Consider the following 57,671-nt stretch of genomic DNA (forward strand, 5'->3'; position numbering starts at 1 on the left):
TTCAAATGGCTTTGGAATAGGTCTTGCTATGGCGAAGACAATTGTCGAAAAAAACAAGGGAGAAATTTCTGTTTCAAATAATGGTGGTGGAGCAAGATTTGAAATTAAATTTTACAATGTCACCTAAAAATCACTTTACTTTTATATACTTACCTTAAATTAAGGAGGCAAGTATGGAAATATTAAAAGTAGAAAACCTAAGAAAAGAATATGGAGAGGGTAACTCCAAGGTAGTGGCCTTAGACGGTGTTAACCTTGAAATTGAAAGAGGCGAATTTGTCGCTATTGTAGGACCGAGTGGGTCTGGTAAATCAACCCTCCTACATATTATAGGAGGAGTAGATAGTCCAAATTCTGGAAAAGTTTACATAGATGGTAACGATATCTCAAAGTATTCCTCAAAGGAACTAGCCTATTTTAGAAGAAGAAAAGTCGGACTAATTTATCAATTTTATAATTTGATTCCCAACTTAACAGTTCGTCATAACATAGAACTTCCACTAAAACTAGATAAAAGAAAAATAAATCAAGATGAATTTTCAGATATAGTAAAAAAACTGGGTATAGAAAGTAAACTTGACTCTTTTCCAAGTGAACTATCAGGTGGTCAACAACAAAGGGTTGCCATAGCAAGGAGTCTTATCTATTCTCCGTCTCTTGTACTCGCTGATGAACCAACGGGAAACCTAGACAGGGAGAATTCAAGAGAAATAATTGAAATTTTAAAATATTTTAACAGGACTTTAAAACAGACAATTATAGTAATCACCCATGATGAGTCTATAGCCCTAGAAGCAGAAAGGGTAATAACAATTGTCGATGGGAAAATAGTGGGAGATGAGAATAATGAATAAGAAGAATCTCTCAATCTCACTTTCACTTTTTATAACTGCAATTTTCTTTACATTTTGTGTTTACTTTGGATATGTAAATAATAAGTTCGATTATGAACATTTTAGGAACAGATCAATTTATGATGCTAAAATTATGCATGATACAGTTTTTGGTGACTCAAGCAAATTAAAAGAAATAAAAAACATTAAAGAAGTGGGAGAAGTTGCAGTAGAAAATAATTCTGCTAAGCTATCTCAAAATGTCTTAGTGGTAAATTACATAGACCAGGGTTATAACAAGATGTTAGAAGATAATATGTTAAAAGAGGGAAGTTTTGCTGCAAAAGATAATGAAATTACCATACCAAAAAGTCTTGCAAAAAAAGAAAATTTAAAAATTGGCGATAAGATAAAAGTAGAATTTGGAAATAGATTGGTTGATGGAAAACAAATAAAAGCAGTTTCAAGTGTTACTAAGGATGAAGAATTTATAAGAAAAGATAGCAAAGAATATGTAATAAGTGGTCTCACAAGAAATCTTTACAATGAAAATATGAAGGTTTTTTATGCTTCTACTGTCATAGGAAAGGGTCAAAAAACCAATAGCTTTATAAGATTTGATAATTTTAGAAAAGCCTATAGTAATAAAGATAATTTAGAAAAAGAAATAGCATCTGCCTTGAATAAAGATAAAGTAGAACTTGCATTTAGCGAGATAATGAAAGATTACTATAATGTTGATGGAAGTCTTTTACAACAAAATAGGCAGGTGATTGTAGACTCTATTTTAATATTTGCTACAATCCTCATTTTTATATTTTTTGTAAAAAATATTTTTACAGTTTGGGGTCTAAGAAAGATAAGAGAAATTTCAATGTACAAATCAATTGGTTCAACAGATTATCAAATTTATAAATTGCTTTTAAAAGATGGATTAAAAATTTCATTTTTACCAATAGTTTTGGGACATATTTTCGGATATGGAGGAATCAACCTCCTCAATCTTGGAATTCAAAGGATTGTAGAGGTAGAGGAAAAGTACAAGTATATAGAATTTTCGCCAAGCCTTTCACTTGTAGTTCTATTAATTTGCTTTTTTATAATTTTCATATCAATATTTGCTCCAGCTAAAAAAATCGCAAAGATAAATATAATTGATGGTATAAAGGGCAACTTTAGTGACAAAAATATAAAACTAAAAAGGAATAAAGATATTTGGAAGGAATTAAAGATAAATAATTTAAAAACTATTTCTTCTCAGAGATATATTTCTGCAATTGGAATGATAATTGTATCAATTTTTTTGATAGTTTTCTCTATGGCAAAGTACAATAGGGTGAAGAATACTTACACTTACAATACGAATATTAATATACTAATTCATTCAAATGAAGCTGAAGTTCCAAATGTCTTAAAGGATATAATGAAGACTACAGAAAATCACAGAGCCTTCCTTTCAACTGAAAAATATATTTCCCTTAGTAAGGATCAAAATTATTCAGATGAGTTTAGGTCTCTTGATTTAGATGAAACAATCCGCAAATATTATGATAATGGCGAAGATTTTTATCTCGATGGAATTATTACGGCCTTAGATGATCAAACTTTTGAAAAAATAGGTGGCAAAAAGGGAGAGGTTTTGCTATTAAATAGGGTCCAAGTCAATCCAAATGCACCTATTGATGGATCAGAAACAACAAAATATTTTAAAAACATAAATAGTTTAAATTACTCTATAACAGAGAAAAAAGATTACAATTATTCAATCAAAGTAGATAAATTAATCGATAGCACAAAGGACTTTAGGCAAAGAAGACTACCTTTTTATGTGAATTTATATGTTGATTTTGAAACATATTTTAAATTATTAGATGAATGGAATAAATATTATTTAAAAAACAACAATGACTTGAGAAGAAACACCTATGAACTATCAATGCAAGTTGATGAAAATAAGTTAGACGATATAAAGAATGAAGTTAAAGAGAGATTAGATTCTTCCATTGCCTACAATGAAACTTATAATTTAACTACAAGCAAAGATGTAGAGGCAAATCGCATGAAAGATGTAAAAACTTTTGGCCTTATGATAATTTTTATTGCAAGCATAATTTTCATTTTAAATATAACTAATGGATATTCTTCCATTAATTTGAGTTTAATGGCAAGGAAAAAAGAAATTGGATCTTTAATTTCTTGTGGAATAGATGAGGAAGAACTAAAACATAAATATACAAGAGACTTTATATTAGAAGAAATTAAATCACTGGCAATAGTTTTAATAGTAAGTTTTGCTGCTTTATTTGTAATTGCAAAAATATCTCCAACATTGGATATGAAAATTTTGTTGTCTTATTTTGAATATAAATATTTCCTTGCTTTTGGAATTTTGATTTATGGTATAAATATTTTAATTTACAAGACAACTTTACAAAATATTTTAAAGATCGATCCCATTGATTTGATAATAGGATTTGACTAGGAGGGACTTATGAGTAAGAATATTAGTAAGATTTTACAAAAGTCCTGACTCTAAGGGCTTTGGCATAGGACTTGCCATGGCAAAATCAATTGTTGAGGCAAACAATGGAGATATATCTGTAAAAAATGGAAAAGATGGTGCGATTTTTAAAATTAAATTTTACAATGTCACTTAAAAGTCATTTTAACCCTTTATTATTGAGACAAAAAGAGGGAGGTACATATGGAAATTGTTAGAACTGAAAACTTATCAAAAACTTATGGAAGTGGAGAAAATGTTGTAAGGGCAATTGATGATGTTAATTTAAAAATAGAAAAAGGAGAATTTATTGCAATTGTTGGACCAAGTGGATCAGGCAAGTCAACTCTACTTCACTTGTTGGGTGGAGTTGACAATCCAAGTTCTGGAAAAATATTTATAGACGGCAATGACATTTCAAAATATACATCAAAAGAATTAGCACTTTTTAGGAGAAGGAAAGTCGGACTAATTTATCAATTTTATAATTTGATTCCCAACTTAACAGTTCGTCACAATATAGAACTTCCATTAAAACTTGATAAAAGGAAAATCAATCAAGATGAATTCTCGGATATAGTAAAAAAACTGGGTATAGAAAGTAAACTTGACTCTTTTCCAAGTGAACTTTCAGGAGGTCAGCAACAAAGAGTTGCCATAGCCAGAAGTCTTATCTACAATCCATCTATCATACTAGCAGATGAACCAACAGGTAATTTGGATAGGAAAAATTCTAAGGAAATTATAGAAATCTTTAAATACTTCAATAGAAGCTTAAAACAGACGATTATCTTAATTACCCATGACGAAGAAATAGCCTTACAAGCAAATCGAATTATTACAATAGTCGATGGAAAAATTGTAGGAGATGAAAAAAATGAATAAGAAGAATTTTCCTATTTTTATTTCCTTATTTATTGTAAGTCTATTTTTCACCATTATTTTTTATTTTGGATATAGAAGCTTGAGATCCAACTATGGTAATTATATGGCTTCAAGCTTTTATCATGGGGAGATTAAAGAAGAACTCTCAAATGAAGATGTTGAAAAGTTAAAATCCATTGAAGATATAGACTTGGTCGGAAAAATGTCTCTTAATCCTGATAATGGAAAACTTGCTGACGATTTAGTAGTTATCAACTACCAAGACGAAGCAATCAATAAGATGAGAGAGTATTCAAGACTTACCCGCGGCAGATTTGCTGAAAAGGAAGACGAAATTGTACTATCTGAAAGTCTAGTAAAGAAAAACAAACTTACAATAGGCGACAAGGTCAAACTTAATTTGGGCAAAAGGTTGTTAGACGGAGAAGAGATAGGACCCACAAGTGCAAATACTGACAGGGAAAAATTTGAGATTAAAGGTTCTAAAAGTTTTACTTTAGTCGGTGTTTACGGAGATGTCTACAACAGGTACAGTAAACTAAGTTTTGCTCTAGGTCTACAAGATAAAATGCCTACGTTCAGAACTTTTGTAAAATTTCATTCATTTGAAGAAGCTTACAAAAATAGAGATAAGATACAAAGTGAAATAAACAAAATACTAGGTAAAGATGTTCATTTAGAATTTTCTAAAGGTCTTATAAACTATTATGGAGTGGAAAACGAACCCTTACAAAATATAATGAGCCAGGCTGTTCTTGTTCTATCAGTTCTTGGATGTATAGTAATCTTTGTGTTTTTTATAAAAAACATATTTTGGGTTTGGGGGCTTAGGAAGATTAGAGAGCTTTCCATTTATAAGTCTATAGGATCTACCAATGGACAAATTTATCTCTTACTTCTAAAGGAAGGACTTATTATAACTGCAATTCCAATACTCTTAGGACACATTGCAGGATTTTTCTTTATGTATTGTTTGTATAAAAACATAACAAAAGGTGAAGGAGTTAGTGCCTTTGAAGTTATAAAATTTAATCCCTTACTAAGTTTAGCAATACTTTTTGTTTCCTTTGTGATTGTAGCACTAGCCATTAAATCCCCTGCGAAAAAGATTTCAAAAATAAACATTATAGACGGCATAAGAGGGAATATAGATTTTTCAAAATCAAAGAAGAAAAGAGCCAAAGATTTTTGGAAGGAATTAAAACTCAACAACTTAGCTTCAATAAAATCACAGAGATATATTTCCGCAATAGGGATAATTATTATTTCAGTATTTATAATCACTATAGGCATATCAACATACTACAGAGATTATTCTAGTTACGATAATGGATATAATTTTTCTGTTGATTATTTTAGTGAAAAGAATCAAGTCCCAAAAATATTAAATGAAATTGTAGATAAAATTCCTAACGAGAAGTCATATATTTCAAAAGATAAATATGTTCAAGTGGAAAACAATAACGAATTCTCAAAAGAAGCAAAAGCTGCTGGATTAGATGAGGAAGCTAGAAAGAATATAAAAAAATATAAGGCAAAGGGTATGGATGGATTTATCATCGCCTTGGAAGAAAAAGATTTAAAAAAACTTGGAGGAAAGAAGGGTGAATTTGTCCTCTACAATTCAATTCAAGAAGATTCTTCTATTCCAATAGCTCAGGCAAAGAGAATTCCATATTTTGAAAATCCACAGACTTTAGATATTAACTTTGAAAATGATTATAAGAAGACTATTAAAATTGCAAAGACGATAACAGATTTGGGAAAATATAAGTCGAAAACAAGACCATTCGATGTAAAAGTTTATACAGATTTTGAAACATTTTTTAAACTGATGGAAGACTCCGGCGATGAAAAAAATAAAAACTATGCCTATACATTAAATATGAAGATAAAAGATTCGGATACCAAAGATGTAAAAGAATATGTAGAGGCCATGATTAGAAGTAAAATCTCACCAGAAGATCGCTTTAATATCACAACAGGTGAGGAAACAGCAAAAAATGAATATAATGATTTGAAAAGTCTAATAAAAATTGTAATAGGAATTGCATCAATCATCTTTGTACTAAATATCACCAACGGCTACTCATCCATTAATTTAAGTCTTATGAGCAGAAAAAAAGAAATCGGGAGTCTTTACTCTTGTGGGATGGATGTAGATGAGTTAAAGAACATCTATCAAAAAGAATTTATTGGAGAACAGATAAAGTCCTTTACAATTTCTATTATTGTGAGCTTAGGTCTTATGTTTGTAATATCATTAATAGCTTCTGATTTAAGAATGAGTACTTTAATAAAATATTATGACTACAAAAGCTTCCTAGGATTTTCATTAGTCGTCTATGGTATTAATCTAATCATCTATCATTTTTCTTTAAAGAGAATATTAGACAGACCGACTATAGATTTAATTCGAACAATATAATTTCAAAAAAATAGAATAGTCTGAAGAAGAAATTGGTAAAAAAATATTTGTAATTGGAATCTCTATATTTATTATTTCTTTCCTACTTCCAGTCGATATATTTAAAAACTATACAAAGCTAAGACCAACTGGATTCTTGTCAGCCCCAATAGTTTAATAATCGGGATAAGGAAAAGGAAAGATTGTTTATAGTATTAATTCTACTTTTGATATTATTAATGCGTAAAGAAATATTTTAGGGATATCTAATAAATGAAAATAGGACAAGAAAATAATAATCAAAACAGCTCATACGGGCTGTTTTTTCTTTTCTCCAGAATGATATAATAAATTATAAAAACATTTACTGATTGACTTATTCTTACATATGTAGATTTTGCAAAGTTTTGCCTTTTATTCATATTTACTAATAAAACTATGATTAGATAGATTTGGAGGATAGTTTTAGTGGGATTTGAATATCAAATTTCTATGATTTATTTCCCCACAAACGGTGACACCATCTCACTTAAAAAAACGATTTCAATGAGGGTATTAAAGAATATCATTCGAAAAGAAAAATATTTATTCTAAGCTATTGACAATAAAACTTGGCATAATATAATATAAATACCAAGTGAACTTGGCAAAAGGATAAAGGAGAATGAATATGAAGAGAGATGAAGTTTTAGCAAGAAGTCGTGAGGAGTATAAATATCATGATGAGATGATGGTTGATATTTTTAAAAAAGCAGGTGAAATTTCCAGCCAAATCGAATTAGCTGTTGCTGCCATCCTATTTGGAATTGAAGCTTTTTTCTATAATTCCTTTAATTATGGAATACTAAGTATTTATTTTAGTATTGAAGCAACGAAAGAACTTGTAAAGTATGCAAAACTAAAAGAAAGAAAGCAATTGTTAATGGGGATACTTATGGCGATTATAGGTATTGCCTTATTTGTAATTAACCTTATAACATTGAAGTAGTGATGGATTATGGATGATAAACTAGTTCTCAAAAATCATTTAAAAGAAGTCAGAAAAGAAAAAGGCTATTCACAACAACAGTTAGCTGATGAGGTGGGTGTTTCAAGAAATACAATCAGCTCAATTGAAACTGGTCAATTTAACCCCACTGCTAAATTAGCATTGATACTTTGCATTGCTTTAGAAAAGAAATTTGAGGATCTTTTCTATTTTTAGACAAACATAGTTAAACTAAAATCTCCCTACAGTAAACAATATTGTTTATTGAAGGGAGATTTTATATTTAAGTATTATGAGGTGATACTATCGCTAAAGACGGAACATACAGAGGTGGAAGAAGAGTAAAAGCAGGAGGGAAAGGACAGCCTGCTGCTGAAAAAATAGAAATATGAAATTCATGTTATGCTTCTAGTTTTTTGGAATTTCTTCAAACCTTTAATTGTGATAAAGAAGATGCTTTTGCGGAATGCCTTGTATTTATGTCAAAAAAATAAAATTATACTATAAAAGTAAATAAATGAAATTATTTTTTTCAGCAACAAGATACTTTAAATATCTTACTATGAAATTAAAGAAAAATTTTGATTTTTATTTATACTAATATTTTAAATGTTTCGAGTTATAAATTTTCTTAAATTTAATTATGTTAAATATTAAGTAGGAAAAAATCTAGAAAATAAGAAACAAAGATTCTTTCTGAAAAAGTAAATATATGTTTTTAAGACAATAGTTAAAAAATGTAGAATTATTGATTATATAACTAAGATTACTCAACATAAAAATTATTGTATTCTAAGTCGGGATTTTTATTGTTGTTTATATAAAAATTCATATAATAATAGGGTAAGAAATAAACAAAATAAAAATTTATTGTATTAAAGTATAATAAAATAACAAATAAGATAAGGAGAAAAAATGTCTATAAGTAAAAAAGATATGAAAATTTTATTAAAATCTCAGCAAGGAGAACTAGATGTTGTGTTGATGTATAGGGCCCTTGCTGATGTAGTTAAGGATAAAAATGATGCAGAAACTTTTATAAAGCTTGCAGCTGAAGAAGGGCATCACGCAGCTGTTTTTCATGGACTTACACAAGAAAATTTAAAACCTAAGAAAACTTTGGCAGTTTTTATGCCTATCCTTTATAGACTTATTGGCAAAAAGCATCTATATCCGCTTATAATAAAAGGCGAGTATAAGGCAGCCGACAATTATGCACCTGTTGCTGAAAAATTTCCAGAAATTGAAAGCGTAAAAAAAGATGAAAAAAGACATGGAGATATAGTTGCAAACTTATTATAAGAAGCTGTATTGATTTTATATCTTTTTTTGATTTAAAATCCGAGCAATTATAAAAATATACACAATAGAAGAATCAAAATAGGTAGATCTTTAATAAATTTACATTAAAAGGATTATTATGAACAAAACATTACTTAGCACAACTATAAAAACAGCCATAGCAGCTACCCTTTCCTTGCTTGTAGCTAAAGCTTTTGGGCTTAAATTCTCATCTTCAGCAGCAATTATTACCATCCTTGATATATTTGAGACTAGAAAAGCTACTGTAAAAGGTGGAGTAAAAAGAGCGCTATCTGCTATCATAGCCCTTGTTTTAGGGATTTTGGTATTTGAAATTTTTGCCTACAGAACTTGGGCTTTTGGCATATATTTACTCTTGTTTGTGCCTATATCATTCTTATTAAAAATTGAACTAGGTCTTGGTCCATCAAGTGTGGCAGTTACACATTTACTAAGCTATGGACAAATTAATTCTTCAATAATAATTAATGAGATAGGTCTTGTCACCATAGGAACAGGATTTGCCATGTTAACCAACTTATACGCACCAGAAAGTCAGGATGAGTTGATAGATTGGATAGAAGATATTGATGACGATATAAAGGATATGTTAAAATTTTTTGGTCATACTCTTGTAAATGACCTAGATGTTAAAATTTATGAAAAAAAAATTAAAAAACTTGAAGATGATATAGATAAGGCCCTTGATCTTGCTATTATTGAAAATGATAACCGTATAGAAAATAGTAAGAATTTGCTCGTAGGGTTAAACCACAGGGAAAGAGAGCTGGATCTTTTAAAAGATATGTATTATGATTTAAAGGCGATTCCTGCAGAATATGCTGATGGAAAATTGATATCTGATATAATGATTGATACTGCAAATAACCTTTCAAAAGATGGAAACATGGTTAAGGTTAAAAAAAGAATTGAATTTTTAAAAGAACATTTTAAAATAATGGAACTACCTAAAACTCACGAAGATTTTGTTATACGTTCATCTATTTTTCAAGTTTTTAGAAGCTTGAATCAATTTATAGATATTAGAAATAGTATCAATAATAGGGCTTAAAATCGACTTAGTATGTTTCTATCCTATGTTATACAAATTTTCAATAAATATTTTTTTAGTGACTTAAATTTTCAAATATAAAATCTATGTGCTAAGTAAATTTTTAGGTAAGAAAATCTTAGAATCTATCTTGAATTATTTATAATATAATTTTTATTCACTTTTTTCAAAACATAAATCCTAGCTTGATATTTAAAGTGATTTTAGAAAATTTTAGCTTAGAAACAAATAAAGATACTTGATATGATTCTTATAGCCGTTTTTACAGTATTGCTATTATGTGAAATAATAAAATTATAAGGATTAAAATCTAATTTTTATAAATCAATAAAGTTATTTAATTAGATTTTGCAAGAGTTTTAATCATATAATGTGAAAATAAATTATTCAAAAGATGTATTTAATAAAGTTTCTTATTATTTGATTATTAACAATAAGTAAGTATAGAAAGGATAAAGTAAAATGAAAATTGTATCTAAAGATATTTTTAAAATAATTATGGTCATAGGATTTATAATTGTATTTTTAAATTTATTTTATTTCTTCGCTTTTAAGGATGATTTTTTAAATAAGAATACAATGTCAGGAATTTTAATTATAATTTTCAGCTTATATTCTAATAAAAAAGCTAATAAATTAAGTTATACTAATCACTGACTTTATTGACTATTCAATCTATGTGGAATTAATTAGTTTGTTGCTAAGAAGATAAGATTATAGCTTATATAAGTATTGAAAGTATTAGCTTTTAGGATCTTTAGGAGGATGTATGAATTTTGAGAAAATTGTAATTAATTTATTACCTATAACAGGGTTGTTTTTGTCTTTTTTTTATAAGTATAAAGCAAATGGAAATATCAGTAAGCATAGCGGATTTAGAACACAATTAAGTATGAAATCTAAAGAAAACTGGAATTATGCGCATAGGTATGCAGCTAAACTTTTGCGCATATATGCTATATTTTTTATATTACTAAACATTATTATAATATTTAGTAATAGTCTAACTAATACAACTATGACAATAATAGTTGTATTGCAAATGCTATTCTACTTCATAATTGGATATAAAGTTAATAAAGCTTTGTCGAAAAAAGAAAATGGTTAGTATCTATTAAAAATTCTTAATAGATCTGATAGATTTATTTAATAAAATTACCCGATAAGTACAAAATAAAGTACGAGTCGGGTATTTTTTATTAAATCATATTTTTAAATATGGAAAGTAAACTTGATATATAAGTGAAATATTCTTATAAAATATGTAAAGCTAGCTTAACATATAAAGAGGTGATTTAATGTGAAAAATAGACCTGAGCTGATTAGAAAAGAAAATAAGATTACGCAAGAAGAATTAGCTTCAATTCTTGAAGTTTCTAGGCAAACAATTGGCTATTTAGAAAATGGGAGATACAATCCATCAATTATCTTGGCTTTTAAAATTGCTAGGTATTTTGGTTTGACTATTGAAGATATTTTTATTTATGAAGGGGAAGATTATAAAAAATAATAAGATTTGGTATTTGGGATACTTTGTAGGTTTTTTTAGTTTAATTTTGTTGTTTACTATTAAAGGTAATGAAATAAGAAATATTTTATTGACTTTTATTTTTGCCATTAGCACATCTATTTCTAGCGTAAAAATAATGCATAATAAAATGATTGAAAAAGATGAATCTTATAGGATAAATGTAAATGATGAGAGAAATGTAAAAATTAAGGACAAGGTTAATGCCACAATGTCTTATATTTTAATAATCTTAATAGGCCTTGTTGCTGTAATTTGTCTTGCAGTAAAAGCATATTTACCAGGAGGTATTTTGGCAATTTTATTCTATTTTATCCAATGATTACATTTTTTATAAATGGATATTATGAGAAAAAATATTAAATTTAAAAAATTAATTTTAAAAAATATCTGATAGGGATGTTATTTTTCCTTAGGTCAGATATTTTTTTATAGAAAAATGTAAAGAACTCTTGATATATATATCTAAATTTCATATATTAATGTAAAGATAGTTTTACATTTTGAAATGTAATGGAGGTATTATTATGAAAAAAGTTTCAAAGATGGATGAAATGGATAGGAATATTTTATTAAGGTCAGAAAGTTTGGCTTACAAGGTAGCTGTTATTTCTTTGAGTTTATGGGTTATTTTTTCTTCTTATAAATCCTTATTTAGTGATTTTAAATATAATCCACTTCCTGTATTAATTTTGTGTCTAACCATAAGTGTACAAAATTTTTCAAGAATCTATATAAAAAATAAGATGGTTGAAGGTGATGAGGAATATGTTAGAGCAAATAAATTCATGGAAATAATAGCCTTAACTCTCTCAATTATTGCTCTTATTATTTTTATAGGAATGAAAGTGATTTAAAAAATTTTTATGAATAATATAATAAAAAAACTTCGAAAAGAAAATGGCTTAAGGCAGGAAGATTTGGCAAAAGAGCTTGGAGTTTCTCGTCAAACTATAATTGCAATTGAAAATAATAAGTATGATCCAAGTTTGGAATTGGCAATTAAAATATCAATATTTTTTGATAAAACAGTAAATGATATATTTTTATTTGAAAATAAGTAGTTATTTGTTTTTTATAGTAAATTAAAATTACTTTGATTCAATTGTAAACTCTCAAGAATAAAAATCTTGAGAGTTTTTGATTATAAATATTTAACGTTCAAAAATATTTGACTGTTAAGTAAATTTAAGTTACAATAAAGAAAACAAAGATATGGAGGTGTATTTTGAAAGAAGTTCACATTTTAAATTCGTTGGAAGAGATTAATATTGTAAGTGATCCTTTAAGACTTAAAATAATTATGACTTTGGGAACTAGTCCAAAAAATGCCCAAGATTTATCAGATGCCCTTGGTGTAAGTAGGTCAAAGATTCACTATCACCTAAAAATTTTAGAAAAAAATAATATTATAGAAGTTGTTGATACTGAACTTATTAATGGAATTACACAAAAATATTTTTTGCCAGTAGCCAAGGCCTTTATTCCTAATAGTGAAATATTTAATAAAAATTTAGAAGAGAAGGTATTTTCTTTTAAAATTTCTGGCAAATCTTATGAAGCATTTGAAAAAGACCTCAATGAATTAATAAAAAAATATAGTAAAGATGAAGGTAGTGAGGAAAGTTTTCAAGTACAAATTTATAAATTATCTTAAAACCAGTAAGTTAATCCTTACTGGTAAAAAAATGTACAACTGTCAAAATAAACAAAACGTTAAATATAAGGAAAATGTTAAAAATGATTAAAAATAAAGACTTTTATGTCCTGCTTTTAGGACGTCTAATAACAAATTTTGGAGATAGTTTATATGCTATTGCATCAACTCTTTTAGTTTATAAAATGACTGGATCTACAATTTATTCTGGTATTACTCTATTTCTTACTTCATCAACTGCTATAGTACAATTACTACTAAGCCCAATTTTGGATAGGATTAATATGAAAAAATTTTTAATTTTATCACAACTGATTCAAGCAGTTTTAATTTTAATTATTCCATTTTTGTATAAATTTGGAAAATTAAGTGTCTATCACATAATGATAATAATGCCAATAATTTCATTGATTAATCAACTTGTTTATCCAGGTCAAATATCTCTACTACCAAAAATTTTATCTGAAAAAGAACTTGTTAGAGGTAATTCTTTTATGACTATGGCTTATCAAGGATCAAATGCAATTTTTGATACTTTAGCAGGTTTTATAATTTCAATTTGTGGTTTTATGACAGCTTTTTTTGCTGATTCCATAAGTTTTATATTAACTGGGATTTTATTTTGTTTATTATCAAAAAAACTTAGTCATTCTAAAAAAAGAGAAAATAAATCGAGAGAAAATCTAATAAAAAATCACTTCAAATCTCTTAAAGAAGGACTTAATTTATTTAAAGATTCAAGAATTTTTGCCCTAGTTTTTGGAATTGTTTTTATTAACTTTGCTGCTACATCAATAAGTGCAGTTTTACCTGCCTTTACTCAAAATGAAATATTTTATAGTTTAATGCTTGCAGGTATGGGAGCAGGGATTTTACTCGGATCTTTATTCACAGGATTTTCAAAATTAAAGGAAATATCTCTTGGTAAATTATATATTTATGGAATGGCATTTGTAGCTTTATCTTGGATCTTTCTTTCTTATTTCCAAAATAATATAAAAATTTCAGTTTTTTTATATGGATTTGGTTGGTTTGTTGTTGGTCTTGTAAATGTTTATGCTCAAACTATGGTTCAAATAATAGTTCCAAGTGAGAAATTAGGTTCTGCAATGGGAGCTATGGTAGGAATTTCAACTTTTATGGCACCTTTAGGAGCTTTATTTGGTGGATTTTTAGGAGAATATTTATCAAGTTCAATGGCAATATTTATTGGATCCTTAATTATATTTTTAGTTGCAATTCTTTGGGCACTAAATGAAAATATTAGAAAATTACCGTCAGTTAATAATATCCATAAAAACTATTAGAATAAAAATGTAAAATTACAAATAAAGTTATATAATGGATACATGAAGAAAACTATTTATATCAGAAGATTTCAAGAAAAAGATGCAAAAGAAGTATCTGAGCTTATTATTAAAACTTTAAGAACTACTAATATAAAAGATTATTCAAAAGATTATATCGAAAAGGGTGTAAGGATTTTAAATTCAGAAAATATAAAACAAAAAGCTAAGATTAGACATTTTTATGTGGTATGCCATGGTGAAAAAATTATTGCTTGTGGATCTATCGGATATGATGAAGATAAAAATGAATCTTGTTTTTATACTATTTTTGTTTTGCCAGAATATCAGAAAAAGGGAGTGGGAAGATTAATTTTGGAAAATCTTGAAAATGATGAGTATGCCACTAAGTCAAAAAAAATTATAGTCCCATCCTCTATAACTGCCAAATCTTTTTATTTAAAATTGGGCTATTTTTATAAGGACAATAACAAAAAGGCAAATAGTCAGGGCCTATTTATTCTAGAAAAATTAAGAAAATAAATTTTTACGTTAGGTTGAGTAATAGTTATATATTTTAATAAACTTTGTTAGTATATTATAAAAAAATAATTTTAAGTTATTTATTAACATATTAATCTAAGTATAAAATATAGTAAAATATAATCGATAAATTTTTTCTTAAAAATTTAATTAGTTTATTTATACTCATTTATATCTTTTGATTGAATTATTTGGTATACTATATCTATCGTGTCTTGTATTAAGACTAATTTTTTATAGGAGGAAATATGAATAAAAAAACAAGTGCAATTATTGTATGTGTTCTTATAGGAATAGTTGCAACTTTTTTAGCTGGATTACAAAATTTTGTTGGAGGACCTATGATAGGTCTTTTAATTGGCATGGTTATTGTAAATCTTATGCCTAAAATAGATTCTGAATTTAAAGATGGAACAAGTTTTGTTGGTAAGAAATTTTTAAATTTCGGTATTATTTTGGCAGGAGGTACATTAGATTTTGCCCAAGTATTAGGATTTGGAGCAAAGGCTATGCCACTAATTTTGACAAACTTATGTCTTGCTTTTCTTGTTGCAAATTTTGTTGGTAAAAAATTTGAATTATCAAGAAATACAAAAATTTTGGTTGGATCTGGTACTACAATTTGTGGAGGAACAGCAATCGCTACTCTTTCAGGAATTTTAAAGGCAAAAGAAGAAGAGATTGCCTATGCAATGACAGCTATTTTCTTATTTGATGTTATAGCTGCCCTATCTTACCCTTACCTTGCAGGAGCAATTGGTCTTTCACAAAATCAATTTGCATTTTTGGCAGGAACTGCAATCAATGATACTTCATCAGTAGCGGCAGCTGAATCAACTTACAATGCCTTAAATGGAGTAAATTTAAATAACGCTATAACAGTAAAACTTGCTCGTACAACTGTACTTATACCACTAGCTTTGGTAATTACAGCCCTACAAGTTAGAGAATCTTCACATAATTCAGAAAATATGTCTATAGGAGAAAGTTTTAAAAGATCTTTCCCACTTTTTATTGTAGGATTTTTACTTATGGCTCTTTTAAATACAATGGGAGTATTTGAAATTTTACCAGATAAGGGTGCAATTTTTGGACCAGCTTACAAGTTTTTTGTAACAGTTGCCTTGGCAGGTGTAGGATTTAAAATTAAATTTAAAGATTTATTTACTAAAGGACTAAAACCGATTATCACAGGTGGTTTAACCTGGTTAGTTGTGGCTACTTCTTCAATGATTTTCATTCATGTATTTGAAGGATTTATAAATAGTCTATAGATTAGAAAACAGCTTAGAGATATCTAGGCTGTTTTTTTAATTGAAACTTTATTTATAATAAGCTTCTTATGGGTATAAATTAATTATAATAAATTATATATTTTATAAAAATTAATAAAAAGAAAGGTGATAAATTGATAAAATATGAAAATGTATCTATGTCTTATACAGGAAATGTTAAGGTATTAGATAATTTAAATTTTGAAATAAAAGAAGGAGAATTTTTTGTAATCGTTGGTCCCAGTGGCAGTGGGAAAACAACTACTTTAAAACTGATAAATAGGTTAATAGAACAAAATGAGGGGGATATATATTTTAATGAAAAAAAATTAAAGGATTATCCTTTAAGAGATTTAAGGCTTGATATGGGATATGTTCTCCAACAAATTGCCCTTTTTCCTAATATGACAGTTGGAGAAAATATTTCTCTTATTCCAGAGATGAAAAAGATGGATAAGAAGAAAATAAAAGAAACTGTAGATAGGCTTTTGAAAAGTGTAGATTTAGACCCAAAAGATTACAAAAATAGACTTCCAGAAGATCTATCTGGTGGTGAAAAACAAAGAATAGGAATTTTGAGGGCAATTGCTGCAAGTCCAAAAGTATTATTAATGGATGAGCCTTTTTCTGCCCTAGATCCAATCAGCAAAACCAGTCTTCAAGATTTGATTAAAAAAATCCATGATGATTTTAAAATTACAACAGTTTTTGTAACTCACGATATGGATGAGGCCCTAAAACTTGCTGATAGGATTTGTGTAATGAAGGATGGAAAGGTTATTCAAATTGCAAGTCCAACAGAAATAATTAATAATCCAGAAAATAATTTTGTTAGTGAATTTTTTGATAATGAAAAAAGGATAAATGATGAACAATTTAGTTAATACCTTTATAGAAAGAAAATCAGACTGGCTTGAGGCCTTATTTGAACATTTACAAATTTCTATGATTTCCCTAATAATATCTATTTTAATTGCAGTACCTCTAGCTATTTTTTTATCTCATAGAAAAAAATTGAATGAGTGGGTTTTACAAATTACAGGAGTTTTTCAAACAATACCTTCCTTGGCCCTACTAGGTCTTTTTATTCCCTTTATGGGAATTGGAAAAGTTCCTGCAATTACAGCCCTTGTAATCTATGCACTTTTCCCAATATATCAAGCGACAATTACAGGGTTTTCTGAAATTGACCCTTCACTTGAAGAGGCAGCAACAGCCTTTGGTATGACAAGATGGGAAAAGTTAAAAAAATATAAGTTAAGTTTGGCCATGCCAATAATTATGTCAGGAATTAGAACGTCTGCCATAATGATAATTGGTACAGCTACTCTTGCTGCCCTTGTAGGAGCAGGAGGATTAGGTTCTTTTATACTTTTAGGAATTGATAGAAATGATTCGGCCTTAATTTTAATAGGAGCTATTTCTTCAGCCTTACTTGCAATTTTATTTGGATATTTAATTAAATCATTAGTAAATAAAAAGCCAATAAATATTTTGATGTCCTTAATTGTTACTATAATTATTACGATAATGAGCTTGTTTTCCTTTGGTAAAAAAGATAATAAGCTCACAATTGCAGGAAAATTAGGAGCTGAACCAGAAATTTTAATTAACATGTATAAAGAATTAATTGAAGAAAATTCTGATATTAAGGTAGAAGTTAAGGCAAATTTTGGAAAAACTAGCTTTTTGTATGAGGCTTTGAAAAATGGAAGTATAGATATGTATCCAGAATTTACTGGTACAATCACTAATTCTTTATTAAAGGAAGATGTGGGTAAAATATCTAACAATCCTGAAAAAGTTTATAAAAAAGCGAGAGATATGATATATGACCAAGATAAATTAGTATATTTAAAGCCTAGCAAATTTCAAAACACTTATGCCTTAGCTATAAAGGAAGATTATGCAAAAGAAAACAATATAGAAAAAATTTCTGATTTAAAAAAGGTAGAAAATAATGTTATTGCTGGCTTTACTTTAGAATTCAATGACAGAGAAGATGGAAATAAGGGCTTAAAATCCTTGTATGGTTTAAATTTTGATGTAAAAACAATGGAGCCTGCCCTAAGATATACAGCAATTTCTAATGGATCAATTAATTTAACAGACGTATATTCAACCGACAGTCAAATTATCACTAACAAATTAAGGGTATTAGAAGATGACAAAAATTTATTCCCACCTTATCAAGCGGCTCCTCTTTTAAGAGAAGAAACAATAAAAAATCACCCAGAATTGAAGGAAATTTTGGAAAAACTTTCTGGAAAAATCACTTCAGAGGAGATGACAAAGATGAACTACCTTGTAGATGTTGAGGGAAAGTCAGCAAAAGATGTGGCAAGAGAATATTTAAAGGATAAGAATTTAATAAAGTAATATTTTAGGAGAAATTTATGGAACTTAATATTTCACTTGGATTTTTTATTTTTTCAGTCTTACTTGTTACGGTTTTTAAGTCGAAATTTAAAGGCGATATAGGGGAGTTGGCCCTTGCCTTAAATGTTAAAGATCTTGATAAAAATAAATACAGAAAAATACATGACATAAAATTAAAAAATACATCTAATCATACAAAAACTAGCCAAATTGATCATTTGATTATTTCAACTTATGGAATTTTTTGTATAGAGACAAAGGGATACAAGGGAAAAATATATGGTAAAGAATTTTCCAAGGATTGGGTACAATATTTATCAAATCAGAAAAATTATTTTATGAATCCAGTTTTACAAAATTATGGTCATATAAAGGCTGTTGAAAATATTTTAAAAAATTCTTATCCAAATATGAAGTATTTCTCAATAATAGCCTTTTCAGCAGAGGCAAATCTAGATTCAATTGAAGTGAAAAAAGCAAAAATCTGTAAAATTTCAAAAGTGAGTGATTTAATAAAAGACTTATCCAAAGATGAAATTCTAAAAAAAGAAGACTTGGATAAGATTGAAATCTTAATAAAAGAAAATAAGTCATACCAATCAGATTTTTATCACACTAGGGATATAAAAAAGCTAAAAAAAGAAAATAAAGAAAAAATAGAAAAGAATATATGTCCAAGATGTGGAGGAAAATTAGTTGAGAAAGAAGGGAAATATGGAAAATTTATAGCTTGTTCCAATTTTCCTAAATGTAGGTTTGTTTATAATAAAAATAAGAAAAAATAATTTGAGCGAAAGAATTTCTTTCGCTTTTTTAATTGACAAAAATTTATATGAAAGTATTATAGTTCTAAATAGAACTATAAGGAGGATTATATGCATTTTTGGGATCAGCATAAAAATATTACAAATTATTATGAAAAATTAACGAGTTCAATTTGCCAACAATATAAACTAACCCAATTGGAATATGATATTTTAATGTTTTTATATAATAATCCAAAATATAATACAGCAAGCGATATAGTAAGAATTAGAAAATCTACCAAATCACATGTTTCTACATCATTAAAAAATTTGGAAAATAAAAAATTGATTATAAAAAAACAAAACAAAGAAAACAGAAAATATTATGAAATTTTTCTTTTGGACTCGGCAAATATAATAATTAAAAATGGCAAAAAAATACAAGAGCAATTTATAGAAGACTTGTTTGAAGGGATAAGTGGAGAAGATATGGTGATTTTTAAAAAAGTTTTTGATAAGATTTGCAAAAATGCAGATTTTCATTTAAAAAGCTAGGAGATTCTATGTATAAGGTTAAAAGCAAAAGCTTACTAATTATTGCAGGTCTTGTTTGGTTAATAGCAGGATTTAATGTTGCAAGACTCGGGCTAATTTCATTTTTTAGAATTGATAAAAAATTTAATTTATATATTTTTTCCCTTATTATATTTATTTTATTTGGATTTATGTTTTATAATATGACTAAAAAACATACAAAGAGGATATTGGCTTATAAGGGAAGAATATATTTTTGGAAATTTTTTGATAAAAAATCTTATTTAATAATGGTCTTTATGATGGGAGGAGGCATAGGACTTAGGTCAATGAAAATTTTGCCAGATTATTTCATTGGATTTTTCTATACAGGACTTGGCTTTGCCTTGGCACTCGCAGGACTTATTTTTATAAAAAATTATTTTTCAATAATAAAGGAGAGATAAAAATGGAAGAAAAAAAATATAAAATGAAAATTTTTGATATTTTTGAAGTAATTGTCGATATAGGATACTTAATTTTTGACCTAATTGGAGGGATTTTATTTTTTATATTTTCAAAGGGTGAAAAATTATTTATCCTATATGGGATTTTAACTCTTATCTTATGTTTTGGGGATGCCTTTCACCTTATTCCAAGGGTAAAAAAATCCTTATTTGGCATAGATGAAAAAACTAAAAAACAAATGGGCTTTGGTCTCCAAGTTTCATCTATCACAATGACAATATTTTATATCTTGCTCTTGTATATCTGGAAAGAAACATTTAAAAATTTAAAAGCTCCAACCATAATAGAAATTTTAATTTGGCTTAGCGCACTTATTAGGATATTTATTTGTTTATTACCCCAAAATAATTGGACCAGTGGAAATGAAAATAAGACTCTTTCTATAATTAGAAACTCAGTATTTTTAATTTGTGGACTTGTTATAATAATCCTCTATACTATATCTGGAAATATATATGGTTTGAGGATGTACAGGATGGTTTGGGCAATTATTATTTCATTTGCTTGTTATTTACCAGTAACCTTATTTAGTAAAAAATATCCCAAAATTGGTATGCTAATGATACCAAAAACTTGCTCTTATATATGGATAATCGTAATGGGCCTTCAAATATTATTTTATTAAAATTTATTGGAAAATTTTATAATTAAAATGATTTCATATTTTCAAATCATGGTATATTTTTATCAAGAATCTTTTTAGAATATAATTTACTTGTTAAAAAATATACATAAGTATATAATATAAGTGTAAAGGGAAATAAAAAATTTAAAAGGAGAAATTTATGAAATTATTAAGAGCTATGCGCGAACCACTAAAGTATGTACAAGGTAAGGATGCTTTGTTAAAATTCCACGAAGAAATGGAATATATGGGAAAAAGATGGTTATTTATTTGTTCTAATAGTGGGTATAAATCTTGTCATGAAAAAATAGAAAAATCTTTCAAAGGATTAGATGACTTTAGACGCTATGAAATTTTTGGTGGAATTTCTAGTAAGGGCGAGATTGAAAAAATGAAAAAAATCGTCGAAGATGACAAGATTGATACAGTTGTTGCAGTTGGTGGTGGATCTGCTGTTGATACTGCAAAAGCTACAGCTTATTATGCAAAAAAACATATAGTAATAGTTCCAACAGTAGTTGCTACAGATGCTCCTTGTACTGGACTTTCTGTAATCTATAATGATGATGGATCTTTTGATTCTTATTTATTTTATCCTACAAATCCTGATGCAGTTTTGGTTGATAGTCAAGTTATAGCAAACGCCCCAGTTAAATTTTTAATTGCAGGAATGGGTGATGCTTTGGGAACTTATTTTGAAGGAAGAGCATCTATAAGAACGGAATCACCAAGTTTGGAAGGAACAGGAATTACAAGAACAGGCCTTGCAATTGCAAAATTATGTTACGAAACTTTAAGAGCATATGGTTCTCAAGCTATAAAAGCATGTGAAAATAATGTTGTAACACCAGCTTTGGATGCAATTATTGAAGCAAACACTTATATGTCTGGAGTAGGGGCTGATAATGTAAACTGTGCAGCTGCCCATTCATTTTACAATGGTTTAACATCATTAGGTGGACACGAAGCATATCATGGTTCATGTGTTGCTTTTGGTACTTTGGTTCAATTAGTTTTGGAAGGGGTTCCAAAAGAAGAATTTGAAGATGTACAAGGATTTTGCTTAGAAGTTGGACTTCCTGTAACTTTAGAAGAACTTGGAGTTAGCACTGATGAAGAAATTAAAACTATAGCAAAAAATGCTTGTGTTGAAGGAGAAACAATTCATAATCTTGCAGGAGATGTGACTCCTGATGAATTATATGCAGCAATAATTGCAACGGATGCTATGGGAAAAGCAGTTTTAGGAAAATAATTTTTAAAAAAAGTTTTGGTATATTTAATATCAAAACTTTTTTTATCTTAAAATATTTAATTTTTTTATAAGCAATAATTAAGCTATCATAAGTGGGTATAAAATTAATAGTTTAAATTAATATATAGGAGAAATATATGAAAGAAAATATTTGTATTCAAGATACCTACGGAGAAAGATTTCAACATTGTTGGGGTTGTGGCCCCAAAAATGAAATGGGACTTCATTTAAAATCATATCCAAGTGAAGATGAGAAAAGTGTAATCGCAAAAATTATTCCAGACAAAATGTATACAGGAGGAGTCCCTCAAAATTTATTTGGGGGAATGATTGCAATGATTTTTGATTGTCATGGAACAGCTTCTGCAGCTTATTTTTCTCACAAAAATAAAGGCTTGTACCTTGATGAAAATACGGTAATAGAGAGATTTATTACAGCAAGACTTGAGATTGATTTTAAAAAACCAACTCCAATGAATGAAGAAATTATAGTATCATCAAAATTAATTGAACTTGGTGAGAGAAAAGCAATAATTGAAATGCAAATGTTAGCAAGGGGAGAAATTCGAGCTAAGGCAAAAATGATTGCTGTTAAAGTAAAAGATAATATGTAAATTTATTGTTATTAAATAAAAAAATAACAAATATTAAGAAATTTTTTTTAAAAACTAAAGATTAAAATTGTGGTATAATTTTACCATGGTTTGAAACGCACCCATTCACAAAGGCTATTTGTGGTGGGTGTTTTATTTTTAGATTGGAGATATTATGGATGAAAAAAATCTTTTTAAAGATTTTAGTAAATATGTATTTTTGAATATTTTTGGACAAATAGCTTTTTCTTGTTATACACTTATGGATACATATTTTGTATCTGTTAAACTTGGAGCAGATGGACTTGCTGCCTTAAATATTGCTTTTCCCATTTTTTGTTTATTAAATGGACTAGGTTTAATGTATGGAATAGGCGGGGGAATAAAATACGCAATTTGTAAAAGCAGAAATTCTGAAAAAAGAGCAAATAGAATATTCACATCTGCTTTGTTATTAGCATTAGTTACAGGAATAATATTTTTTATAATTGGTCTTTCATTTTCAGAGAAATTAGTTATATTTTTGGGAGCTGATAATAATATTTTTGATATAACTAATACTTATCTTAAAGTAATGCTATTATTTGCGCCGGCTTTTTTATTAAATAATATTATGCAGGCATTCGTGAGAAATGATAAAAATCCAAGACTTTCTATGATAGCCATGATAAGTGGAAGTATTTCAAATGTAATATTAGATTATATTTTTATTTTTCCCCTTGATATGGGAATATTTGGAGCTATATTTGCAACTGGTCTTGCACCTATTATAAGTATGCTTATTATTATGCCGTATATTTTGAAAAGAAAAAATGGATTTCATTTTATAAAAATGAAAGTAGATGTAGAAAGTATTCTTGAAATTATATCAAAAGGATTTACGGCTTTTATAACAGAAGCAACATCTGGGATTGTTATGTTTGTCTTCAATCTTTTAATTTTAGGAATTTCAGGGAATTTGGGACTTGCAGCTTTTGGGATAATTTCTGTTATTTCACTCGTTGTAATTGCAATTTATACAGGCTTATCTCAAGGTATTCAACCAATAATCAGTCATTATTATGGAAAAAATGATAAAGAGAAAGTCGAAAAAATTTTTAAATATGGCTTGTTAACACAAATGTTTATATCCTTAATAATTTATATAACAATTTATTTTGGACGAGATTTATTTGCATCATTTTATAACGAAGAAGGAAATATAATTCTACAAAGATATGCTAGTGAAGGCTTGGTATTATATTTTTTAGCATGTCCTTTCATAGGAATAAATATTGTGACATCAACATTTTTTGCATCAACAGAAAAGGTAAAACTTTCTCAGATAATTTCCCTATCGAGAGGGGCAATAGTCCTAGTACCTGTTGCGATTTTAATGGCCAAAAGTTTCAAATTAAATGGTGTTTGGCTATCATATCCTATTTCAGAAATTCTTGTAAGCTTAATTAGCTTATTTTTAATATGGAAAAATTTGATAAAGAACAAATAAAATTTTAAAAAAATTTTTAAAATATATAAAAATCTATTTAAGTTTAAAATTCATAGTGATATAATTATGATATAGATAACTATTATCAAGGGGTAAGCTATGATTTATATTGAAAATTTAAAAAAATCTTATGGTGTTGGTAAAGAAAAAATAAACGCTCTAAATGGTATTGATTTAAAGCTAGAAAGTGGAAAAATATTGTGTTTGCTTGGACCATCTGGTTCAGGAAAATCTACACTATTAAATATTTTAGGTGGTATTGAAACAATTGATCAAGGACTTGTTAAGGTTTTTGAAAATGACTTAAATAAGATGAATAAAAAAGATTTGGAAAAGTATAGAAGAAAAAATTTAGGATTTGTTTTCCAATTTTATAATCTTATAAGTGACTTAAATGTAAAAGAGAATATTGAAGTTGGGGCTTATTTATCTGATAATCCTATTGATATAGATGAATTAATCAAAAATTTATCTCTTGAAGATCAAATATATAAATATCCAAATGAAATTTCTGGAGGCCAAGCACAAAGAACTTCTATAGCAAGAGCAATTATTAAAAGACCAAAACTTTTGATATGCGATGAGCCTACAGGAGCTTTAGACTATGAAAGTGCTAAGGATGTATTAATTTTAATTGAAAAGCTAAATAAAATTTATAATTCAACTGTAATTATAGCTACACACAATGTTCAGATTTCAAAAATGTGTGATTACATTATGAATATTCACAATGGTTTAGTTAGAAGTTTTGAAGAAAATAAGGAAAAAATTCCTGCAATGAGTGTGACTTGGTGATGAAAAATCCAATTAATAAGAGAATTTTTAGACAAGTTAGATTTTATCCATTTAGATTTTTTCCCATTTTTATACTAATATCCCTAGTAGTTACTTTTGCGGCTTCATTTTATACTGCTCAAGATTCTGTAAAATTTGTATACTATAAAGAATTAAAAAATGGAAGGGTAGAAGATGGTCAATTTACTGCTATTAATAAATTAGATAAGAATACAGTGGATAAGATCAAAAAAGACCATATAAAAGTATATGAAAATTTTTCTATAGAATTAAATGAAAGTAAGGATAAGAAACTAAGAGGATTCATTAATAGAAATAAAATTAATATAGGTCAACTACACCAAGGCAGATTTCCAAAGGATAAAAATGAAATTGCCTTGTCAAATAATTATGCTAAAATAAATAATAAAAAATTGAATGATAAAATAAAATTAGAAGGGAAAACTTTCAAAATAGTTGGGCTTGTTTCCCTTCCAGATTATTCATCACTCCTAAGAAATAGACAAGATTTAGTTATGGATACTGGATATTTTGGTGTATGTATTTTTAATAAAGAAGGTTTTGATAGTTTTAGTGAAAAAACAAAAAAATATACTTATGCATATCATAATTTAGATAAAATTAATAAGAAAGATCAAAGAGATAAAATTAGAAAAATAGTTAATAAAATTAATAAAAACAATTTTGTTATTGATTATGTTATTAGAGCAGATAATCACAACATTTCCTATGTCATGGATGATATGGACGGGGATGTACCAACTATGACAAGCTTTATGATTATTTTATTTATTGCCCTTGCCTTTGCAAGTGCTGTAGAAATGAAAAGCTTGATTGAAAAAGAGGCCTCACTAATTGGTACACTACTTTCCTTGGGATATAAGAAAATAGAAGTTTTTACAAATTATATGGCTATGCCTTTATTTATTACTGTAACTGGAGCTTTAGTGGGAAATTTATTGTCATATTTATTTGTTTATAAAAAATATGTAAACTTATATTACAATTCATTTGATTTAGCAAAATTTGAACTAAAACTAAGTCCAAGATCCTTTATTATTACAAGCCTTATACCAATACTAATCTATATATTAGTAAATTCGATTATAATTTCTAAAAGTTTGAATTATAAGCCTTTAGATTTTCTAAGGAAAAATCTAAAAAAAGAAAAGAAAAAAAATAAATTTAAACTAGAAAGATTTGATTTTATTAATAAATTTAGGATCAGGGTTTTATCAGCCAATAAACTTAATTTGATTGCCTTATTTTTCGGGATGTTCTTAGCAAATTTACTATTAGTAATTAGTTTATCAATAAGACCTGTTTTTACAAAATATACAGAGAACATGAAAGAATCAATGAAATATGATTACACATATTTTGTTAAGGGAGAAGATAAAAATATTAAAGAAGAGAAGGCAAGTATAATAGAAGCTGAATTAGTAGAACTAAATGACAAAAAAATCCAAATCTATGGTATTGATAATACATCAAAATATAAAATAAATTCTTACGATACTTTAAAAGAAAATGAGGCAATAGTTTCACAGGGCTTTATTGATAAATATGGCTTAAAAAAGGGAGATGAATTTAAAATAAGAGAACCATATAAAAATAAGGAAAAAAGTTTAAAAATTAAAGATGTAGATAAATCAATAAATGTTTTTAAAGTTTTTATGAAAAGAAAATCTTTAAATAAAGTAATTGGCATGGATAATGAATTTTTTAATACTTATATGGCAGATAAAAAATTAAAAATATCAAAAGATATAGAAATAAGTAAAATTGATAAAAAAGAAATTACAAAGTTTACCGAACATTTTTTGAATAATTTTGGTGTGTTTTTTGATACTATGATTGTTATAGGAATATTTTTCTTTTTTATAATTACGGTACTTATTTCTAATGTTATAATAGAAAAGTCGAGAACAAATATTTCCTACATTAAAATATTTGGGTTCAAAAATAAAGAAATAACAAATATATATATAGACCCAATCTTTATTTTTGTAATAATTTTTCAAGTATTAATGATTCCACTAATAAATAAAATAGTACAATTTTTTATGTTCGTATCTATGTCAAAATTAGATGCCTATATTAAAGCACAAATACCTTTAAAAATTTATATCGTCGTGATAATAATTAGCATATTGTTATTTATTTTAGTTCAATTTATTCAAAAAATAAAACTTTCAAAAATTAATATGGTAGAGGAATTAAAAGTTATTAATGGATAAGGTCTATATTATTTGAAAAAAATTTTAGATAAGATTTAAAATCAGAAAAATCACCTGGATTTAATATTCAGAGTGATTTTTTTAAATCTATACTTTAATAAGATAATAAAATAAATTAATTGAGATTAAAATTGACAAAAGTTTTCGAATATTGTAGAATAGATTCATGATAAAAATTAACATATAATTTTAATTAGATAATTTAAAAAAGGAGACAATTATGGAAAAGAAAAAGTCGATTAGGTTACCTTCTTTTTTTGAAGCAATTTTACCAATTATAACAATGGTTTTATTAATGGTATACGTTTTTGTTTTTGCAAAAAAAGAAGTAGATGGAAAACTTGAAGCTGTTTATGATGGGGCACACATGCCACTTATTTGTGGAATTGTAGTAGCTTGTATTGTTGGAATTATTTGTGGTCATTCTTTTAAAGACATGCTTTCAGGAATGATTGCTAGGATTAATACAACCTTAGATGCTATTTTAATTTTACTTACTGTTGGTTTGTTGATTTCATCATTTATGATGAGTGGAACAATTCCTGCTTTAATTTATTATGGATTGGAATTATTAAATCCAAAGTTATTTTTGCCTATTGGCTGTATTATTACTGCTCTTGTAGGTATGGCTTGTGGTTCTTCTTGGACAGCAACAGCTACAATTGGTATAGCCTTTATGACAATTGGACAAGGGCTTGGAATAAATCCGGCAATAACTGCAGGAATGGTAATTTCAGGAGCCTACATAGGTGATAAATTTTCTCCCTTATCAGATACAACAAATCTTGCAGCTGGAGTTTCAAAAACTGGATTATTTGATCACGTAACAGCTATGATTTCTACAACTGGACCTGTATTTATAATTTCATTGATTTTATACACAATTTTGGGACTTAGAGCGAATGTTGTAAATTATGACCCTACAATTGCTGAGGGAATAAAAACTTCGCTTGAAAATAATTTTAACTTAAACCCTTTAGTTTTACTTCCAATACTTATTATTGTTTTAGTTTGCGTTTTAAGAATTGAAGGTCTTGCCGGTGTTATGATTTCTGTTGTTGTTGGAATTATTTTTTCACAAATTTTTCAAGAGACTAAGTCTCTTGCTGAAATTTTTGAAGTTTTACACTATGGTCCTGAAATTGAAACAGGAAATGCCTTTGTAGATGCAGCCCTTGCAAAAGGGGGGATGAATAATCAAATGTGGACTGTAAATTTAATTTTACTTGCAGTATCATTTGGTGGTGCTTTGGAAAAATCTGGAGTTGTTGAAAAATTATTCGCTCACTTAAAAGAAAAAATAAATTCAGTAGGTGGACTAGTTCTAACAACTATGGCTACATCAATTTTCTGTGATGCTACAATGTGTGATCAATTTTTAGGAATTGGAGTTCCAGCTCCTTTATATGAAGATAAATATGATGAGATGGGTCTTTCAAGAAATTTCCTATCAAGAACCTTAGAAGATGCAGGAACTTTATGGGCAGTAATGTTTCCATGGACAGCCTGTGGAGCTTATCAAATGAAAACTTTAGGAGTAAATCCACTCTATTATTTCCCATTTGCATTTGTAAACTTATTAAGCCCTATTTATGCTCTATTAACAGCGTATTTAAAAAGAAATATATTTTGGGCAGATGGATCTTACACAAATATTTTTGGAAAAACAAAAATGAAAAAGAAAGCACATGCTCCAAAAGAAGTAGAAGAGTATGCAAATGCTCAACTATATAAATTAAGAAAAGAAGGAAAAGTTCCAAATATTTCATAAATTGAAAAATCAAAATCTATTTTTTAGGTTTTGATTTTTATTTTTTAATAATATATTAATATTATTTTTTTAGGGTATATTTATAAGGAAGTACTTACGGTATAGTTTAAATGAAAATATTTTATATAAATTATCCTAAAATATTTTGGAGGTTAAGATGGATTTAAAAGATTTTACAAATAAAGAACAAAGCCAAATAAAAGAGGGCCTTTCTACAGCTGAGATTAGCGACAAGGAAGCAGGGGATAAAATACTTGCTCTTGTTCCAGAAGAATGGATCAAAAAAATTCCATTTTTTGTAAGAAAACACTCTACTACAAAAACAATTGAAAAAATAGCAAATGAATATCCGGATCTTTATCAAATAGCAAAAAAACCCGGAGATTTACCAGAAAAAGAAGAAAAAGAGCTTAAGAAAATAATTACAGATATTTTTGAAGAAAAGATGAAAAAACATAATATTAAATAAGAAAAAGCAAACAAAGAGTAATTTTTACTTTATGTTTGCTTTTTCTTATGTTTTATTTAGTATTAATTTTTAATATTTTTATTTTTTGGAACCCTATCAAAAATTCCTGTTACCATTAAGGCAATAGCTCCATCACCTGTTACGTTACAAGCTGTTCCAAATGAATCTTGAAGGGCGAAGATTGATAACATTAGGGCTGTTCCTGTATCGTTAAAGCCTAGAACTGAAATTATTAATCCTAAACTTGCAACAACAGTTCCTCCAGGAACTCCTGGTGCTGCAATTGCAAAAATTCCAAGTAAAGCAATAAAGACAATCATATTTAATGTTGTTGGCAATTTTCCTGTTAAAATTTGAGAAACTGTCATTACAAAAAATACTTCTGTCAAAACTGATCCACAAAGATGGGTGTTTGAGCAAAGTGGAATTACAAAATCTCTAATTTTTGGATCTAAAGTTTTTGATTTTCCAGCACATTTAAGTGCAACTGAAAGGGTTGCTGCTGATGACATTGTTCCCAAAGCTGTAAGATAAGCTGGTAAATAATGTCCAAAAACTTCTTTTGGATTTGTTTTTGAAAAAATTCCACCCAAGGTGTACAAGAGTGTCATCCAAATAAAGTGTCCTACAATAACAATTAAAATAATTTTTAAAAATACTGGTAATTCTTGTAAAACTACTCCTTCATAAGCTAAGACTGCAAAAGTTGAAGCTATATAAAAAGGTAGCATATTAATCACAACAACATCTACTATTTTTAAAACTATATTATTAAGTTCCAATAATAAATTTTCCCATGTTTTAGATTTTGTAAGAATTACAGCAATCCCAAAAATAATTGATGTTACAAGGGCAGTCATAACTGGCATTATTGGATCAATTGTTAATTTAAAAATTGATTCTGGAATTTCCTTAGCTCCTGCAACGTTTGATGCTATATTTAAGTGAGGAATAATGGCCTTTCCTGCTAAAAAAGAAAATGCACCTGCACCTACTGATGAAATATAGCAAATTAAAAGTGTTACCGTTAAGATTTTTCCTGCATTTTCCTTAAGTGATACAATTGCAGGAGTTACAAAACCAAGAATAATTAAAGGAACAATATAACCAATCAAATCACCAAGAATGGTTTTTATAGAACTGACCACCAAAATTGCTGGCTCATTTGCGAAATTTCCAATTATAATTCCAGCAATTATTCCCATCACTAGCTTAAAAACTAATGAATTGAAAAAGCTTTTCTTTTTCATTTTTTATACCTCTTTCATTCATTTTAATAATATTCTACATTAAATTAACAAAATTACAATACTATAATAATCTTTCATTGTAATAAATTATATTAATCATAAAGTTTTGCTTGGCTTATATACATCTTTTTATAAAGTCCACCCTCTTTCATGAGCTCTTCGTGATTTCCATTTTCTGTAATTTTTTTATTATCACAAACAATAATCCTATCAGCGTATTTTGTAGAAGAGAGTCTGTGAGAAATAAAAAGTGAAGTTTGTCCTTTTGAAATATCTAGCATTTTTTCAAAAATTTCTTCTTCGCTTCTAGGATCAAGAGCACTTGTTGGCTCATCCATTATAAAAAATTTCCCTTCATGGACCATTGATCTTGATAGGGCAAGTTTTTGTCCAATTCCACCAGAAGGTTCGACAGAATTTTTTGAAAAAAGGAAAGTTAAGAATGTATCTTCTTTATTTACTAGCTTGTCAATCCAAGATTTCAAATTTAAAAGATAAAAAGATTCATCCATTTTTTCTCTTTGATAATTTGTAATCTCACCCAACAAATTTGCTGAAATATTTTCAGAAATTCTAAAAGGAAATAATCTAAAATCTTGAAAAGTTGGGGATAGAATTTTGTAATATGTTTTTGTATCAATATCATTTATATTAATCCCATTCAAATAAATATTTCCTTTTGTGGGTTTATAAAATTTGCACAAAAGTTTTACAATTGTAGATTTTCCAGCACCATTTTTCCCCACAAGAGCTACGGTTTCTCCATTTTTAATTTCAAAAGAGCAATTTTCTAAAATATTTTCATTTGATTTTGGATATTTAAAGCTAACATTATCAAATTTAATAGTGATGTTTTCTGTGTTTATTTTTTTGATTTTTCCCTCATCAAAATTTTCTTCTTTTTGATTTAAAAAATCAAATAAGCTTTGAAGCTGAGCATTAAAGGCAATTACTTGGGCATAATTTTTTTGTATTTCCTTGCTTGCATTTATTAAACTTATTAATGAGTTAAAATATAAAGTAAAATCAGCAAGGCTTATGGCTTTTTCTATAAGCTTTACTACAAGAAAAAACAAAGATCCAAGTATAGAAAAATTAGAAAATACATTCATAAGACCAACATAAATTCCGTTTTTTGTATAATATGCGCTGGAATTTTTGACCAATTTTTGGTGAAAAATTTCAGATTTTTTTAAAATAAAATCTTCTCCATTATAAATTTTTATATCTTTAAAATATCTATGGTCTTGAGAAAAGTTTACAAAAAATCTATATGCTCTTAGATCAGGTATATCATTTTTTTGATAATCTAATTCATTTTTCTTAATTAGCTCTACAATTTTTTTATTTAAAAGTATTAAAATAAGTACCACAAGTACAACAAAAACCGATAAGTTCATAAGAACTATTAAAGAAAAAATACCTGTAATTGTAGAGTTTATTGTTATTGCAAATAAATCATATATTTTAAAAATTTCGAAAATAGCATAATGAGCTTTTTCCATTTCATCTTGAACTGTTTTACTATCCGATTTTTCTACTGGAAGCTTAATAGCCTTTTCACTTAATTTAAAAGTATAGACATCGAAAAAAGATTCAAAAGATTCTGTGAGCAAATTTGCATTTAACCTATTAACTAATCCCCTAATCAAATCAAAAATTAAAACTAAAAAAGCGATTATAAAAATTATTTTTAATCTTTTTTGTCCATATATTTCATCAATTATTAATTTTGGTGCAATAATGGAAAATATAGGAAGTATTCCCATAATAAGGGAAAATATTACAAATTTATTAATGAAATTTTTGTGTATTTCATTTATTTTTTTTAATAATTTAAAAATATTTTTCATACTTTCTCCTTATAATTTTTTGCTTGAAGATTGTACAAATCTTTGTAATCAGAATCATTTTTCATAAGTTCTTCATGACTTCCTGTAGATTTTATTTTCCCATCTTTTAGATAGACTATCCTGTTGCAAAATTTTGTTGATGCAAGACGATGAGATATAAAAATTGAAGATTTGTTCTTGGTTAAATCATTATACAAGGTATATAATTCTCTTTCTGCAAGAGCGTCAAGTTGGGCAGTTGGTTCGTCTAAAATTAAAAGTTTTGAAGAATTTTTTTCAATACTTCGTGCCAAATATAATTTTTGCTTTTGCCCACCAGAAAGATCAACTCCATCATCATCTAAAATTCTAAGCAAAGTTTGATTATCTTTTTTGTCATAAGATTCTATAATTTTATTCAAATGAGTAAGCTCATAAGTTTTTTCTAGATTTCTATTAGAATCATTTAATAAAATATTTTCTTTAATAGAAAATGGAAGAATTTGAGAATCTTGGAAGACAGCTGAAACCAAGCTGTTATAATCATAATCTAGTTTTTTGAAATTTTCACCATTAATAAAAATTTCCCCTTCATAAGACTTATAGAAACCTGCAAGAATAAGAGCGAGAGTAGATTTTCCAGCCCCATTTTCTCCTACTAAGGCTATTGATTCATTATTGTTTATGGTTAGATTTATATTTTTTAGGACATATTTATCAGAGTTTGGATATTTAAATGATAAATTTACTAAATCGATTTTTAAATTTTTTGGTAAATCTTTATTTTCAAAAGATTTTTGATAAGGATTTATAATTTTAAAAAACGGTTTAAATCTTGTAAGATTATCAAAAAAATCATTAAAAATCCACATAAACAAATTATTAAAATTTACAAAGGCTAAAATTGCTGTAAAATAAACATAAAAATCGCCAATGTCAAGCTTTTCACTCATCAAATTTGTAATAAGCCAATACATAATAAGAGCATCTCTAATAAAATTTATAAGTCTTACAAGGCTATAAATTTTAAATGTTTTTTTATCTGTTCTAACTAGGTATGCTATCCTATCTTGGTTGGTCTTTTTGTAAAAACTTTTAAAGAGATTTATAAAATCAAAAATAAGTATATCTTGTTTTGATAAGGGAGACCTTAACTCATTGTTTAATTTTGTAAATTTATTGTAGTTTTCGTTTTGGTCATTCCAAAATTTAGAAAATTCTCTAGGAATTTTATTTGCAATATAAGTTGAAATTATTGTCAAAGTAATTATCAAAGATAAAATTATTCCACCAATTTTTAAAAAAATCCACAAAAATCCTGCGATAGAAGTTAGGGATGCTAAAAATTCCGGCAAAGTCATCATTACAGCACCTGCTCCTAAAAATGGACTGTCGACAGCCTTATTTGCACTATTTATTTTTTCGGATTCAGATTTTTTCGTTTTTTCTTCATAGGGAAGGTAGAGGGCGTATTTTGTTACCATATTCATATATTTATATCTAATATTATTCATTTTCATACGGTAATTACCCATGATAAAAGATTCAAAAAAACTTATAATCGTTGATAGGACTAATAATAAAATGAAAAAGCCTAACATAAAATCAAGTCCATTTTGATAATTTTTCAATATGTAGGCAGGCGAAATAATCCATATAAATGGTTTTAAGCCTATAAATATGGAGTAAAGTATGATTAATAAATACATGCTTGGCTCATACTTAGCCATTGATCTAAAAATATATTTTAATTCTTTCATAAAAAGCCTAAACGGCATCCTCCTTGTTGTAGTAAGTCAAGGAGCTTTTCCTCACTTACAAGTTACAAATTTCCTCTTTATTCTTAATATTATTGTTCATTTTTCTTCTCCTTTCTTTAAAGCTAATTTAATATTAGCAATTTAATTCAATGAAGTCAAAAAAAGATGGTAAGAACCATCTTAATTTTCTAATATTTCAATAGCACATTTTAAACCATCAAGAGCTGATGATATTATCCCGCCAGCGTATCCTGCACCTTCACCAATCGGTCTTAAATTTTTAAATTTTAATGTAGAATAATTTTTATTTCTTTCAATTCTAATTGGGCAAGAAGTCCTTGTTTCAACTCCGGTTAAAATTGCATCATCATCAGAAAAAGCCTTAATTTTTTTTGAAAAATCAACTAGGGCAAGTTTTATAGCTTCGTTGATTTTTTCTGGATAAATCTCATTTAAATCAGCAAACTTATATCCAGGTTTGTAAGTTGGTTTAATTTCTCCCAAATCTTTTGAAACAAGTCCATTAATATAATCTCCAACTTTTTGAACAGGAGCTATAAAATCACCTCCACCAAGTTTATAGGCTTTTTCTTCAATTTCTCTTTGAAATTTTATACCAGCAAGATTATCATGACCCAAAATTTCTGGTCCAATAGCACAAACAATTGCAGAATTCGAATTATAATTTCCTCTATCATGATAACTCATACCATTTACACAAAGCCTATTTTCTTCACTTGATGCAGGAACAACATAGCCTCCTGGACACATACAAAAAGTATAGACAGAAATATTTTTACTTCTATCAAAATACTTAAGGGCATAGGAAGCCTGTGGAAGTCTATCGTCATTTATTTTATATTGGCTAAAATTAATATCTTTTTGCAAGTGTTCAATCCTAAATCCGACTGCAAAGTTTTTTTGACTAATATCAACATATTTATCAAGCATTATAAAAGTATCACGAGAAGAATTTCCCAAGGCGAGTATATATTCATCTGCTTGGTATTCACTTTTATTTGTAATAAGAGATTTTATCTCTCCATTTTCAACATTTAGATCCGTAAAAATTTCATTAAAATGAAAAGATCCGCCCATTTCAATAATTTTTTTTCTAATATTTATTATAACTTTTCTTAAAAGATCTGTTCCAACATGTGGCATTTGGGTGTATAAAATATCTTCTGGAGCACCATTTTCAACCAAAATTCTAAAAACTTCCCTAGATCTTTTATCCTTTGACCTTGAAGTAAGTTTACCATCAGAAAAAGTTCCAGCTCCTCCTTCACCAAATTGAATATTAGATTCTGGATTTAATTTTAAATTTTTAATAAAATTGTCTATAGTTTTTACCCTATCTTCAATTTTTTCTCCTCTTTCAATAAGAGTAACTTTAACACCATTTTTACAAAGTGCATAGGCACAAAAAAGCCCAGCTGGTCCAGAACCTACAATTACAGCAGAATTTATTTTATTTTTATTCGATAAATCTAAATCTTCTTCAACAAATTCACCAATATCATTTTTTAATTTTTTTATAGTTTTTTTATCAATATCGCAGTCGACCAAAACTTGGTAAACATAAAATATACCACGTCTTGCATCAATTGATTTTTTATAAATTTTAAAAGTATCAATTTTTCTTTTTATTTTTTCTTCAATAGCTTTTTTTAAATTTTCATAATTATCCAATTCATATGGAATTTTAATATTTCTAACTATATACATAAAACATCCTTTCTTACTAATTTTAACAGATTTTTTATATTAAATAAATTTAAAATATTATATAATAAATAAGGGAGAAATTATGAAAGTAGAGTTAGTTGAAAATAAATTAGAAAAAGAAAGTATCTCGTCTTACATATTAAATGATTTAAAACCATGGTTTGAAGATGAGGCTGCCGTAAAAAATTATGTAGAAAAATCTAAAGATTATATTTTTTTCAAAGCAAGTAAAAATGGTAAAAATATTGCATTTATTGTATATAAAAAAACATCAGACTATACTATTGAAATATTTGTAATGGGTGTTTTGAAAAATTATCATAGAAAAAATATAGGAAGAAATTTATTTGTAAAATCTATTGAAATTTTAAAAAATTATGAATATGAATTTGTTCAAGTAAAAACTTTAAAAGAAGGAATAGATGATGGTTATGATAAAACAAATAAATTTTATCAAGCTTTGGGATTTAGAAAATTTGAAGTAATTGATGAGATTTGGTCGAAAGATAATCCTTGCCAAATTTATGTGAAAAGTATTGTTTGACAAGGCAATTAAACAATTTTTATTTAAAAAAATGATAATTTATAAAAAAATATTTGACAATATTAAAAACAGGTCTTATAATAATCATAACAATAATTTATTTATAAAAATTACGAAAAAAAGAGTAGGCTTGTGGAAAAGCACAGAGAGTTGGAGTTTGGTGAGATCCATCCTTTGAAATAAGTTCGAAAATCATTTTTCTTTTGCATGTCTGAATTAAAGTAAGATATGTCGCCATGGTTGGCGTTATCAAAACCCGGCATTGTTTGATGCTTGAAGTGCTTATTTTTTATATAAGAATAAAGGTGGTAACGCGGAATTTTCGTCCTTTGTCTAATTTTTAGACAAGGGACTTTTTTAATGAATAAATATTGTAATAAATTTTTTGGAGGATAGAATGAAAAAATTATCAAGAAGTCAATTTTTACAAGTTAGTGTAATGCTATTCGGTTTGTTTTTTGGAGCTGGAAACTTAATTTTCCCTCCACTTTTAGGTAACCAAGCAGGAACTTTTACATTTATTTCTTTATTAGCATTTTGCGTTACTGCTGTTTTGTTTCCAGTTATGGGAGCTATAGTTGTAGGAAAAACTGAAGGTTTGACTAATCTTTCAAATAGGGTTTCTCCTTTATTTTCTGTAGTATTTACAACAGCAATATATTTATCAATAGGACCAGGACTTGGTATACCAAGAGCAGGATCTGTTCCTTTTGAAATGGCAATAGCTCCTTATGTACCAGAAGGTTTTAATATGAATCTAGCAAGATTTTTATATACCTTAGTATTTTTTAGCTTAGCATTGGTTATTTGTTTAAAACCTAATAAACTAGTTAAAAGAGTTGGAAAATATTTAACTCCTGCTCTTTTACTTATGATAGTGTTCATGTTTTTAAGAGTAATGACAATGAATAAAAACATAGCAGCTCCTGTAGGAGAATATAATAATTCTCCTGTAGTTAAGGGATTTTTAGAAGGTTATAACACAATGGATGCTGTAGCAGCATTAAATTTTGGTTTTGTAATAGCACAAGCAATAAAAAGATTTGGAATAAAAGATAAAAATGAAGTTACTAATTATACAATAAAGGCAGGATTTGTTGCAGGAGCAGTTTTATTTTTAGTTTATGCTATGCTTGCAAGTGTTGGAATGATAGGATCATCAAAACTTGCTGGTGCTGAAAATGGGGCAGTAATATTAACATACGCTGTAAAAAGTGTATTTGGAAATTTTGGAATAGTTTTACTTGCAGCAATATTTACCCTTGCTTGTCTTACAACCTGTGTTGGACTTATAACAAGTGGTGGAGAATATTTTGAAAGCTTATTTAATCACAAATTATCTTATAGAAAATGGGTTTTAGTTTGGACTTTATTCTCATTTTTAATGGCAAACTTTGGACTTAATAGATTGTTAGAATTTTCAGTGCCATTACTAACAGTTATATATCCAGTAGCCTTAGTTTTAATAGTGATGGGTATAAGCCATGATTTTGTAAATTATTCAAAAGAATCTTATATGTTTGCTGCCGTTGTTTCTGTATTTCTTCCTTTAGTAGAAGTATTAAATAAATCTTTTGGAATAAGTTTAGGATTTCTTACAAGATTGGTTGAATCTCTACCTTTATATAAAGAAGGATTATCATGGTTACTACCAACATTTTTTGTTTTAGTAATAGTAACAGCAGTATTCAAATTATTAGGTACATTTAAAGAAAGAGAAAAAGTTCAAGAAAGATATTAATATTTTTAAAAATAATCGAGGAAAACTCGATTATTTTTTTGTGTAAATACTAAAGAAAATTTACTAAAAAAAATATTTATGATATAATTTTACTAAATTATCAAACTTTAATACAACTTAGTATTATTGTACTAAATCAAAGGAGAGCTTATGTTAGAAAAAATTAGTGATTTTTTAGGGCCAATTAATGAAGTTTTATATTACCCAATTTTAATAATTTTACTTCTTGCAATAGGAATTTATTTTACTTTTAGAACTAAATTTTTACAAGTTAGGCTATTAAAAGAATCAATAAATGTTGTAATGGAAAAACCTCATGAAGATGGAGCGGTTTCATCCTTTCAAGCTTTGATGGTTTCAACAGCTTCAAGGGTTGGTTCTGGAAATATTGTAGGAATATCTACAGCAATTTGTCTTGGAGGATATGGTTCAGTATTTTGGATGTGGATTGTAGCTATAATTGGCGGAGCAAGTGCTTTTATAGAATCAACCCTTGCCCAAATTTATAAAAAAAGAGATGAGAATAATAAATCATATGGTGGACCAGCATATTATATAGAACAAGGTTTAAAATCTAGAAAGCTTGGTATTATTTTTGCCATAAGTCTAATTTTAACTTATGCAATTGGATTTAATATGCTTGCATCTTTTAACCTACAAACATCTTTTATGACTTACAGTTTTTATGATCCTAAAAGAACTCCTTTTATTATTGGATTAATTCTTGCTACAATTACTGCAATTTGTGTATTTGGTGGAGGAGATAGGATAATAAAATTCACATCAACCATTGTTCCTTTTATGGGAGTAATATATATTTTAGTTGCAATAGTTATGATTATTGTAAATATAAAATATATACCTACAGTTTTCGTAAATATTTTTGAAGATGCTTTTAACTTCAGAGCAATATTTGCGGGACTTGCCTCATCATCAATGATGTATGGTATTAAAAGAGGTTTATATTCAAATGAAGCTGGTATTGGTTCTGCTCCAAATGCAGCTGCAAGTGCTAATATTTCACACCCAGTAAAGCAAGGCTTGGTTCAAATGCTATCAGTATTTATTGATACTCTATTAATTTGTACAGCAACAGCATTTATGTGTTTATCTTCAGGTATAGAACCTAGTGAAGCCCTAAGTGGAGCTCCTTATGTACAAGAAAGTTTATCAACTCTTTTGGGTGGATTTGGAAATTATTTTATTTCATTTTCACTTGCCTTATTTACTTTTACAACCTTAATTGGAAATTTATTTTACGTTGATAGTAACCTATCATACATTCATAAAAAAACTCCATCAAAAACATTTATGTTGGTATTTAGGATATTTGCAGTAGTAGTTATTCTTCTTGGAGCTATGAGTGAGGTAAAAGTTGCTTGGGATATTTCAGATTTATTAATGGGAATAATGGCTTTAATAAACTTACCTTCAATTTTGATATTATCTAAAAAAGCTTTAGATTGTTTAAAAGATTACGAAAAACAAAAGCATGAAGGAAAAAATCCTATTTTTAAAGCAAAAGATATAGGTATAAAGGAAAATCTTGATTATTGGTCTTAATAAAAAATATTTAAAAAATATATAATTTGACAAAAAACCACAGTAATGTTAGAATTTTCATTGCAACTGAAAAGCGTGATAGAGGTGCAGAGAACATTAGTAAAATATTTTTTTCGGGAATTGGAAATATTTGAAAGGGTGATCTACCGAGGGATTTTAAATCTGCCCGAGATTTAAGGTTACCGGGACGATTGGAAAATATCTGTCGTACTGTCATTTTTAATGGAGAGCTGTCGTGGTTTATGATTATTATATATTTTATATAATTTAATATTTAAGTCATGGCATAAGTCATGGCTTTTTTTTGTAAAAATAATTTGAGAGGAGATTTATAATGAAAGAAAAAAGAAAATTGCCACTTGCTTTGGTGATTTCTTTAATACCCATATTAGTTTCAATATTAATTGTAGGAAGTGGTGTTGAAACATACGCAAGTTTATGGGCCCTACTTCCACCTGTAGTTGCCATAGTAATGGCACTTATTACAAAGGAAGTATATTCTTCACTTTTTCTAGGAATTATTATAGGGGCTATACTTGCATCAAAGAGATCTTTTGCAAAAGTTTTAGATAATATTGTTGTAAAAGGTCTTACTAATTCAATTTCTCAAACTTCAGGGATTTTTATTTTTCTGATAGTTTTAGGAATTATGGTAGTTTTGATAAATCATTCTGGAGGATCAAAGGCCTTTGGTGAGTGGGCAGATAAAAGGATAAAATCTAGAAAGGGATCACAACTTGCAACTTATTGCTTGTGCTTGATGCTTTTTATTGATGATTATTTTAATTGCTTAACTTCAGGATCTGTGATGAAACCAATTACAGATTCTCATAAAATTTCTAGAGCAAAGCTTGCCTATCTAATAGATGCAACTGCTGCACCAATTTGTATGATAGCACCAATTTCTTCATGGGCAGCTGCAGTTTCAGGCTATGCCCAAGGGACTGGTCTTTCTGGTATAGAATTATTTATTAGGGCTATCCCTTATAATTTTTATTCACTTTTGACTTTGTTTTTTGTTGTTTCTCTTATTTTGTTTGGAAATGATTATGGTCCAATGAAAGAATTTGAAGATAAGGCGATTAAACATGGAGATTTGGGAAATATTGCAAAGGCAAAGGTAAGTGCAGAGGATGGTCATCCTGATGGAAAAGTTAGGGACTTGGTCTTACCAATTTTGGTTCTAATAATAAGTTCTGTAGTTTGTCTTATTCATGTAGGTGGTTTTTTTGATAAGTCTAGTGAATTTTATATGGATTTCGTAAATTCTTTTGCCAATACAGACTCAACAGTAGCTCTTCCTATGGGGGCGATTGTAACTTTAATCATTACAATTATTTATTTTGTAGGACGAGGAGTAATTTCTTTTGAAAAATCAATGGAGGCAATACCTGAAGGTTTTCAATCAATGGTTCCTGCTATTTTGATTTTAACAATGGCGACTAGTCTTAAAAATATTTCAAATGACCTATTAGGTTCAACAGAATTTGTTGGAAATTTTATGAAAAATGCAGCTAGTGGTCTAAATACATTTTTGCCAGCAGTTATTTTCGTTGTGGCAATCTTATTAGCCTTTGCTACAGGTACAAGTTGGGGAACATTTGGAATTTTAATTCCTATAGTAGCATCTATGTTTAAGCCAACTGATCCAATATTTTTTATCGGAATTTCAGCCTGTCTTTCGGGAGCTGTTTGTGGTGATCATATCTCACCAATTTCTGATACAACCATAATGTCATCAGCAGGAGCAGGTTGTGTTCATGTTGATCATGTAAGAACCCAACTTCCATATGGAATTACAGTTGCAGTTATTTCAACTTTTTCATTTATAATTGCAGGATTAACTAAGTCTGCTCTTATATCATTAATTTTTGGAATAATTGTGATTTTCATATTTATGATAATATTAAAAAATAAAAATAAATAAAAAAAAGAAAGCATGTGTTTATCTTTAAATATTTAAAAGAAAACATTTTGCTTTCTTTTTTTTATTCTTATATTCTAATGATAAAAAATTAACTAAAAAATTTTACTTTTTTAAAAACACGAGTATAATTAATATTTGTCATTTAAAAAGTAATATAAAGACACAAAAATACACATTTGTAAGAAAGAGAGGATTTATGTTTTTATTAGATAACATAATTAATATTGCTGATTTTCTATGGAGCAATATAATAGGTTATGTTTTATTGGGGGTAGGACTTTTTTACACTATAAGATTAGGTTTTCCTCAAATAAGATATGCGAAAGACATCAAAGATGTTTTAAAAAAGAATTTAAAAAGTGATGATAATGTATCAGGTTTCGGTGCCTTGGCAGCAGCTGTTGGTGGACAAGTTGGAACAGGATCTCTTGTAGGAGTAGCTTCAGCTATAGTTGCAGGTGGACCAGGAGCTATTTTTTGGATGTGGGTTACTTCAATTTTAGGAATGGTAATTACATTTGCAGAGACAGTTTTAGGACAAGTTTATAGGGTTAAATTATCTGATGGAACCTATAGGGGAGGTCCAGCTTATTATATTAGAAATGGTCTAGGTAAAAAAGTTTTAGGTGTAATCACCGCATTTTTATATATAATTGGAGTTGGACTTTGTATAGCTTTTATGCAAACTAATTCTATTGCAAAGGGATTCCAAGGAGTTATAGAATTCAATCCAATTATAGTTGGAGTTATTGTAACAATACTTGCAGGAATAATAACAATTGGTGGAGTAAAAAGACTTACCAAGGTTACTGGATATTTAGTACCAATAATGGCTCTATTTTATGTATTTGTAGTTTTTGTTATTATAATTACAAATATAACAAAACTTCCTTCAGTAATAGCTTTAATTTTTAAATCTGCTTTCAGTGCTCAGGCAGCAGTAGGTGGAATTATTGGTCATAGTATAATGGATGCCTTTAGAAATGGAGTTGCAAGAGGGTTATTCTCTAATGATGCGGGAAATGGTATTGCTGGTATTATGCACTCATCAGCTGATGTTGACCATCCTGCTGAACAAGGATTTTTAGGAATGTTTGGTACTTTTGTAACAACATGTATAATTTGTTCATTAACAGCTTTTGCAATTTTACTTACAGGAGTTTTGGGAAATGGATCTGATGGAATAAATCTTGTTCAAGATGCCTTTTCTGCTCAAATTGGTTATGTAGGAAGATGGGTTGTAGCCTTATCTATGGCATTTTTTGGATTTACAACTTTAATTGCGGATCTTTTTTATGGAGAAGCAAATATTATTCATATCTTCAAAGATAAATTTAAAATTCCTCTTTGGATTTATAGAATTTTTGCAGCTGTTATGTTTATAGTATCAACAAAAATGTCCCTTGATGTAGTTTGGGGATTGATAGACGTATTTGTTGGTATATTAGTATTTATAAATGTAATAACTCTAATGTTTTTATTTAAATCTGTAAAAGTTGTACTTGATGATTACGAAAATCAAAAACAAAAAGGGAAAAAACCTGTGTGGGATAAAACAAATAATTCTCTCTATACAGACCAAGGTGAATATAATAATTTTGATATATAAGATAAAACTGTTGCAAAATTTTGCGACAGTTTTTATTTGAAAAATTTAAAAATTTTACAAAATAAAAGTATAATATAATTAAATATTTAGGAGGTATTTATGAATAAGTTAGGTAGAAATGTTGTTTTAATTGGTAGTGGATTTGTAGGATCATCTTATGCTTATGCCTTGGTAAATTCAGGACTTGCAACTAAGCTTTCAATTATTGATATTGATGAAGATAAGTCAATAGCTGATGTAAATGATTTGATGGATGCAAGTTGTAAAACTGAATGTCCTACTTTGGTTAAGGAAGGATCTTATGAAGATTGTAAAGATGCAGATTTAGTTGTTTTATGCTATGGAAATAGCCAAAAAAATCTTACAAATAGGCTTGATGATATAAAAATTGCAACAAGAATGGTTCTTGATACGATTCCAAAAGTTATGGAAAATGGATATGACGGTATTATTTTACTTGCTACAAATCCTGTTGACGTAATTTCTAAAGTTGTTCAAGAAGTTTCTGGTCTTGATCATAATAAAATTGTAGGAAGTGGGACAAATTTAGATACTGCTAGATTTATCCAATACTTGGCTCAGGAAGTTTCTTGTAATCCAAAAGATGTTGAAGCTTATGTTTTGGGAGAGCATGGAAATTCTTCAGTTGCCCTTTGGTCAAATGCAAGAATAAAAGGAATTTCTATTGATAAGTTTTTAAAAAATGTTGGGGATGAAGAAAAATTCAAAGAAGATGTTCTTGAAAAAATAAGAGATAAGGCTTTTAAGATTATTAAGGGCAAGGGTGCAACTCATTTTGGGATTGCAAATTGCTTGGTTGATTTTACAAGGGCAATTTTACTTGATGAAAAAAGAATTATAATGGCTTCAGCTTATCTTGATGGAGAGTATAATAATAAGGGTCTTTATACAGGAGTTCCTACAGTTATTGGAGCAAATGGATGTGAAAAAATCTTAGAGATGGATATATCAAAAAAAGAACAAGAAATGTTTGATAATTCATGTAAGGCTCTTGAGGAAAATTATAAATTAGCTCAAGAGGTTTTGGGTGAATAAGTTATATTATAAGTATTTTCTTTATGGCATTTGTGATGTAATTATTTGTTTTTTTCTTTACAAGACTATAAATATATACGCTGGACTTTTAGGCTTATTTTTATCTAATATGTCAAAGGCGATTTATGAAAAATCTTTTTATAAGACTATAGACAAGTTTAAAAATTTAGCAAAAAATTCTAATTTGAGTTTTGAACAATTATCAGATGTTTGTGAAATGGATGAATATGATATAAAAATTCTTATTGGAAATGAAAATAAGGGTTTTAAAGCAGAAAATATTAAAAAAGCTATTAAGAATTTAGAAAATTATTTAAATAAATAGATAGGGTCATATTATTATGGCTCTATTTTTTTATAAAAATTTAAGCTTTATTTTACTTAATTTCTTTTTTCTACTATAATGATATATGTAAATTAATGATCTATGGGAGCTATGTGCTGAGAGGAAGTTCGACTTCGACCATCAAACCGGACAGGATAATGCCTGCAAGGGATGAAGCATATTTATTCTCCTATAAGTAATTTTAGGAGGTTTTTTTAATTTATGAAATATAAGACACAAATGGAAGCTGCAAAACATGGTTTTGTAACAGAAGAAATGAAGATAGTTGCAAAAAAGGAAAATGTTAGTGAAGAATTTCTTTTAGAAAAAATTGCCAAGGGTGAAATTGTAATTCCTAGAAATAAAAATCACAACTCTATTTCTCCAGAAGGAATCGGAACTGGATTAAAGACAAAAATTAATGTAAATTTGGGAATTTCAAAAGACTTAAATGATCTTGATCTTGAAATGCAAAAAGTTGATATGGCACTTAAAATGGGTGCTGAATCAATTATGGACTTATCAAATTATGGTAAGACTCAAGAATTTAGAAAGAGATTAATTGAAAAATCTACAGCCATGATTGGAACCGTTCCTATGTATGATGCTGTTGGATTTTTGGATAAGGGATTAAGCTTTATAAAAGCTCATGAATTTTTGGATGTAGTAAGAAATCATGCTGAAAATGGAGTTGACTTTGTTACAATTCACTGTGGAATTAACAGGGCAAATGCAGAAATTTTCATGAGAAATAGAAGGGTAAATGAAATTGTATCTCGTGGTGGATCACTTTTATTTGGTTGGATGAAAATGAATGATAAGGAAAATCCATTCTATGAATATTATGATGAACTCTTAGATATTTTAAGAGAGTATGATGTTACCTTATCACTTGGAGATTCTTTAAGACCAGGTGGAATTCACGATGCAACAGATCCTGCGCAAATTGCAGAATTAATTACCCTTGGAGAGCTTACAAAAAGAGCGTGGGAGAAAGATGTTCAAGTAATTATTGAAGGACCAGGACATGTTCCAATAAATGATATTGAGATGAACATGAAACTTGAAAAGAAATTGTGCCACAATGCACCATTTTATGTTTTGGGACCTTTGGTTTGTGATATTGCACCAGGTTATGATCACATTACAAGTGCAATAGGTGGGGCGATTGCAGCAAGTCACGGAGCAGATTTCCTTTGTTATGTAACTCCAGCTGAACATTTGAAACTTCCAGATGTAGATGATGTAAAAGAGGGAATTATTGCAGCAAAAATTGCAGCTCATGCAGGTGATATCGCTAAATTAAAAGATGCAAGAAAATGGGATCTTGAAATGAGTAAGAGAAGACAAAAACTTGATTGGGAAGGAATGTTTGAACTTGCAATTGATCCTGAAAAATGTAGAAAATACAGGGCATCTTCAAATCCAGAAGAGGAGAATACATGTACCATGTGTGGGGCAATGTGCTCAGCTAGAAATATGAATTTGATACTTGAAGGAAAAGATATTAAATTATAAAATTAAAAAAGTGCTAGATCTCTAGCACTTTTTTGTCTTATAAAATTTTTTTAATTTCAGATAAATTTTTAACCTTATAATTATATATTTTATTTTCAGTATCTTTTTCGCTAAACCAAATGGATTTTATTTGAGCGTTTTTTGCTCCTACTATATCAGATTTTAAACTATCACCTATCATAATTACTTCATTTTTATTAAAATCTATTTGATCTATTATTTTTTCAAAAAATTTTCCATCAGGTTTTTCATAACCAAGTGTATCTGATACAAATATTCCATCAAAAAAATTATATAAATTTGCTTTTTTTAGCCTACTAACTTGCCTTTTATAGACGCTATTACTGGCTGCATATAGTTTATATTTATTGTTTAAATAGGACAGTAAATCTTCAATGCCATCAACAAGAATAGCTTGATGTGATAGGTTTTCACTAAAAGTCTCAGTAAAAAAGTTATTATCTTCACCTAATCCTAAATATTCAATCATCATAGCTGATCTTTTTTTAAAAAGATTTTTTATACTAATTTTTCCTAACTTTTGATCTCTCCATAGATCAGAGTTTATTTGTTCAAAATAAGAAAAATATTCATCCTTATATGTAAGATTAAAATCTTTTATAGTATTAATAAATGCTTTTTCGGAAGATTTTTGAAAATCTAGAATTGTGTCATCTATATCTATTAAAATTGCTTTTATCATATTGATATTTTAAAATCCTTTCTTTTACAATAAAAAAACAGTATATTAAAGCATAGCTATAGCGTATATTGGATTTGAAATTTCACCAAAGTATTGCTATGAGACTAATCTGAAAATAATTGTTTATATAAATTATTTCCTTGATATAATCTAGTAAAGTATAAATCTTAAAAAAACTAATGTCAAATTTTATAAAAGCTCTTGCAAATAATATCTGCAAGAGCTTTTTAAATATTTATTTTATATACATACATCTCATTGCGTTTAAAACTGCAATAAAGGTTACACCAACATCTGCAAAAATTGCAGCCCACATTGATGCAAAACCCAGAGCACCAAGAACTAGGACTATAATTTTCACACCAATAGAAAAATAAATATTTTCTTTTACAATTTTCAAACATTTTTTGGAAATTTTTATTGCTGTAGAAATTTTTAATGGGTCATCATCCATTAATATAACATCAGCAGCTTCAATTGCTGCATCAGATCCCATAGCTCCCATAGCAATTCCAACATCAGCTCTTGTAAGAGATGGAGCATCATTTATTCCATCTCCTACAAAGGCTATTCTTTTATTTTTGTTAGAATTATTATTTAAAATTTCTTCTAATTTTTCTACCTTATCTTGAGGTAAAAGTTCACTATAATAATCGTCAAGACCTAAAATATTTGAAACATTTTGACCAACATCATTACTATCACCTGTAAGCATTATAGTCTTACTAATATGATTATCTTTTAAACTTTTAATAGCTTTTTTAGAATTTTCTTTTATAGTATCAGAAATCACTATATGACCTTGATAGGTATTATTTATAGCAACATGGATAATTGTTCCACTTTTTTGGCATTTTTTCCATTCTATATCAAACTTATCCATCATTTTTGAATTTCCAACATAAACTAAATCGCCATTAACTTTTGCGCTAATTCCACAACCAGCAACTTCTTTTATATCATCAACCTTACAAGCATCATTTTCGTCTTTATAAGCTCTTCTTAAGGATTCAGCTATAGGATGGGTTGAGTATCTTTCTACATGGCTTGCTATATGCAAAAGCTCATTTTCTGACAAGGTTTCTGGATGGATAGCTGTAACTTCGAAAGTTCCTTTTGTTAATGTTCCAGTTTTATCAAAAATAACTTGGTCTACATTTGATAAGACCTCCATAAAATTTGATCCCTTAATTAAAACACCATTTCTACTAGCTGAACCAATTCCAGCAAAAAATGAAAGGGGAACAGAAATTACTAGGGCACATGGACAAGATATTATTAAAAATATTAGAGCCCTATAAATCCAAGTTGAAAAATTTCCACTATTTCCCATTAAAATAGAAATAAGAGGAGGTAAAATTGCAAGAGCTAAGGCAAGGTATACAACAATAGGTGTATAAATTCTTGCAAATTTTGTTATAAAATTTTCTGATTTGGATTTTCTTTCAGATGCATCTTCTATCAATTCCAAAACTTTTGTTACTGTTGACTCACCAAATTCCTTTGTAGTTTTAACCCTAATCAAACCATTTAGGTTAATAGATCCAGAATAAATCATTGATCCTTTTTCCACATCTTTAGGAATAGATTCACCTGTTAAGGCTTTAGTATCAATAGAAGATCTTCCATCAATAACTTCTCCATCCAAAGGAACTTTTTCTCCAGGTTTTATAACAATTATAGATCCAATTTCTACTTCATCAGGATCTACTTCAATAATTTTTCCATTTTCATCTTCCAAATTTGCATAATCAGGAGCTATATCCATTAAATCTGCTATAGATTTTCTGCTCTTTCCTACAGCATAAGATTGGAAAAATTCTCCAATTTGATAAAAAAGCATAACAGCAACTGCTTCAACATAGTCTCCACTTTTACTATAAATACCAAGAATTATTGCCCCAATAGTTGCAATTGACATTAGAAGTGATTCGTCAAAAGCTTGTTTATTTTTAATTCCATTAAAAGCATTAAGTAAAACTTCATATCCTACCAATAGGTAAGAAATCATATATAGTACGAAGTCAATATACTTATTAAAATTAATAAAATGTAAAATAATTAAAAGTAGGGCAGAAAGAAAAATCTTGGTTAATGATTTTTTTTGCTTATTATTCATAACCTTACCTAAAAATATATCTCACAATCTTTTTCAATTTTTCTACAATTTTTCAAGACATTTTCCATTACTTCTTTCTCATCAACGCCATCTTCAAAATTTACCTTCATTTTTAACATCATAAAATTAATTTTACAATCTTTAACTCCAGGAGTATTTTTTGCTTCTATTTCCATTTTGTTAGCACATGATGGGCAGTCTACTTCAATTTTGTAAGATTTTCTCATAATTTTCTCCTTTTAATTTCGATTAAACATATATTTAATTGTTTCTAAAATCATAATACAATAATTTAAATAAAAAGTCAACAATTAAGCATATATTTAATTGAATTAAAAATTTTGTGGTAAAGTATAGGAAAGGAGAGAAAAATGAAACTACCACATAAACATTACCAAGACGATGACAAAATTGATTTTTTAATAGAAGAAAATAAGGCTTTAGATATTTCTAAGGCTTTTAAGCACCTAGGAGATCCAAAAAGACTTCAAATTTTTTGGCTTTTGTGTCACAGAAAAGAGTGTGTCATTAATATTGCAGCTATTATGGATATGTCATCTCCAGCTGTAAGCCATCATCTAAAAATTTTAAAAATGGCAGGACTTATTAAATCAAATAGGGAAGGAAAAGAAATGTTTTATGAGGCAGATGAAAATAATTTAAGTGAGTTTTTATTTAATGTAATTTTAAAAGGGAAAAGTTTATAAAAAAATAGGTGCAAATATTTTTTGCACCTATTTTTTATATATTTATTTTTATTTCATAATCAAGATTTTTGAAAAATTCCATAGAATGTTCTATGTCATGATACTTATATCCCATATCAAAGGCATTTTTTCGATCCCTACTTGATCCGTGAGTAAATTTATCTGGATTTATATTAGACCCTGACATCTTTTGAATTTTATCATCACCAATCGATGATGCTGCCTTCATAGCTTCTTCAATATCACCTTTTTCTAAATATCCTTTTTCTTTAGAATAGTAAGCATACACTCCTGCAAAATAATCAGCCTGTAACTCTTGGGCAACAGAATATTTATTGTATTCTTTTTCAGATAATTGCTTTTGTAGTTTTTGGGTTTGATTTAAAATTCCTAATTCATTTTGAACATGGTGACCTACTTCATGGGATAAAACATAGGCGAAAGCAAAATCACCACCAGCTCCAAAGGTATTTTTTAATTCATCATAAAAAGAAACATCTATATAAACTGCCTGATCAAGTGGACAATAAAAAGGCCCCATTCCAGATTGAGCTATACCACAGGCAGATTTTGTTGATCCTGTATACAGGGTCATTTGTGGTTCATTATAAGTTAAATTATACTCAGAAAATTTTTCATGCCACATATCTTCAGTATCAGCAAGAACAACTGATAAAAAATCCTCAAGCTCTCTTTGTCCTTCAGAAATATTTTCTTCATATTGGCTATTTTGTCTTTGATCAATATTTCTATCGTTAATAACCGATGGGTCAGCTCCTAAAAAATAAAAAACCAACATTAAAACTAATCCACCAATTCCTCCACCAAAAACAAGGGGTGTGCTAGAAGCTCTATTTACGTTTGAACTTTTTCGTCTATTTCTCCATTTCATTTTAACCTCCAAATTACTTCTTATTATTACTAATACCCTAAATAATATTTAAATTTCTTTAAATTGCTAAAATTATTAAAATTGGTAAAGTGTTTTTAATAATATAAAAATAAAGGAGTTACAATGAAAATTATTTCGTGGAATATAGATTCTCTAAATGCAGCCCTAACAAGCGATTCAAATAGGGCGAAAATGTCTAGAGATGTTTTAGATACTATTATAAAAGAAGATGCAGATATAATTTGTCTTCAAGAAACAAAATTGCCAAGGACTGGTCCTAGTAAAAAACATAAGGAAATTCTAGAAAGCTATTTCCCTCAATACAATTATGCTTGGATAAGCTCACAAGAACCAGCAAGAAAATCATACGCAGGGTGTTTGACATTTTATAAAAAAGAATTTGAGCCAATAATTTCTTATCCAACTTTGGATGCACCAGATACTATGGATCAAGAAGCAAGAATGATTACTTTGGAATTTGAGAATTTTTATTTAACACAAGTTTACACACCAAATGCTGGTAGTGGTTTAAGTAGGCTTGATCTAAGACAAGTTTGGGATGAAAAATATGCAAATTATTTAGAAAATTTAGATCAAAGTAAGCCGGTAATAGCATGTGGAGATTTTAATGTGGCACACAAAGAAATTGATTTGAAACATCCGGAAAATAATCACAAGTCAGCAGGATTTACTGATGAAGAAAGAAGTGGATTTACAAACTTACTTAATAAGGGATTTGTTGATACATTTAGATACCTTCACGGAGATGTAGAAGGAAAGTACACTTGGTGGGCCCAAAGAGTTAAAACAAGTAAAATAAATAATTCTGGCTGGAGAATTGATTATTTTATAGTTTCCGATAGGATAAAAGAAAATATTAAAGAGTCTGACATTATAGATTCAGGAGATAGGCAAGATCATACTCCTATATATATAAATATAGATATATAAAAAAGAACAGAAAAAAACTGTTCTTTCAGAGCGTAGACAAACCCTCAAGCACGAATATCTGACTTCAAAAATTGTTGATTTCTAAATTTAAAAATTCGTTAAAAAATCGCAAACTCGCTAACGCTCATACAGTGCGATTTTTTAACGAATTTTTAAATTTGAAATCAAATCAATTTTTTCCGTATGATATTCTTAGCGTGAGGATTTGTATACCTTGTCAACAGTCTAAAAGAACAGATAAAACTGTTCTTTTTTTATTCTCAAAGGGTATATAAAGAGTGAAAGATAATTTAAAATAAATTGGTATTTATTTTTTAAATACCTTTTTTAATTTCTATAGGAGTATTTATGAAAAAATGTATGATAATTGAAAATCCAAATTCTGGTGATGGCAAAAATGACGAATATATGGAGGTTTTAATTGGCAAATTAGAAAACGAATTTGATCAAGTAGTTCATAAAAAAACTAAAAAAGAAGGCGATGGGGAAAATTTTTCTAAAAATGCTTGCCTTGAAAAATACGATTCCATTTTTGTAGTTGGCGGAGACGGAAGTTTTAACGAAGTTATAAATGGTATTTCAAAAATGGATTATAGGCCAAAAGTAGGCTTACTTCCGGGTGGAACTAACAACACTTATATGCAACTTATTGGCGGTTCAAACGATTTAAAAGAAGCTATTGATAATTTGTCATTGGAGAAAACCAAAAAAGTAGATATAGGGAAATGTAATGATAAATATTTTTCCTATTATGTATGTTTTGGAAAATTAATTGAAGCAACAACCTCAACAGATTCATCTGAAAAAGAGAAATTAGGTGGCCTTGCTTATGTAAAAAATATTTTAAAAACTATACCAAGTGATGAAACAAGTAAGATACAAATATCATATGATGATAAAACATTTGAATCTAATGCTTCCTTAGTTTATGTTATGACTGTAAATAAGGTTGGAAATTTAGAATTTTCAAAAGATGATGGAGATCTTAGCGATGGAGAATTGAATGTTTTTATTATGACTGAAGAAGGCTTAATGTCAAAGGTAAATGCAGCAAAAGATATGCTTTTTGGAAAAGTTGACGAAAATGAGAATGTAAAATCTTTTACCTGCAAAAAACTTTCAATCAAAAATTTAGAAAATAAAGAAATCGAGCTTGATATGGATGGGGAAGTAAATGGAAAACTTCCTTGTGACATTGAAATTTTAGAAAAGCATGTAGAAATTTACCTACCAAAATCAGGAAATTAGTTATTAAATAAATTTAATAGTTTGCAAAATATCTTGCGTTAATTAATTATAAACAGTATAACTAAAAATGTACTGTGTGACAAAAAAACATGTTAGGAGGTATTTTGTCTACAAAAATTAAAGTAAAAGAATTAACGAAAATTTTTGGACATAATCCCAAAAGAGCAGTTAAACTTTTGAAAGAAGGTAAATCTAAAAAAGAAATCTTAGATAAAACAGGCTTAACTGTTGGGGTAAACAGATGTTCATTTGAAGTTGAAGATGGAGAATTATTTGTAATAATGGGACTTTCTGGTTCAGGAAAATCTACATTAATTAGATTAATTAATAGGATGATTGAGCCTACATATGGAGATATTTTTATTGATGATGAAAATATTTCTGAACTTGATGAAGAAGGTTTAAGAAATGCTAGACGTGAAAAAATGTCTATGGTTTTTCAAAATTTTGCCCTTTTTCCTCATTACACAATTTTAGAAAATGCTGCTTATGGCTTAACCATTAAAAATGGTAAAAGTGAAAAAGCCAATAAAAAAGCTATGGAAGCACTAAAGCTTGTAGGTCTTGAAGGATATGAAGATCAATATCCTGATCAATTATCAGGAGGTATGCAACAAAGGGTGGGTCTTGCTCGTGCTCTTGCAACTGATACTGATATTTTAATAATGGATGAAGCTTTTTCAGCTCTTGATCCATTGATTAGAAAAGAAATGCAAGATGAGCTTGTATATTTACAAAGTGAGATGAAAAAAACAGTATTATTTATCACTCATGATTTAAATGAAGCTTTAAAAATTGGTGATAAAATTGCAGTTATGAAAGACGGCTCACTTCTTCAAGTAGATACACCAGAAAGACTTTTATCTCATCCAAAAAATGATTTTATTAGAGAATTTGTTCAAGATGTTGATAGGTCAAAAGTTCTTACAGCAAGCAATATTATGATAAGACCAGATACTATAAATATTCACAGGCACGGACCAAAAGCTGCACTTTCAAAAATGCTAAGAAGTGGAAATTCAAGTATCTTTGTTGTAAATAACAAAAGAGAGCTTTTAGGCTATGTTCTTGCAGAAGATGCCTCTAATGCATATGCAAAGGGACAAAAAACTCTAGATGGAATTTTAAAAGATGATATGTTAAAAATTGGCATGGATTATCCTTTGGAAGATATTGTTGTTGATATTCAAGATGCAAAAATTCCTATTTGTGTAGTAGATGGAGAAATTTTCAAAGGAATTATTATCAAAGGAACAGTTCTTGCAGCATTATCGAAAGATGAGGTGGATGATGAATAATATACCAAGTATACCATTAGTAGGTTTTATTGATAATTTAGTGGAATGGTTAAGACTTCATGCAAGTTTTATTTTTAATCCAATAAGAGATTTTATTAATTTCACAGTTGAATTATTTATAAAAATATTTTCTGTTTTTCCACCACTGCTTTTTATAATTGTTGTAGCAGCTTTGGCTTACTATTTAACAAAAAAAATTAAGGGAATAACAATTTTTTCTATTCTTTCCTTACTTTTGATCTGGAATTTAGATTATTGGGATGACATGGTAATTACACTTTCTATAGTTGTAACTTCAGCTTTGTTGGCAATAATTATTGGAATTCCACTAGGGATTTGGACATCTAAAAGTGAGAGTGTAGAAAAAGTAATTATGCCTTTACTTGATTTTATGCAAACAATGCCTGCTTTTGTTTATTTAATACCAGCAGTTTCATTTTTTGGAATAGGAATGGCACCTGGAGTAATTTCTTCAGTAATTTTTGCTATGCCACCTGCTGTTAGAATGACAAATTTGGGAATCAAAGAGGTTCCAAGTGATTTGGTAGAAGCAGCTGATTCATTTGGATCAACTCCAAAACAAAAATTATTTGAACTTGAACTTCCAATGGCAAAACCATCAATTATGGCTGGAATTAACCAAACATTAATGCTTACTCTTTCTATGGTTGTAGTTGCATCAATGATAGGAGCTCCAGGACTAGGAAATGTTATTTATACTTCAGTTTCAAGAAATGATGTTGGAGTTGGATTTGCATCAGGAATTGCTATAGTTATTCTTGCAGTTATCCTTGATAGATTAACTCAAGCTTTAAGTAAAAAGAACAATAGATAAGTAGGTGATATAGTGATTAAGAAAAAAATATTTTCTATTATTACCATACTTGCCTTTGTTTTGGTAGGATGTAAGTCAAATAAAACTGATAATGATAAAGAAGAAGTTAATTTTGATTATGCACCAAATGATTATATTATAGGAATCGAACCTGGAGCTGGAGCTATGGATGCAGCAAACCAAGCCATGGAAGACTATGATTTAAAACAAAAATTAACTACAGGATCTTCTGCAGTTATGACTCAAATGCTGGGTGATGCAATTAAGGAAAAAGCACCTATTGTTGTAACAGGTTGGACACCACACTGGAAATTTGCAAAATATGATTTAAAATTTTTAGAAGATCCTAAGGGATCTTTTGGTAAACCAGAAGAAATTCATACCCTTGCTAGAAAAGGCCTAAAAGAAGATAAACCTAATGCATATAAATTGCTTGATAATTTTTATTGGACAGTAGATGATATGCAAGAAGTTTTGGTCGACTTAAATGATGGCATGGATATAAAAGATGCAGCAAAAAAATGGGTCGATAACAATCAAGATAGGGTTCAAAAAATGTATGAGGGAGTTGACAGATCAAATGGTGAAGTTATAAGTCTTGCTCATGCAACTTGGGATAGCGAACTTTCTAGTGCCTACGTTTTAAAAAATATTTTGGAAGATTATGGATTTGAAGTAAGGATGATGGCAGTTGAAGTTGGTCCATTATTTGCAGCCATTGCATATGGATCAGCAGATGTTACACCATCAGCTTGGCTTCCTCAAACTCACAAAAATTATATGGAAAAATATGGTGATATGATTGATGATTTGGGTCCAAATTTAAAAAATGCAAAAATAGGATTTGTAGTTCCATCATATATGGAAATTGATTCAATAGAAGATTTGAAAGATTATTAAATTAAAAGTCGTAATTATATTACGGCTTTTTTTTATTTCTATTTTTATGATATTATTAATACATGAAAAAGTTAATTAATATAATATTTTCAATAATTTTTGTAGTTATGCTTTTATTTTCATTCAAATCGTGTTCTTTTGAAAGTAATGACATAAATTTTTTTGACAATATTTTTAGAAAAGAAAAAACGGATGATATGGATATACTTTATAAAAATATTGAAAAACATAAGGATGATAATGAAAAGACTAGGTGGATTTATGAAAATTTTGAAAATTTATCAGATAAAGACAAATATCTTGTTGGAAATGACATAGATGCTAGTGAATTTATTTATAATTTGAGAAATAATGAGGTTAATTTTGATTATTATCCTGGAGAAAGTGTAGATTACGGAAGAAAGACTCCATATTTTCTTCAATGGGATAATAGGTGGGCTTATAATTTGCTTGGAGATTCTAATATTGGTTTTGCAGGATGTGGACCTACATCTATGGCCATGGTCTTAAAAAGATTAGATCCAAATCTGAATATAAGCCCTATTGATATGGCAAATGATGCCCAAACTTACATGAGTTCAAGTGGAATTGAATGGAGATTTTTCTCAGATGAAGCGAGAAAATATGGATATAATATCCAAAGTATAGAAAATAATAAAAAGTCAATAGTGGATGCCTTGGATAGGGGAGCTCTTATTGTTTCGGTAAAAAAAGGAAATTTCACCTTATTTGGACACATTTTAGTAATTGATTCTTACAGATTTGGAAAATTTATAATAAATGATCCAAATTCTATGAAAAATTCTGAAAAAACTTGGTCTTATGGAAGGATTAAAGATCAAATTGTAAATATTTGGTTGGTATATTAGAGAGGTTAAAATGATAAAAAAAGTATCTTATAAGTTTTTACTAATATCTATTATAATTGGAGCATGTTCTGGACTTGTGATAAGTTTGTTTAGACTTGTTATTCCAAAAATTATGGGGTTAATTTCTAATCTTATAATTTTCGGGCAAGAAAATATATTAAAGTCTATAGTTTTTGTTTTGATTTTTATTTTTATTGGTTTTCTTGTTTCTATCACAGTTAATAAGGAACCAATGATTGGTGGTAGTGGAATACCACAAATTGCAGGAAAATTGAATGATAAATTGGATTATTCTGCTTTTTCCTGCTTGGTTAACAAAATTATAGGGGGACTTCTTTCTATTGGTTCTGGGCTAACCTTGGGAAGAGAAGGCCCATCAGTTCAAATTGGTGGATCTCTTGGTGAAGTTATGGCAAAAAAATTTAATTTAAATAAGGATGAAACTAATGTAATGATTATTGCATCTTCTGCCTGTGGTATAACAAGTGCCTTTACAGCACCAGTTTCAGCTATGGCCTTTGCCCTTGAAGAGTTAATGAAAAAAACATCAAGGATAAATTTTATTTATATAACTTCCACAATTATTTCTTCAAGTATTGTAACTAGCCTAATTATTGG

Annotated in this window: 56 protein-coding genes, 1 pseudogene, 1 riboswitch and 1 other annotated feature (2 of these 59 cut by a window edge); of the genes and pseudogenes, 49 read left to right on the top strand and 8 right to left on the bottom strand. The window is 28.2% G+C overall.

The features are described 5' to 3' along the window. From CJ192_RS01335 to CJ192_RS01505, 32 genes and pseudogenes are all read left to right on the top strand, one after another. Positions 1–127 carry the 3' portion of a sensor histidine kinase gene (locus tag CJ192_RS01335; protein WP_102197476.1) on the top strand. The gene continues 734 nt to the left of window position 1, outside the view, so the window shows 127 of its 861 coding nt (coding positions 735–861); its start codon lies off the left edge, out of view; the stop codon is at positions 125–127. Between the two features lie 46 nt (positions 128–173). Beyond that, positions 174–854, top strand: a complete 681-nt coding sequence (locus CJ192_RS01340) for an ABC transporter ATP-binding protein (protein WP_102197477.1) — start codon at positions 174–176, stop codon at positions 852–854. Beyond that, on the top strand, positions 847–3,315 hold the full coding sequence (locus CJ192_RS01345) for an ABC transporter permease (protein WP_102197478.1): 2,469 nt from the start codon (positions 847–849) through the stop codon (positions 3,313–3,315). The genes CJ192_RS01340 and CJ192_RS01345 overlap by 8 nt, the downstream gene beginning before the upstream one ends. 16 nt (positions 3,316–3,331) lie before the next feature. Then, positions 3,332–3,490, top strand: a pseudogene (locus CJ192_RS01350) (sensor histidine kinase); the annotation flags it as partial. A gap of 47 nt (positions 3,491–3,537) precedes the next feature. Further along, entirely contained in the window at positions 3,538–4,218 is a 681-nt protein-coding gene (locus CJ192_RS01355) for an ABC transporter ATP-binding protein (protein ID WP_102197479.1), read from the top strand. Then, a complete protein-coding gene (locus tag CJ192_RS01360; RefSeq protein ID WP_102197480.1) occupies positions 4,211–6,646 on the top strand; it encodes an ABC transporter permease in 2,436 nt (811 codons plus the stop codon). The genes CJ192_RS01355 and CJ192_RS01360 overlap by 8 nt, the downstream gene beginning before the upstream one ends. 649 nt (positions 6,647–7,295) lie before the next feature. Beyond that, the gene (locus CJ192_RS01370) at positions 7,296–7,613 is read left to right on the top strand and encodes a DUF6442 family protein (RefSeq protein WP_102197481.1); all 318 of its coding nucleotides are present in this window, start codon (positions 7,296–7,298) and stop codon (positions 7,611–7,613) included. A gap of 9 nt (positions 7,614–7,622) precedes the next feature. Continuing rightward, positions 7,623–7,829 carry a helix-turn-helix transcriptional regulator gene (locus CJ192_RS01375; RefSeq protein WP_004816384.1) on the top strand — a complete coding sequence of 69 codons (207 nt, stop codon included), beginning with the start codon at positions 7,623–7,625 and terminating at the stop codon, positions 7,827–7,829. A gap of 699 nt (positions 7,830–8,528) precedes the next feature. Continuing rightward, positions 8,529–8,915 carry a ferritin family protein gene (locus tag CJ192_RS01385; RefSeq protein WP_102197482.1) on the top strand — a complete coding sequence of 129 codons (387 nt, stop codon included), beginning with the start codon at positions 8,529–8,531 and terminating at the stop codon, positions 8,913–8,915. 118 nt (positions 8,916–9,033) lie between these two features. Next, positions 9,034–9,987: an aromatic acid exporter family protein gene (locus CJ192_RS01390; RefSeq protein WP_102197483.1), complete on the top strand. Its 954-nt coding sequence runs from the start codon at positions 9,034–9,036 to the stop codon at positions 9,985–9,987. Positions 9,988–10,756: 769 nt separating this feature from the next. Then, positions 10,757–11,095, top strand: a complete 339-nt coding sequence (locus CJ192_RS01400; RefSeq protein WP_102197485.1) for an SdpI family protein — start codon at positions 10,757–10,759, stop codon at positions 11,093–11,095. 192 nt (positions 11,096–11,287) lie between these two features. Further along, a complete protein-coding gene (locus tag CJ192_RS01405; RefSeq protein WP_102197486.1) occupies positions 11,288–11,497 on the top strand; it encodes a helix-turn-helix transcriptional regulator in 210 nt (69 codons plus the stop codon). Between the two features lie 136 nt (positions 11,498–11,633). Continuing rightward, positions 11,634–11,837, top strand: a complete 204-nt coding sequence (locus tag CJ192_RS09415; protein ID WP_244897263.1) for a hypothetical protein — start codon at positions 11,634–11,636, stop codon at positions 11,835–11,837. Positions 11,838–12,042: 205 nt separating this feature from the next. Next, a complete protein-coding gene (locus CJ192_RS01415) occupies positions 12,043–12,372 on the top strand; it encodes a hypothetical protein (protein WP_102197487.1) in 330 nt (109 codons plus the stop codon). A gap of 9 nt (positions 12,373–12,381) precedes the next feature. Beyond that, positions 12,382–12,579: a helix-turn-helix transcriptional regulator gene (locus CJ192_RS01420; RefSeq protein ID WP_004813985.1), complete on the top strand. Its 198-nt coding sequence runs from the start codon at positions 12,382–12,384 to the stop codon at positions 12,577–12,579. Between the two features lie 164 nt (positions 12,580–12,743). Beyond that, on the top strand, positions 12,744–13,172 hold the full coding sequence (locus tag CJ192_RS01425; protein WP_102197488.1) for an ArsR/SmtB family transcription factor: 429 nt from the start codon (positions 12,744–12,746) through the stop codon (positions 13,170–13,172). 74 nt (positions 13,173–13,246) lie between these two features. After that, positions 13,247–14,479 carry an MFS transporter gene (locus CJ192_RS01430; protein ID WP_102197489.1) on the top strand — a complete coding sequence of 411 codons (1,233 nt, stop codon included), beginning with the start codon at positions 13,247–13,249 and terminating at the stop codon, positions 14,477–14,479. A gap of 42 nt (positions 14,480–14,521) precedes the next feature. Next, positions 14,522–15,001, top strand: coding sequence for a GNAT family N-acetyltransferase (locus CJ192_RS01435; RefSeq protein ID WP_102197490.1), 480 nt, complete (start codon positions 14,522–14,524; stop codon positions 14,999–15,001). Between the two features lie 248 nt (positions 15,002–15,249). Continuing rightward, positions 15,250–16,275 carry a YeiH family protein gene (locus tag CJ192_RS01440; RefSeq protein WP_102197491.1) on the top strand — a complete coding sequence of 342 codons (1,026 nt, stop codon included), beginning with the start codon at positions 15,250–15,252 and terminating at the stop codon, positions 16,273–16,275. Positions 16,276–16,409: 134 nt separating this feature from the next. Next, complete coding sequence (locus CJ192_RS01445; RefSeq protein WP_102197492.1) at positions 16,410–17,159, top strand: ATP-binding cassette domain-containing protein; 750 nt, start codon at positions 16,410–16,412, stop codon at positions 17,157–17,159. Next, entirely contained in the window at positions 17,143–18,654 is a 1,512-nt protein-coding gene (locus tag CJ192_RS01450; protein WP_102197493.1) for an ABC transporter permease/substrate-binding protein, read from the top strand. Before CJ192_RS01445 ends, CJ192_RS01450 begins: the two co-directional genes overlap by 17 nt. 17 nt (positions 18,655–18,671) lie before the next feature. After that, positions 18,672–19,439: an NERD domain-containing protein gene (locus CJ192_RS01455; RefSeq protein WP_004816410.1), complete on the top strand. Its 768-nt coding sequence runs from the start codon at positions 18,672–18,674 to the stop codon at positions 19,437–19,439. A gap of 90 nt (positions 19,440–19,529) precedes the next feature. After that, positions 19,530–19,955: a MarR family winged helix-turn-helix transcriptional regulator gene (locus tag CJ192_RS01460; RefSeq protein WP_102197494.1), complete on the top strand. Its 426-nt coding sequence runs from the start codon at positions 19,530–19,532 to the stop codon at positions 19,953–19,955. An 8-nt stretch (positions 19,956–19,963) separates the two neighbouring features. Then, positions 19,964–20,380, top strand: coding sequence for a hypothetical protein (locus CJ192_RS01465; RefSeq protein WP_102197495.1), 417 nt, complete (start codon positions 19,964–19,966; stop codon positions 20,378–20,380). Between the two features lie 2 nt (positions 20,381–20,382). Then, on the top strand, positions 20,383–21,066 hold the full coding sequence (locus tag CJ192_RS01470; protein WP_102197496.1) for a hypothetical protein: 684 nt from the start codon (positions 20,383–20,385) through the stop codon (positions 21,064–21,066). Between the two features lie 160 nt (positions 21,067–21,226). Next, positions 21,227–22,321, top strand: coding sequence for a glycerol dehydrogenase (locus CJ192_RS01475; protein ID WP_102197497.1), 1,095 nt, complete (start codon positions 21,227–21,229; stop codon positions 22,319–22,321). A 137-nt stretch (positions 22,322–22,458) separates the two neighbouring features. Next, a complete protein-coding gene (locus tag CJ192_RS01480) occupies positions 22,459–22,935 on the top strand; it encodes a hotdog family protein (protein ID WP_102197498.1) in 477 nt (158 codons plus the stop codon). Between the two features lie 154 nt (positions 22,936–23,089). After that, positions 23,090–24,403, top strand: a complete 1,314-nt coding sequence (locus tag CJ192_RS01485; RefSeq protein ID WP_102197499.1) for an MATE family efflux transporter — start codon at positions 23,090–23,092, stop codon at positions 24,401–24,403. 99 nt (positions 24,404–24,502) lie between these two features. After that, the gene (locus CJ192_RS01490; RefSeq protein ID WP_102197500.1) at positions 24,503–25,198 is read left to right on the top strand and encodes an ABC transporter ATP-binding protein; all 696 of its coding nucleotides are present in this window, start codon (positions 24,503–24,505) and stop codon (positions 25,196–25,198) included. Further along, positions 25,198–27,438: an FtsX-like permease family protein gene (locus CJ192_RS01495; protein ID WP_102197501.1), complete on the top strand. Its 2,241-nt coding sequence runs from the start codon at positions 25,198–25,200 to the stop codon at positions 27,436–27,438. The genes CJ192_RS01490 and CJ192_RS01495 overlap by 1 nt, the downstream gene beginning before the upstream one ends. A 220-nt stretch (positions 27,439–27,658) precedes the next feature. Then, positions 27,659–29,209, top strand: coding sequence for a Na+/H+ antiporter NhaC (gene nhaC / locus CJ192_RS01500; protein WP_102197502.1), 1,551 nt, complete (start codon positions 27,659–27,661; stop codon positions 29,207–29,209). A 157-nt stretch (positions 29,210–29,366) separates the two neighbouring features. Then, positions 29,367–29,678, top strand: coding sequence for a hypothetical protein (locus CJ192_RS01505; RefSeq protein ID WP_004813950.1), 312 nt, complete (start codon positions 29,367–29,369; stop codon positions 29,676–29,678). Between the two features lie 62 nt (positions 29,679–29,740). Here CJ192_RS01505 and CJ192_RS01510 read toward each other — a convergent pair whose 3' ends face one another. The 3 genes from CJ192_RS01510 to CJ192_RS01520 all read right to left on the bottom strand — a co-directional run bounded on the left by CJ192_RS01510 (position 29,741) and on the right by CJ192_RS01520 (position 34,520). Further along, positions 29,741–30,928, bottom strand: coding sequence for a dicarboxylate/amino acid:cation symporter (locus CJ192_RS01510; RefSeq protein WP_004816439.1), 1,188 nt, complete (start codon positions 30,926–30,928; stop codon positions 29,741–29,743). Between the two features lie 92 nt (positions 30,929–31,020). Next, positions 31,021–32,781 carry an ABC transporter ATP-binding protein gene (locus CJ192_RS01515; protein ID WP_102197503.1) on the bottom strand — a complete coding sequence of 587 codons (1,761 nt, stop codon included), beginning with the start codon at positions 32,779–32,781 and terminating at the stop codon, positions 31,021–31,023. Beyond that, positions 32,778–34,520 carry an ATP-binding cassette domain-containing protein gene (locus CJ192_RS01520; protein ID WP_180960876.1) on the bottom strand — a complete coding sequence of 581 codons (1,743 nt, stop codon included), beginning with the start codon at positions 34,518–34,520 and terminating at the stop codon, positions 32,778–32,780. The genes CJ192_RS01515 and CJ192_RS01520 overlap by 4 nt, the downstream gene beginning before the upstream one ends. On the opposite strand from CJ192_RS01520, the gene CJ192_RS09255 reads away from it, so the two are divergent. Then, a complete protein-coding gene (locus CJ192_RS09255) occupies positions 34,453–34,665 on the top strand; it encodes a hypothetical protein (protein ID WP_180960881.1) in 213 nt (70 codons plus the stop codon). The two genes, CJ192_RS01520 and CJ192_RS09255, sit on opposite strands and share 68 nt — an antisense overlap. Before the next feature lie 35 nt (positions 34,666–34,700). On the opposite strand, the gene CJ192_RS01525 is transcribed toward CJ192_RS09255, so the two are convergent. Then, positions 34,701–36,248: an NAD(P)/FAD-dependent oxidoreductase gene (locus CJ192_RS01525; RefSeq protein ID WP_102197505.1), complete on the bottom strand. Its 1,548-nt coding sequence runs from the start codon at positions 36,246–36,248 to the stop codon at positions 34,701–34,703. Between the two features lie 82 nt (positions 36,249–36,330). Here CJ192_RS01525 and CJ192_RS01530 point away from each other — a divergent pair, with 82 nt between their 5' ends. The 8 genes from CJ192_RS01530 to thiC all read left to right on the top strand — a co-directional run bounded on the left by CJ192_RS01530 (position 36,331) and on the right by thiC (position 46,531). Then, on the top strand, positions 36,331–36,792 hold the full coding sequence (locus CJ192_RS01530; protein ID WP_102197506.1) for a GNAT family N-acetyltransferase: 462 nt from the start codon (positions 36,331–36,333) through the stop codon (positions 36,790–36,792). Positions 36,793–36,895: 103 nt separating this feature from the next. Continuing rightward, positions 36,896–37,125, top strand: a binding site (T-box leader). A gap of 64 nt (positions 37,126–37,189) precedes the next feature. Beyond that, the gene (gene brnQ / locus CJ192_RS01535; RefSeq protein WP_102197507.1) at positions 37,190–38,533 is read left to right on the top strand and encodes a branched-chain amino acid transport system II carrier protein; all 1,344 of its coding nucleotides are present in this window, start codon (positions 37,190–37,192) and stop codon (positions 38,531–38,533) included. A gap of 150 nt (positions 38,534–38,683) precedes the next feature. Next, positions 38,684–40,096 (top strand): alanine/glycine:cation symporter family protein, encoded by a 1,413-nt coding sequence (locus CJ192_RS01540; RefSeq protein ID WP_102197508.1) that lies wholly within the window; start codon positions 38,684–38,686, stop codon positions 40,094–40,096. Positions 40,097–40,167: 71 nt separating this feature from the next. Continuing rightward, positions 40,168–40,337: riboswitch (Lysine riboswitch) on the top strand. Between the two features lie 93 nt (positions 40,338–40,430). Further along, positions 40,431–42,023 (top strand): Na+/H+ antiporter NhaC family protein, encoded by a 1,593-nt coding sequence (locus tag CJ192_RS01545; RefSeq protein ID WP_102197509.1) that lies wholly within the window; start codon positions 40,431–40,433, stop codon positions 42,021–42,023. A 196-nt stretch (positions 42,024–42,219) separates the two neighbouring features. Continuing rightward, positions 42,220–43,632, top strand: a complete 1,413-nt coding sequence (locus tag CJ192_RS01550; protein WP_004816438.1) for an alanine/glycine:cation symporter family protein — start codon at positions 42,220–42,222, stop codon at positions 43,630–43,632. 99 nt (positions 43,633–43,731) lie between these two features. Continuing rightward, positions 43,732–44,688, top strand: coding sequence for an L-lactate dehydrogenase (locus CJ192_RS01555; protein WP_102197510.1), 957 nt, complete (start codon positions 43,732–43,734; stop codon positions 44,686–44,688). Next, entirely contained in the window at positions 44,681–45,013 is a 333-nt protein-coding gene (locus tag CJ192_RS01560) for a hypothetical protein (RefSeq protein WP_037376690.1), read from the top strand. Before CJ192_RS01555 ends, CJ192_RS01560 begins: the two co-directional genes overlap by 8 nt. Positions 45,014–45,235: 222 nt before the next feature. Further along, positions 45,236–46,531 carry a phosphomethylpyrimidine synthase ThiC gene (gene thiC / locus CJ192_RS01565; protein ID WP_004816423.1) on the top strand — a complete coding sequence of 432 codons (1,296 nt, stop codon included), beginning with the start codon at positions 45,236–45,238 and terminating at the stop codon, positions 46,529–46,531. Between the two features lie 37 nt (positions 46,532–46,568). On the opposite strand, the gene CJ192_RS01570 is transcribed toward thiC, so the two are convergent. From CJ192_RS01570 to CJ192_RS01580, 3 genes are all read right to left on the bottom strand, one after another. Further along, positions 46,569–47,234, bottom strand: a complete 666-nt coding sequence (locus CJ192_RS01570; RefSeq protein ID WP_102197511.1) for a YjjG family noncanonical pyrimidine nucleotidase — start codon at positions 47,232–47,234, stop codon at positions 46,569–46,571. A gap of 235 nt (positions 47,235–47,469) precedes the next feature. After that, positions 47,470–49,353, bottom strand: coding sequence for a heavy metal translocating P-type ATPase (locus tag CJ192_RS01575; RefSeq protein WP_102197512.1), 1,884 nt, complete (start codon positions 49,351–49,353; stop codon positions 47,470–47,472). An 8-nt stretch (positions 49,354–49,361) separates the two neighbouring features. Further along, a complete protein-coding gene (locus CJ192_RS01580) occupies positions 49,362–49,580 on the bottom strand; it encodes a cation transporter (RefSeq protein ID WP_102197513.1) in 219 nt (72 codons plus the stop codon). A 144-nt stretch (positions 49,581–49,724) separates the two neighbouring features. On the opposite strand from CJ192_RS01580, the gene CJ192_RS01585 reads away from it, so the two are divergent. Further along, positions 49,725–50,060: an ArsR/SmtB family transcription factor gene (locus tag CJ192_RS01585; protein WP_004816618.1), complete on the top strand. Its 336-nt coding sequence runs from the start codon at positions 49,725–49,727 to the stop codon at positions 50,058–50,060. 34 nt (positions 50,061–50,094) lie between these two features. Here CJ192_RS01585 and ypfJ read toward each other — a convergent pair whose 3' ends face one another. After that, entirely contained in the window at positions 50,095–50,952 is an 858-nt protein-coding gene (gene ypfJ, locus CJ192_RS01590) for a KPN_02809 family neutral zinc metallopeptidase (protein WP_102197514.1), read from the bottom strand. A gap of 123 nt (positions 50,953–51,075) precedes the next feature. Between ypfJ and CJ192_RS01595 the strand changes: the two genes are divergently transcribed. The 7 genes from CJ192_RS01595 to CJ192_RS01625 all read left to right on the top strand — a co-directional run. Then, positions 51,076–51,903, top strand: coding sequence for an exodeoxyribonuclease III (locus tag CJ192_RS01595; RefSeq protein ID WP_102197515.1), 828 nt, complete (start codon positions 51,076–51,078; stop codon positions 51,901–51,903). A 348-nt stretch (positions 51,904–52,251) separates the two neighbouring features. After that, positions 52,252–53,151: a diacylglycerol/lipid kinase family protein gene (locus CJ192_RS01600; RefSeq protein ID WP_102197516.1), complete on the top strand. Its 900-nt coding sequence runs from the start codon at positions 52,252–52,254 to the stop codon at positions 53,149–53,151. A 104-nt stretch (positions 53,152–53,255) separates the two neighbouring features. Continuing rightward, positions 53,256–54,449 (top strand): quaternary amine ABC transporter ATP-binding protein, encoded by a 1,194-nt coding sequence (locus tag CJ192_RS01605; RefSeq protein ID WP_284781242.1) that lies wholly within the window; start codon positions 53,256–53,258, stop codon positions 54,447–54,449. After that, entirely contained in the window at positions 54,439–55,284 is an 846-nt protein-coding gene (locus CJ192_RS01610) for an ABC transporter permease (protein ID WP_244897264.1), read from the top strand. The genes CJ192_RS01605 and CJ192_RS01610 overlap by 11 nt, the downstream gene beginning before the upstream one ends. A gap of 12 nt (positions 55,285–55,296) precedes the next feature. Then, on the top strand, positions 55,297–56,184 hold the full coding sequence (locus CJ192_RS01615; RefSeq protein ID WP_102197519.1) for a glycine betaine ABC transporter substrate-binding protein: 888 nt from the start codon (positions 55,297–55,299) through the stop codon (positions 56,182–56,184). A gap of 62 nt (positions 56,185–56,246) precedes the next feature. Further along, positions 56,247–57,053, top strand: coding sequence for a C39 family peptidase (locus tag CJ192_RS01620; RefSeq protein WP_102197520.1), 807 nt, complete (start codon positions 56,247–56,249; stop codon positions 57,051–57,053). A 10-nt stretch (positions 57,054–57,063) separates the two neighbouring features. Continuing rightward, positions 57,064–57,671, top strand: partial view of a ClC family H(+)/Cl(-) exchange transporter gene (locus tag CJ192_RS01625; protein WP_004816645.1) — the 5' portion only. The gene runs 667 nt beyond the window's last position; only the first 608 of its 1,275 coding nucleotides appear in the window; its start codon is at positions 57,064–57,066; its stop codon lies off the right edge, out of view.

This window comes from Anaerococcus hydrogenalis, assembly GCF_002871895.1.
GTDB lineage: Bacteria > Bacillota > Clostridia > Tissierellales > Peptoniphilaceae > Anaerococcus > Anaerococcus hydrogenalis.

Bases quoted from the DNA above. Each gene is read 5' to 3' on its own strand.
- CJ192_RS01340 (WP_102197477.1), top strand. From the start codon at position 174: ATGGAAATATTAAAAGTAGAAAACCTAAGAAAAGAATATGGAGAGGGT.
- CJ192_RS01345 (WP_102197478.1), top strand. From the start codon at position 847: ATGAATAAGAAGAATCTCTCAATCTCACTTTCACTTTTTATAACTGCA.
- CJ192_RS01355 (WP_102197479.1), top strand. From the start codon at position 3,538: ATGGAAATTGTTAGAACTGAAAACTTATCAAAAACTTATGGAAGTGGA.
- CJ192_RS01360 (WP_102197480.1), top strand. From the start codon at position 4,211: ATGAATAAGAAGAATTTTCCTATTTTTATTTCCTTATTTATTGTAAGT.
- CJ192_RS01370 (WP_102197481.1), top strand. From the start codon at position 7,296: ATGAAGAGAGATGAAGTTTTAGCAAGAAGTCGTGAGGAGTATAAATAT.
- CJ192_RS01375 (WP_004816384.1), top strand. From the start codon at position 7,623: ATGGATGATAAACTAGTTCTCAAAAATCATTTAAAAGAAGTCAGAAAA.
- CJ192_RS01385 (WP_102197482.1), top strand. From the start codon at position 8,529: ATGTCTATAAGTAAAAAAGATATGAAAATTTTATTAAAATCTCAGCAA.
- CJ192_RS01390 (WP_102197483.1), top strand. From the start codon at position 9,034: ATGAACAAAACATTACTTAGCACAACTATAAAAACAGCCATAGCAGCT.
- CJ192_RS01400 (WP_102197485.1), top strand. From the start codon at position 10,757: ATGAATTTTGAGAAAATTGTAATTAATTTATTACCTATAACAGGGTTG.
- CJ192_RS09415 (WP_244897263.1), top strand. From the start codon at position 11,634: ATGCATAATAAAATGATTGAAAAAGATGAATCTTATAGGATAAATGTA.
- CJ192_RS01415 (WP_102197487.1), top strand. From the start codon at position 12,043: ATGAAAAAAGTTTCAAAGATGGATGAAATGGATAGGAATATTTTATTA.
- CJ192_RS01420 (WP_004813985.1), top strand. From the start codon at position 12,382: ATGAATAATATAATAAAAAAACTTCGAAAAGAAAATGGCTTAAGGCAG.
- CJ192_RS01430 (WP_102197489.1), top strand. From the start codon at position 13,247: ATGTTAAAAATGATTAAAAATAAAGACTTTTATGTCCTGCTTTTAGGA.
- CJ192_RS01435 (WP_102197490.1), top strand. From the start codon at position 14,522: ATGAAGAAAACTATTTATATCAGAAGATTTCAAGAAAAAGATGCAAAA.
- CJ192_RS01440 (WP_102197491.1), top strand. From the start codon at position 15,250: ATGAATAAAAAAACAAGTGCAATTATTGTATGTGTTCTTATAGGAATA.
- CJ192_RS01450 (WP_102197493.1), top strand. From the start codon at position 17,143: ATGAACAATTTAGTTAATACCTTTATAGAAAGAAAATCAGACTGGCTT.
- CJ192_RS01455 (WP_004816410.1), top strand. From the start codon at position 18,672: ATGGAACTTAATATTTCACTTGGATTTTTTATTTTTTCAGTCTTACTT.
- CJ192_RS01460 (WP_102197494.1), top strand. From the start codon at position 19,530: ATGCATTTTTGGGATCAGCATAAAAATATTACAAATTATTATGAAAAA.
- CJ192_RS01465 (WP_102197495.1), top strand. From the start codon at position 19,964: ATGTATAAGGTTAAAAGCAAAAGCTTACTAATTATTGCAGGTCTTGTT.
- CJ192_RS01470 (WP_102197496.1), top strand. From the start codon at position 20,383: ATGGAAGAAAAAAAATATAAAATGAAAATTTTTGATATTTTTGAAGTA.
- CJ192_RS01475 (WP_102197497.1), top strand. From the start codon at position 21,227: ATGAAATTATTAAGAGCTATGCGCGAACCACTAAAGTATGTACAAGGT.
- CJ192_RS01480 (WP_102197498.1), top strand. From the start codon at position 22,459: ATGAAAGAAAATATTTGTATTCAAGATACCTACGGAGAAAGATTTCAA.
- CJ192_RS01485 (WP_102197499.1), top strand. From the start codon at position 23,090: ATGGATGAAAAAAATCTTTTTAAAGATTTTAGTAAATATGTATTTTTG.
- CJ192_RS01490 (WP_102197500.1), top strand. From the start codon at position 24,503: ATGATTTATATTGAAAATTTAAAAAAATCTTATGGTGTTGGTAAAGAA.
- CJ192_RS01495 (WP_102197501.1), top strand. From the start codon at position 25,198: ATGAAAAATCCAATTAATAAGAGAATTTTTAGACAAGTTAGATTTTAT.
- nhaC (WP_102197502.1), top strand. From the start codon at position 27,659: ATGGAAAAGAAAAAGTCGATTAGGTTACCTTCTTTTTTTGAAGCAATT.
- CJ192_RS01505 (WP_004813950.1), top strand. From the start codon at position 29,367: ATGGATTTAAAAGATTTTACAAATAAAGAACAAAGCCAAATAAAAGAG.
- CJ192_RS01510 (WP_004816439.1), bottom strand. From the start codon at position 30,928: ATGAAAAAGAAAAGCTTTTTCAATTCATTAGTTTTTAAGCTAGTGATG.
- CJ192_RS01515 (WP_102197503.1), bottom strand. From the start codon at position 32,781: ATGAAAAATATTTTTAAATTATTAAAAAAAATAAATGAAATACACAAA.
- CJ192_RS09255 (WP_180960881.1), top strand. From the start codon at position 34,453: ATGATTAATAAATACATGCTTGGCTCATACTTAGCCATTGATCTAAAA.
- CJ192_RS01520 (WP_180960876.1), bottom strand. From the start codon at position 34,520: ATGAAAGAATTAAAATATATTTTTAGATCAATGGCTAAGTATGAGCCA.
- CJ192_RS01525 (WP_102197505.1), bottom strand. From the start codon at position 36,248: ATGTATATAGTTAGAAATATTAAAATTCCATATGAATTGGATAATTAT.
- CJ192_RS01530 (WP_102197506.1), top strand. From the start codon at position 36,331: ATGAAAGTAGAGTTAGTTGAAAATAAATTAGAAAAAGAAAGTATCTCG.
- brnQ (WP_102197507.1), top strand. From the start codon at position 37,190: ATGAAAAAATTATCAAGAAGTCAATTTTTACAAGTTAGTGTAATGCTA.
- CJ192_RS01540 (WP_102197508.1), top strand. From the start codon at position 38,684: ATGTTAGAAAAAATTAGTGATTTTTTAGGGCCAATTAATGAAGTTTTA.
- CJ192_RS01545 (WP_102197509.1), top strand. From the start codon at position 40,431: ATGAAAGAAAAAAGAAAATTGCCACTTGCTTTGGTGATTTCTTTAATA.
- CJ192_RS01550 (WP_004816438.1), top strand. From the start codon at position 42,220: ATGTTTTTATTAGATAACATAATTAATATTGCTGATTTTCTATGGAGC.
- CJ192_RS01555 (WP_102197510.1), top strand. From the start codon at position 43,732: ATGAATAAGTTAGGTAGAAATGTTGTTTTAATTGGTAGTGGATTTGTA.
- thiC (WP_004816423.1), top strand. From the start codon at position 45,236: ATGAAATATAAGACACAAATGGAAGCTGCAAAACATGGTTTTGTAACA.
- CJ192_RS01570 (WP_102197511.1), bottom strand. From the start codon at position 47,234: ATGATAAAAGCAATTTTAATAGATATAGATGACACAATTCTAGATTTT.
- CJ192_RS01575 (WP_102197512.1), bottom strand. From the start codon at position 49,353: ATGAATAATAAGCAAAAAAAATCATTAACCAAGATTTTTCTTTCTGCC.
- CJ192_RS01580 (WP_102197513.1), bottom strand. From the start codon at position 49,580: ATGAGAAAATCTTACAAAATTGAAGTAGACTGCCCATCATGTGCTAAC.
- CJ192_RS01585 (WP_004816618.1), top strand. From the start codon at position 49,725: ATGAAACTACCACATAAACATTACCAAGACGATGACAAAATTGATTTT.
- ypfJ (WP_102197514.1), bottom strand. From the start codon at position 50,952: ATGAAATGGAGAAATAGACGAAAAAGTTCAAACGTAAATAGAGCTTCT.
- CJ192_RS01595 (WP_102197515.1), top strand. From the start codon at position 51,076: ATGAAAATTATTTCGTGGAATATAGATTCTCTAAATGCAGCCCTAACA.
- CJ192_RS01600 (WP_102197516.1), top strand. From the start codon at position 52,252: ATGAAAAAATGTATGATAATTGAAAATCCAAATTCTGGTGATGGCAAA.
- CJ192_RS01610 (WP_244897264.1), top strand. From the start codon at position 54,439: ATGATGAATAATATACCAAGTATACCATTAGTAGGTTTTATTGATAAT.
- CJ192_RS01620 (WP_102197520.1), top strand. From the start codon at position 56,247: ATGAAAAAGTTAATTAATATAATATTTTCAATAATTTTTGTAGTTATG.